General features: G+C 63.8%; 46 protein-coding genes (1 of these 46 cut by a window edge). 23 read left to right on the forward strand and 23 right to left on the reverse strand.

What is annotated here, in order from left to right; all coding sequences use genetic code 11:
- The first annotated feature begins 166 nt into the window (after window positions 1–166).
- Both CLU85_RS01570 and CLU85_RS01575 read left to right on the forward strand, forming a co-directional pair.
- The gene (locus CLU85_RS01570; RefSeq protein WP_100408750.1) at window positions 167–610 is read left to right on the forward strand and encodes a DUF3717 domain-containing protein; all 444 of its coding nucleotides are present in this window, start codon (window positions 167–169) and stop codon (window positions 608–610) included.
- Window positions 611–682: 72 nt separating this feature from the next.
- The gene (locus CLU85_RS01575; RefSeq protein ID WP_100408751.1) at window positions 683–988 is read left to right on the forward strand and encodes a hypothetical protein; all 306 of its coding nucleotides are present in this window, start codon (window positions 683–685) and stop codon (window positions 986–988) included.
- 82 nt (window positions 989–1,070) lie between these two features.
- Here the strand turns inward: CLU85_RS01575 and CLU85_RS01580 are convergent, their stop codons facing one another.
- From CLU85_RS01580 to purB, 3 genes are all read right to left on the reverse strand, one after another.
- Window positions 1,071–1,631 carry a YaeQ family protein gene (locus CLU85_RS01580; protein ID WP_100408752.1) on the reverse strand — a complete coding sequence of 187 codons (561 nt, stop codon included), beginning with the start codon at window positions 1,629–1,631 and terminating at the stop codon, window positions 1,071–1,073.
- A gap of 2 nt (window positions 1,632–1,633) precedes the next feature.
- Window positions 1,634–3,283 carry a glycosyltransferase family 39 protein gene (locus CLU85_RS01585; protein WP_157803903.1) on the reverse strand — a complete coding sequence of 550 codons (1,650 nt, stop codon included), beginning with the start codon at window positions 3,281–3,283 and terminating at the stop codon, window positions 1,634–1,636.
- 95 nt (window positions 3,284–3,378) lie between these two features.
- Complete coding sequence (gene purB / locus CLU85_RS01590; RefSeq protein WP_100408754.1) at window positions 3,379–4,758, reverse strand: adenylosuccinate lyase; 1,380 nt, start codon at window positions 4,756–4,758, stop codon at window positions 3,379–3,381.
- Between the two features lie 106 nt (window positions 4,759–4,864).
- Here purB and CLU85_RS01595 point away from each other — a divergent pair, with 106 nt between their 5' ends.
- The 8 genes from CLU85_RS01595 (at window position 4,865) to CLU85_RS01630 (ending at window position 12,298) form a co-directional block, all read left to right on the forward strand.
- On the forward strand, window positions 4,865–5,479 hold the full coding sequence (locus CLU85_RS01595; RefSeq protein ID WP_100408755.1) for a glutathione S-transferase N-terminal domain-containing protein: 615 nt from the start codon (window positions 4,865–4,867) through the stop codon (window positions 5,477–5,479).
- Between the two features lie 85 nt (window positions 5,480–5,564).
- Window positions 5,565–6,281, forward strand: a complete 717-nt coding sequence (locus tag CLU85_RS01600; RefSeq protein ID WP_100408756.1) for a TetR/AcrR family transcriptional regulator — start codon at window positions 5,565–5,567, stop codon at window positions 6,279–6,281.
- A gap of 187 nt (window positions 6,282–6,468) precedes the next feature.
- Window positions 6,469–7,059 carry a TRAP transporter small permease gene (locus CLU85_RS01605; RefSeq protein WP_100408757.1) on the forward strand — a complete coding sequence of 197 codons (591 nt, stop codon included), beginning with the start codon at window positions 6,469–6,471 and terminating at the stop codon, window positions 7,057–7,059.
- 59 nt (window positions 7,060–7,118) lie between these two features.
- Window positions 7,119–8,399: a TRAP transporter large permease subunit gene (locus tag CLU85_RS01610; RefSeq protein WP_100408758.1), complete on the forward strand. Its 1,281-nt coding sequence runs from the start codon at window positions 7,119–7,121 to the stop codon at window positions 8,397–8,399.
- A gap of 56 nt (window positions 8,400–8,455) precedes the next feature.
- On the forward strand, window positions 8,456–9,460 hold the full coding sequence (locus CLU85_RS01615) for a TRAP transporter substrate-binding protein (protein ID WP_100408759.1): 1,005 nt from the start codon (window positions 8,456–8,458) through the stop codon (window positions 9,458–9,460).
- Window positions 9,461–9,531: 71 nt separating this feature from the next.
- Window positions 9,532–10,443 (forward strand): shikimate dehydrogenase, encoded by a 912-nt coding sequence (locus CLU85_RS01620; RefSeq protein WP_100408760.1) that lies wholly within the window; start codon window positions 9,532–9,534, stop codon window positions 10,441–10,443.
- Window positions 10,444–10,477: 34 nt separating this feature from the next.
- Window positions 10,478–11,377, forward strand: coding sequence for a 4-hydroxyphenylpyruvate dioxygenase (locus CLU85_RS01625; protein ID WP_100408761.1), 900 nt, complete (start codon window positions 10,478–10,480; stop codon window positions 11,375–11,377).
- A gap of 15 nt (window positions 11,378–11,392) precedes the next feature.
- Window positions 11,393–12,298 carry a sugar phosphate isomerase/epimerase gene (locus CLU85_RS01630; RefSeq protein ID WP_100408762.1) on the forward strand — a complete coding sequence of 302 codons (906 nt, stop codon included), beginning with the start codon at window positions 11,393–11,395 and terminating at the stop codon, window positions 12,296–12,298.
- 22 nt (window positions 12,299–12,320) lie between these two features.
- Here CLU85_RS01630 and CLU85_RS01635 read toward each other — a convergent pair whose 3' ends face one another.
- The 15 genes from CLU85_RS01635 to glnE form a co-directional block, all read right to left on the reverse strand.
- On the reverse strand, window positions 12,321–12,776 hold the full coding sequence (locus CLU85_RS01635) for a nuclear transport factor 2 family protein (protein WP_100408763.1): 456 nt from the start codon (window positions 12,774–12,776) through the stop codon (window positions 12,321–12,323).
- Between the two features lie 11 nt (window positions 12,777–12,787).
- On the reverse strand, window positions 12,788–13,570 hold the full coding sequence (locus CLU85_RS01640; RefSeq protein ID WP_100408764.1) for an SDR family oxidoreductase: 783 nt from the start codon (window positions 13,568–13,570) through the stop codon (window positions 12,788–12,790).
- A complete protein-coding gene (locus tag CLU85_RS01645) occupies window positions 13,567–14,109 on the reverse strand; it encodes a DUF3833 domain-containing protein (RefSeq protein ID WP_100408765.1) in 543 nt (180 codons plus the stop codon). Before CLU85_RS01645 ends, CLU85_RS01640 begins: the two co-directional genes overlap by 4 nt.
- Window positions 14,106–15,413 carry an MFS transporter gene (locus tag CLU85_RS01650; RefSeq protein WP_100408766.1) on the reverse strand — a complete coding sequence of 436 codons (1,308 nt, stop codon included), beginning with the start codon at window positions 15,411–15,413 and terminating at the stop codon, window positions 14,106–14,108. Before CLU85_RS01650 ends, CLU85_RS01645 begins: the two co-directional genes overlap by 4 nt.
- The gene (locus CLU85_RS01655) at window positions 15,410–15,979 is read right to left on the reverse strand and encodes a chalcone isomerase family protein (RefSeq protein WP_232727695.1); all 570 of its coding nucleotides are present in this window, start codon (window positions 15,977–15,979) and stop codon (window positions 15,410–15,412) included. Before CLU85_RS01655 ends, CLU85_RS01650 begins: the two co-directional genes overlap by 4 nt.
- A gap of 8 nt (window positions 15,980–15,987) precedes the next feature.
- Window positions 15,988–17,211 (reverse strand): cyclopropane-fatty-acyl-phospholipid synthase family protein, encoded by a 1,224-nt coding sequence (locus CLU85_RS01660; protein WP_100412320.1) that lies wholly within the window; start codon window positions 17,209–17,211, stop codon window positions 15,988–15,990.
- 23 nt (window positions 17,212–17,234) lie between these two features.
- A complete protein-coding gene (locus tag CLU85_RS01665; RefSeq protein WP_100408767.1) occupies window positions 17,235–18,032 on the reverse strand; it encodes a DUF1365 domain-containing protein in 798 nt (265 codons plus the stop codon).
- Complete coding sequence (locus tag CLU85_RS01670; protein ID WP_100408768.1) at window positions 18,029–19,348, reverse strand: NAD(P)/FAD-dependent oxidoreductase; 1,320 nt, start codon at window positions 19,346–19,348, stop codon at window positions 18,029–18,031. The genes CLU85_RS01665 and CLU85_RS01670 overlap by 4 nt, the downstream gene beginning before the upstream one ends.
- Window positions 19,349–19,592: 244 nt before the next feature.
- Window positions 19,593–20,147 carry a glutathione peroxidase gene (locus tag CLU85_RS01675; RefSeq protein ID WP_232727696.1) on the reverse strand — a complete coding sequence of 185 codons (555 nt, stop codon included), beginning with the start codon at window positions 20,145–20,147 and terminating at the stop codon, window positions 19,593–19,595.
- 313 nt (window positions 20,148–20,460) lie between these two features.
- Window positions 20,461–21,663, reverse strand: coding sequence for an HD-GYP domain-containing protein (locus CLU85_RS01680; RefSeq protein ID WP_100408770.1), 1,203 nt, complete (start codon window positions 21,661–21,663; stop codon window positions 20,461–20,463).
- A gap of 108 nt (window positions 21,664–21,771) precedes the next feature.
- Window positions 21,772–24,882, reverse strand: coding sequence for an efflux RND transporter permease subunit (locus tag CLU85_RS01685; protein ID WP_100408771.1), 3,111 nt, complete (start codon window positions 24,880–24,882; stop codon window positions 21,772–21,774).
- Between the two features lie 12 nt (window positions 24,883–24,894).
- Window positions 24,895–26,097, reverse strand: a complete 1,203-nt coding sequence (locus tag CLU85_RS01690; protein ID WP_100408772.1) for an efflux RND transporter periplasmic adaptor subunit — start codon at window positions 26,095–26,097, stop codon at window positions 24,895–24,897.
- Between the two features lie 68 nt (window positions 26,098–26,165).
- Complete coding sequence (locus CLU85_RS01695; RefSeq protein WP_100408773.1) at window positions 26,166–27,614, reverse strand: efflux transporter outer membrane subunit; 1,449 nt, start codon at window positions 27,612–27,614, stop codon at window positions 26,166–26,168.
- Window positions 27,611–28,336, reverse strand: a complete 726-nt coding sequence (locus tag CLU85_RS01700) for a TetR/AcrR family transcriptional regulator (protein ID WP_100408774.1) — start codon at window positions 28,334–28,336, stop codon at window positions 27,611–27,613. Before CLU85_RS01700 ends, CLU85_RS01695 begins: the two co-directional genes overlap by 4 nt.
- Before the next feature lie 108 nt (window positions 28,337–28,444).
- Entirely contained in the window at window positions 28,445–31,216 is a 2,772-nt protein-coding gene (gene glnE, locus CLU85_RS01705; RefSeq protein ID WP_100408775.1) for a bifunctional [glutamate--ammonia ligase]-adenylyl-L-tyrosine phosphorylase/[glutamate--ammonia-ligase] adenylyltransferase, read from the reverse strand.
- Between the two features lie 104 nt (window positions 31,217–31,320).
- Here glnE and CLU85_RS01710 point away from each other — a divergent pair, with 104 nt between their 5' ends.
- Genes CLU85_RS01710 through CLU85_RS01725 form a run of 4 tightly spaced genes read left to right on the forward strand, consistent with a single transcriptional unit; the run spans window position 31,321 to window position 38,957 of the window.
- A complete protein-coding gene (locus tag CLU85_RS01710) occupies window positions 31,321–35,559 on the forward strand; it encodes a YhdP family protein (protein WP_100408776.1) in 4,239 nt (1,412 codons plus the stop codon).
- Complete coding sequence (locus CLU85_RS01715) at window positions 35,468–36,283, forward strand: carbon-nitrogen hydrolase family protein (protein ID WP_100408777.1); 816 nt, start codon at window positions 35,468–35,470, stop codon at window positions 36,281–36,283. Before CLU85_RS01710 ends, CLU85_RS01715 begins: the two co-directional genes overlap by 92 nt.
- A gap of 5 nt (window positions 36,284–36,288) precedes the next feature.
- The gene (locus CLU85_RS01720; RefSeq protein ID WP_100408778.1) at window positions 36,289–38,316 is read left to right on the forward strand and encodes a nitrogen regulation protein NR(II); all 2,028 of its coding nucleotides are present in this window, start codon (window positions 36,289–36,291) and stop codon (window positions 38,314–38,316) included.
- 11 nt (window positions 38,317–38,327) lie between these two features.
- Entirely contained in the window at window positions 38,328–38,957 is a 630-nt protein-coding gene (locus CLU85_RS01725; RefSeq protein WP_100408779.1) for a response regulator transcription factor, read from the forward strand.
- Window positions 38,958–39,009: 52 nt separating this feature from the next.
- Here CLU85_RS01725 and CLU85_RS01730 read toward each other — a convergent pair whose 3' ends face one another.
- The gene (locus CLU85_RS01730; RefSeq protein ID WP_100408780.1) at window positions 39,010–39,660 is read right to left on the reverse strand and encodes an OmpA family protein; all 651 of its coding nucleotides are present in this window, start codon (window positions 39,658–39,660) and stop codon (window positions 39,010–39,012) included.
- 279 nt (window positions 39,661–39,939) lie between these two features.
- Between CLU85_RS01730 and CLU85_RS01735 the strand changes: the two genes are divergently transcribed.
- The gene (locus CLU85_RS01735; protein WP_198509125.1) at window positions 39,940–41,163 is read left to right on the forward strand and encodes a murein transglycosylase A; all 1,224 of its coding nucleotides are present in this window, start codon (window positions 39,940–39,942) and stop codon (window positions 41,161–41,163) included.
- 58 nt (window positions 41,164–41,221) lie between these two features.
- Here CLU85_RS01735 and CLU85_RS01740 read toward each other — a convergent pair whose 3' ends face one another.
- Both CLU85_RS01740 and CLU85_RS01745 read right to left on the reverse strand, forming a co-directional pair.
- Window positions 41,222–42,979 (reverse strand): MFS transporter, encoded by a 1,758-nt coding sequence (locus CLU85_RS01740; protein WP_100408782.1) that lies wholly within the window; start codon window positions 42,977–42,979, stop codon window positions 41,222–41,224.
- 153 nt (window positions 42,980–43,132) lie between these two features.
- Window positions 43,133–43,618 (reverse strand): Lrp/AsnC family transcriptional regulator, encoded by a 486-nt coding sequence (locus CLU85_RS01745; protein WP_100408783.1) that lies wholly within the window; start codon window positions 43,616–43,618, stop codon window positions 43,133–43,135.
- 189 nt (window positions 43,619–43,807) lie between these two features.
- On the opposite strand from CLU85_RS01745, the gene CLU85_RS01750 reads away from it, so the two are divergent.
- The 5 genes from CLU85_RS01750 (at window position 43,808) to CLU85_RS01770 (ending at window position 53,429) form a co-directional block, all read left to right on the forward strand.
- On the forward strand, window positions 43,808–47,383 hold the full coding sequence (locus CLU85_RS01750; protein ID WP_100408784.1) for an indolepyruvate ferredoxin oxidoreductase family protein: 3,576 nt from the start codon (window positions 43,808–43,810) through the stop codon (window positions 47,381–47,383).
- Between the two features lie 297 nt (window positions 47,384–47,680).
- Entirely contained in the window at window positions 47,681–48,016 is a 336-nt protein-coding gene (yajC, locus tag CLU85_RS01755) for a preprotein translocase subunit YajC (RefSeq protein ID WP_100408785.1), read from the forward strand.
- A gap of 92 nt (window positions 48,017–48,108) precedes the next feature.
- Window positions 48,109–49,992 (forward strand): protein translocase subunit SecD, encoded by a 1,884-nt coding sequence (secD, locus tag CLU85_RS01760; protein ID WP_100408786.1) that lies wholly within the window; start codon window positions 48,109–48,111, stop codon window positions 49,990–49,992.
- Window positions 49,993–50,085: 93 nt separating this feature from the next.
- Window positions 50,086–51,036, forward strand: coding sequence for a protein translocase subunit SecF (secF, locus tag CLU85_RS01765; RefSeq protein ID WP_100408787.1), 951 nt, complete (start codon window positions 50,086–50,088; stop codon window positions 51,034–51,036).
- A 17-nt stretch (window positions 51,037–51,053) separates the two neighbouring features.
- Window positions 51,054–53,429, forward strand: coding sequence for a DUF1631 domain-containing protein (locus CLU85_RS01770; RefSeq protein ID WP_100408788.1), 2,376 nt, complete (start codon window positions 51,054–51,056; stop codon window positions 53,427–53,429).
- A 19-nt stretch (window positions 53,430–53,448) separates the two neighbouring features.
- Here the strand turns inward: CLU85_RS01770 and dprA are convergent, their stop codons facing one another.
- Both dprA and CLU85_RS01780 read right to left on the reverse strand, forming a co-directional pair.
- Window positions 53,449–54,612 carry a DNA-processing protein DprA gene (gene dprA / locus CLU85_RS01775; protein WP_100408789.1) on the reverse strand — a complete coding sequence of 388 codons (1,164 nt, stop codon included), beginning with the start codon at window positions 54,610–54,612 and terminating at the stop codon, window positions 53,449–53,451.
- Between the two features lie 80 nt (window positions 54,613–54,692).
- Window positions 54,693–55,895 (reverse strand): LysM peptidoglycan-binding domain-containing protein, encoded by a 1,203-nt coding sequence (locus tag CLU85_RS01780; RefSeq protein ID WP_100408790.1) that lies wholly within the window; start codon window positions 55,893–55,895, stop codon window positions 54,693–54,695.
- Window positions 55,896–56,094: 199 nt separating this feature from the next.
- On the opposite strand from CLU85_RS01780, the gene def reads away from it, so the two are divergent.
- The 3 genes in view from def to fmt are tightly spaced (at most 30 nt apart) and all read left to right on the forward strand, a layout consistent with a single transcriptional unit that may run on beyond the window.
- Window positions 56,095–56,604: a peptide deformylase gene (def, locus tag CLU85_RS01785; RefSeq protein WP_100408791.1), complete on the forward strand. Its 510-nt coding sequence runs from the start codon at window positions 56,095–56,097 to the stop codon at window positions 56,602–56,604.
- Entirely contained in the window at window positions 56,604–57,113 is a 510-nt protein-coding gene (locus tag CLU85_RS01790) for a hypothetical protein (protein WP_100408792.1), read from the forward strand. Before def ends, CLU85_RS01790 begins: the two co-directional genes overlap by 1 nt.
- A gap of 30 nt (window positions 57,114–57,143) precedes the next feature.
- On the forward strand, window positions 57,144–57,671 hold the 5' portion of the coding sequence (gene fmt / locus CLU85_RS01795) for a methionyl-tRNA formyltransferase (protein ID WP_100408793.1). Its footprint extends 447 nt past the window's final position; only the first 528 of its 975 coding nucleotides appear in the window; its start codon is at window positions 57,144–57,146; its stop codon lies off the right edge, out of view.

The following is a 57,671-nucleotide window of genomic DNA, read 5'->3' on the forward strand; positions in this document are numbered from 1 at the left end:
ATCGCCAGCGTCAGCGCGCAAGGGCCGCTGTGTTGTGGTTACTGCTTACGGCCGTACTCCGCCACCTGTGTATGTCCAGGAAACCGTGCGAACCCCCAATAACAACACGGGCAACATCGCTCGGGCAGGGCGGCTATGATCCAGCCCCCTTGTGTCAACGCCCTCCATGGCCGCCATTCACATCACCGACATTGAAGCCGCCATCAACCACTGGCGCAGCTGTGCCCCATCGCCTGACGGCGTCGCTCTGGCGCCCGAGATAGAAGCGCTGGGAGAGGCCTATGCGCTGATGGTCTACCACCACAAGAGCACTGTCGACGAAGAGCACCTGCCGGCCCAGGCATTGGCCGCTTGGCTGACCTGGTACGACACTACGCCCGACACACCCTGCATCGCCATCTGCTCCACCAGCCAGGGCGATGATCTTTGCAAGGGATGCGGGCGCACATTCGACGAAGTGCAGTTTTGGCCAGGCATGACACCCGCTGAGAAGCGCACGGTGTGGCGACGCATCACCTTGGAGCATTCGGCCTGGCGCTTCAACCGCTATTCAGAGCGGGCGGCGGAGGGTGTGTCGGCTTGGCAGGGCGCAATATCCCGAGGCCGGTAGCGCAGCAGCGGCGCGAAGGCTCTTGCAAGCCAAGGCCTGTACGCCACGCGATCAAACCGCTATCGTGGTGCCATGCTGCGCCTGACTCAAGCCCCGAACATCGCCATCGCCACGCTGTGGGCGGATCTGCTGTGCGAGGCGGGCATGACAGCCTCCGTGCAACGCCAGTATCTCGGTGCTGCCGCAGGACACTTGCCACCCGACCAGTGCCTGCCTGAAATTTGGTTGGATTACGACGAACATGCTGCCCGTGCACATGCCTTGCTGCATGAACTTCAGAATCTGCCTCAGCGCCGCTGGATGTGCCGATGTGGAGAAACTGTGGAAGGGGGATTCGAGCAATGTTGGCAGTGTGGGGCGCTCATGCCAAACGACTGACAATCAGTTGCAAAATTCCTGATTTGATAGCGGCTAGCGCTTATGTGTCATGCGCTAGCGGCCTTTTTAGCCCGATTTCGGCTCACTTCCAGCGCACGGGCTCCACATGCACGCTGCCCCGCGTGCTGCTCAGGGTGATGGCCCCTTCCTGCACCGTGGCCTGCAGTTGCATGCTGCGTTCGGCCAATTGCGCCAGCGCCTGAGAGGCGTCGGTGGGAATCCGCCACACCTGCAATTTTTCGAGCCGAGAGAGCTTGGTCTCGATTCCTTTCCACCAGATCTCAGCGGCGTGGTTGAAGCAATACACGATCACAGAATCGGCCTTGCTACAGGCTTTGGTGAGTGGCTTGTCCTCCGGCTGGCCCACCTCGATCCACACGCGCTTGCGCCCCGTGTAGTCCGTCAGCGACGCATCAGGGTCATCGGGGTCGGACAGGCCGGCGCCAAAGGCCAGTGCGGCATCGCCATTGCAAAGATCATTGAGCTGGTGCGCCTGAATGGCCAGCGCAGTCAGCCGGATCATCATGCGTTCGTCGGTCTCGCTGGGGTGGCGGGCCAAGGTGAGCGCGTGGTCGGCGTAGTAGCCGTGGTCAATGTCGGCGATCTGGAGGTTCGCTTTGAATATCGTTGATTTGATCGCCATTCTCAGCGGGTTCCTTCCATTAATACTTCTACATCTGCTGTCTTACTTCGGCGCTTCTCGATGAAATATCGTGCAGAGAAGCTACCAAGACGCGCCGCTTTTTGCAATGCATCCTCGGCTGCAGGATGCTGCAGCGCATGGAGCGCGCGGAATCTCTCGAACCAAATGCGCGGCTCATCATGGGGCGAAATCCGCTCGGCGATATCCAGATCAGCAAGCGCCTCTGTGGGGTGGCCGGTGCGAGTGAGCGTAGTAGCCCGCGCTACGTAATAGCTGGAGTTCTTGGGGTTCAGCTCAATCGCCTTGCTGATATCTGCGAGTGCCCCATCGGCATTGCCTCGCTGAAAACGCTCATTGCCCCGGTTAAAGTAGATGCGACTGGCCCCTGCAACCTCTGGTTTGGGCAATTTCGCAGCAGCATCTTCCCACAGCGCTCCCCTCGAAGAAAAACTCTCAAGACGATCTCGCGACTGCGCGAATAGAAAGGGCATCGCTATACAAAACAGGACAGCAAGCCAGCGCAATGGAAGGTGTCGAGCGAGAGCGGCAACCATCACGGCATACCCAATTGCCCAGACGTAGCTTCGATAGAGCACATAGGGCTCTTGAAAACGGACAAGACTGAACTCGACCGTAAACAACAAGGCACTGAATACGAGGCCAAAGGCAACCAATCGATATTTACCCTTCCACAGGGAAAGTGCAGCTACGGTCGACGGCAAGATCACGAAAATAGCAAGTTGCAGCCACGCGCGAACATGCGTCCAAGGTTGCAGAAAATCGACTCGCAAGTCTGCCGACATACGCGATGTGGAGGGTACAAGCCACTGCAGCCAATAGTAAAAATAGAGTTGGGCCTGCACAAAGGCTGAAAACAACCAGCGATCACCCGCACTGTTGAATGCGGGAAGACCATGGATTTCTCCTTCGAGATCGCTCAGCCTGGGCTCATACGGCTGGCCAACGAAACCCATTCCAACGCTGAACACCAGCGCGATGGCAGGCAAATTGGCGCAGAGAAATGTCGCACAGACGGACACAGTCCGTCTATCAATACGCTCCAGAAGCAGAACAAGCGACATTGCGGCAAACGGTACCGTCACTGAATGCTCTTTGCACAGCATTGCCAGGGATGACATGAGCGCTGCGCGCAATGCAGCCACTAGGCTCCCTTCCTGCAGCGCCGTAAGCAAATACCGCAAGCTGATCAGCGAGAACAGCGTCGCCATCACCGTAGTGCGCTGAATCAGATACCCAGCCGCGTACACGGCAACCGGATGCGCCACAAATAAAACGGCCAACAGCGCTGCAACAACGGATGCCCGCTTCGCTGCCAGCTCGGCTGGCATTGATGGGGTTGAATCTACAACGAGCATCTGTTTCAGCAACCGGTAGAGCTGCCAAGCAACCAACGTATGCAGCATCAGGCTTATGAGCCGATGCGCCTCCATGCTCCCAATCTGGGTTTGTACCCATCCAAGGGTGAAATATGGCAAGGATCGGGTCACCAGTTCCCAGGGCTCTATCGCAGCCGTTGTGAGTCGCGATGAGAAAAAAAGATTGCCGTCATCAAAGACAAACGGATTCCCAAGATAGGGACCGTACAGAGCAGAAGCAGCAGCGGCAATAGCAACAAGGACAAGAGCAGCCATGGTGGACTCCCTCGACCAGCGCACTCGTGAGATGAGCGTTGTCATGGGAGTCCTCGAGTCTTGGCGCTGATCTCCGCAGGTGCGGACATACCTCACTAAACCCGGCGCGCCAACTCGGCCGCCTTACCCACATAGCTGCCCGGCGTCATTCCCAGCAGGCGGTCTTTTTCGGCCTGGGGGATTTCCAGCGAGTGGATCAGGCCGTGCAGGGCCTCGGCCGTCACGGTCTTTCCACGGGTCACTTCCTTGAGCTTCTCATAGGCGCCCTGCACGCCAAAGCGTCGCATCACCGTCTGGATGGGTTCAGCCAGCACTTCCCATGAGGTATCAAGGTCTTCGGCCAGTGCTTCTTCGTTGATTTCGAGCTTGGTCAGGCCGGTGAGCAGCGAGGCGTAGGCCAGAGTGGCATAGCCCAGTGCTACGCCCATGTTGCGCAGCACGGTGCTGTCCGTCAGATCCCGCTGCCAGCGGCTGATCGGCAGCTTTTCGGACAAGTGCTTGAGCAGCGCGTTGGCCAAGCCAAGATTGCCTTCGGCGTTTTCGAAGTCGATGGGGTTGACCTTGTGCGGCATGGTGCTGGAGCCGATTTCTCCGGCTTTCAGGCGCTGCTTGAAGTAGCCCAGGCTCACGTAGCCCCAGATGTCGCGCGACAGATCAATCAGGATGGTGTTGGCGCGCGCCACGGCGTCGAACAGCTCGGCCATGTAGTCGTGTGGCTCGATCTGGATCGAATACGGCTGAAACGTGAGTCCCAGGCCCAGGGGTTCAGGCGTTTCAATGACCTTCTTGCTGAAGGCTTCCCAGTCAAAGTCAGGCCAGGCGGACAGGTGGGCGTTGTAGTTGCCCACGGCGCCATTCATCTTGCCCATGATCTTGACGGCGGCAATGCGGTCGCAGGCCGTTTGCAGGCGCATCACTACGTTGGCCATTTCCTTGCCCACGGTGGTCGGGCTGGCCGTCTGGCCGTGGGTGCGGCTGAGCATGGGCACGTCCGCAAAGGCGTGGGCCATTTCGCGCAGCTTGAGCACGATGCGGTCCAGGCCCGGCAGCACGACCTGGTCGCGGCCCGAGCGCAGTTGCAGCGCGTGGCTGGTGTTGTTGATGTCTTCGCTGGTGCAGGCAAAGTGCACAAACTCGGAGGCCTTTTCCAGCTCGGGGCGCGCTTCGAATTTGCTCTTGATCCAGTATTCGACCGCCTTCACGTCATGGTTGGTGGTCTTTTCAATCTCCTTGATCGCGGCCGCATCGGCCTCGGAGAAGTTCTTGACCAGCCCCAGCAAGTAAGCGCGTGCTCCGGTGGTAAGTGGCTTGAATTCGGCAAAGCCTGCATCTGATAGCGCAATGAACCAGGCCACCTCCACCTGCACCCGGCGGTGCATATAGCCGTGCTCGCTCATGATCGGGCGCAGGGCGGCAAGTTTGGTGGCGTAACGGCCGTCAAGCGGCGACAGGGCGGTGATGGTGGACAGGCTCATGGCGCGCAATTGTAGGCGCCGCGCATCAGTCAGCCTCTTGCCGGGTTGCTGTCGATAGAATCAAACCCGAATTGTTTAGATCACCCCGCGCACTGGAAGACACACCATGAAATTGATCGGAGCCACCACCAGCCCCTACGTGCGCAAGGTACGTATCGTGATGGCTGAGAAAAAGCTCGACTACCAGTTCGTGCAAGACAACGTTTGGGCTGACGATACCCACATCTCGGCCTCCAACCCCTTGGGCAAGGTGCCCTGCCTGGTGATGGAGGGCGGCGAAGCCGTCTTTGACTCGCGCGTGATCGTGGAATACCTCGACACCCTGTCGCCGGTGGGCAAACTGATCCCCTCCCAAGGGCGTGAACGCGCCGAGGTCAAAACCTGGGAAGCCCTGGCTGACGGCGTCGTGGATGCGGCCATCCTGGCCCGGCTTGAGGCCACTTGGGCCCACCGCAAGGACAGTGAACGCAGCCAGGCCTGGATCGACCGCCAATTGCGCAAGGTGAACGATGGCCTCAAGTCGATGAGCCAGGGCCTGGGTGACAAGCCGTTTTGCAGCGGCATCCATCTGAGCCTGTCCGATATCGCCGTGGGCTGCGCATTGGGCTGGCTGGAGTTCCGCTTTCCGGAAATCGCCTGGCGCAGTGAGCACCCCAACCTGGGCAAGCTGCTCGACAAACTGATGCTTCGGCCCAGTTTCGCGGATACCAAGCCGTCCTGAACAGTCGCAGGGGCCGGGTCACCTCGGCCCAGTCGCAGGGCTTTTGGCCCACCCCGCCTCGGGCTTGCCGTATGCTCGGGCGCTTATGAACGAGATGGTTCAAAACCCTTCGAAAGCCCCCGACACCCGTGCCACGCGACAACGCGCAGCACGCGATGCCGCCGCCACGCCGGGCGCGGACCGCGTTCGTATCAACGACCCCGACCGCACCATGGCCAACATCCTGCAGGTGGCCACGGCAGAGTTTGCCGACAAGGGGCTGGCCGGTGCGCGCATCGACGAGATTGCGGCCCTCACCAGTACCAGCAAGCGCATGATCTACTACTATTTTGGTAGCAAAGAAGGCTTGTATGTAGCGGTGCTGGAGGATGCTTACCGGCGCATCCGTCGCATCGAATCGGAGCTGCACCTCGAAGATCTTGCGCCCGAGCAGGCGCTGCGTACGCTGGTTGGCTTCACGGTGGACTACCAGTTGGCCAATCCTGATTTCATCCGCCTCGTGATGAACGAAAACATGCACCGGGGGGAGTTCATCAGCCAGTCCACCACCATCCAGGAGCTCAACATCCCTGTCATCCACGCTGTGCGTGATGTATACCAGCGCGGCGTGGCGGCCGGCGTCTTCCGCCCCGACGTGGACCCGGTGGACCTGCACATGTCGATCTCGGCGCTGTGCTTCTTCAACGTGGCCAACCGCCATACCTTTGGCGCGATCTTTAAGCGCTCGCTGGATACCCCCGCCGCCACGGCGCAACGCCGTGAATCGATCATCGAGATGATCGTGCGCTTCCTGCGGCCCTGACCGAACACCCTCGGTCCGCCATCGCGCGGACACCCCTTCCCGGATCATCCAAAAACCCAAGGCCCGCATTGGGGCACTGGCATGGCTGCGCCTTGCCATGGAATGCCTGACAGGGTTTGCACCTAGATCAAATACTAACCAGTTCGTACAAAATTCTTCCAGGCACTCAATAACGACTGGAGACACCATGCTTGCACTGGCCGATCGCTTGCTACGGGGATACGCCCGTGCGCTCGACATCCTGGGAGGTGTGTGCCTGGCCGTCATGGTGCTGCTGGTGTTCGGCAACGTGGTGCTGCGCTACACCATGAACTCCGGCATCACGGTGTCGGAAGAACTCTCACGCTGGCTGTTTGTATGGCTGACTTTCATGGGCGCCGTAGTGGCCTTGCGCGAACACGGCCACCTGGGCACGGACGCCTTCATCTCCCGCCTGCCGGCCACCGGCAAGAAAGTTTGCCTGGTTTTGGCGCAGATCGCCATGCTCTACGTGTCCTGGCTGCTGCTGGCAGGCAGTTGGGCCCAGATGCTCATCAACTGGGAGACAGAAGCCCCCGTCACCGGCGCGTCGGTCGGCATCTTCTACGCCAGCGGTGTGCTGATGGGCGGGTCAGCGATTGCGATCCTGCTGTACGACCTGCTGCGCACCTTGTTCGTGCCGCTGGCAGAACACGAATTGGTCATGGTGCAGGAGAGCGAAGACATGGCGGCGCTGGAGCATCGCCACCCCGGATCGACCGTGTCTGGTTCCGGCGCTGACGTGCCTTCCAAGCACTGACCCACGGCACCCAAGCCAAGGCATCCCCTGTCCCTGAACACCCCTGCACGGAACCCACCATGACCGTCACCATCTTCCTTGGCTCCCTGTTGCTCGCCATGGCGATCGGCATTCCCATCGCGTTTGCGCTGCTCATCAGCGGCGTGGCGTTGATGTGGCATCTGGACCTGTTCGACGCACAGATACTGGCGCAGAACGTGATCAACGGCGCCGACAGTTTTCCCCTGCTGGCCGTGCCGTTTTTCATGCTCGCGGGTGAGATCATGAACGTGGGTGGCCTGTCCAAGCGCATCGTGAAACTGGCGCTCACGCTGGTCGGTCATGTGCCAGGGGGGCTTGGCTATGTGGCCATCATGGCCGCAGTGATCCTGGCCGCTGTCTCGGGGTCGGCCGTGGCAGACGCTGCCGCGCTGGCGTCACTACTCCTGCCCATGATGGTGGCTGCAGGGCACAACAAGGAGCGTTCGGCCGGCCTCATTGCCTCCGCCGGCATCATTGCCCCGGTGATTCCGCCCTCCATTGGTTTTGTGATCTTTGGTGTGGCAGCCAACGTGTCCATCAGCAAGCTGTTTCTCGCTGGCATTGTTCCCGGCATCATGCTGGGCCTCGCACTGGCGATGACCTGGTGGTGGCTGGTGCGGCGCGAAGACGTTGCCCCCCCAAAGCGCGCCACACGTGCTGAATTGAAGCTGGCCTTGCGCGAAGCTGTCTGGGCACTGGGCTTGCCCATCATCATTCTGGTCGGCCTGCGCATGGGTGTCTTCACACCCACCGAGGCCGCCGTGGTGGCGGCGGTGTATGCGCTGTTTGTGGCGATGGTGATCTACCGCGAGCTGAGCGTGCGCCAGCTGGCCGCCATCTTTCAGTCCGCCGCCCGCACCAGCGCCGTTGTGATGTTTCTGGTCGCAGCGGCCATGGTTTCCGCCTGGCTCATCACCGTGGCCGACCTGCCCTCCAAGGTCATCGGCATGCTGGAGCCCTTCATGGGCAACCAAACCTTGCTGCTGATCGCAATCATGATTCTGGTCATGATCGTTGGCACGGCCATGGACATGACGCCCACCATCCTGATCATGACACCCGTGCTGATGCCGGTGGTCAAGGCAGCAGGCATCGACCCGGTGTACTTCGGGGTGCTGTTCATCATCAACAACGCCATCGGCCTGATCACGCCGCCCGTGGGCACGGTGCTCAACGTGGTCGCGGGGGTCGGGCGCATTTCGATGTCGCAAGTCACACGCGGGGTCATGCCCTTCATGCTGGCCCAGTTCGTCGTGATGTTCCTGCTGGTGCTTTTCCCGTCCATCGTCACGGCGCCGCTGCGCTGGCTCGGTGGCTGATCTGCCGCTGCACACGTTCCCTATTTGCCCCGCCCAAAACCCAAGGAGACATTTCCATGAAGCTGATCAAAACCCTGCTCGCTACCGCCATGGTTGCCGTGTCGCTGCTGTCTGCCGCGCACGCCCAGGAGCGCACCATCAAGTTCGCCTTCCAGAACCAGAAGGACCACCCGCAGGCCCAGGGCGCACAGAAGTTTGCCGACCTGGTGGCTGCAAAGACCAACGGACGCATTGCCGTCAAGCTGTTCCCCGGCGGCTCACTGGGCGGTGACTTGCAGACCGTATCGGCGCTGCAGGGCGGCACCGTGGAGATGACCGTTCTCAACGCCGGCATCCTGTCGGCCCAGGCCAAGGAATTCGGCGTCTACGACTTCCCTTTCCTGTTCGCCACCCCACAAGAGGCCGATGCCGTGACTGACGGTCCTTTTGGCAGGAAACTGCTCGACAAGCTGCAGGCCAAGAATCTGGTGGGCCTGGGCTACTGGGAGCTGGGCTTTCGCAACCTCACCAACAGCAAAAAGCCCATTGCCAAGGCGGAAGACATTGCGGGCCTGAAGATCCGCGTGATCCAGTCACCCATCTACATCGACCTGTTCAATGCACTGGGCGCCAACGCCGTGCCCATGCCCTTCCCTGAGCTGTACACCGCCATGGAGCAAAAGGCGGTGGACGGGCAGGAGAACCCTTTCTCCACCATCCTGTCGTCCAAGTTTGCCGAGGTGCAGAAGTACCTGACCGTGACGCGCCACATGTACAACCCCCAGGCCGTGATCGTGAGCAAGAAGTTCTGGGACAGCCTCAACCCTGCCGACCAGAAGGCCCTGACCGACGCCATGGCCGAAGCCACCACCTTCCAGCGCGGCGTGTCGCGTGTGCAGGCCACCGTGGCGCTCGACGACCTCAAGAAGGCCGGCATGCAGGTCTCCGAGTTCTCGCCCGCCGAACTCGACAAGCTGCGCGCCAAGGTCAAGCCCGTGGTCGAAAAGCACAGCGAAAAGGTGGGCACCGAGACGGTGAAGGAGGTCTATTCCACGCTGGCCAAGCTGCGCGGCGGCAAGTAAGCCACCGCTGCACCCCTGCGCTGCCGCGCGGTGACCCATCCCCGGCAGCGCGTCTATCCCGCATACCGCCCATGAGCACACAGCTCCTTGATTACCCGGTCACCTCCACCGCGCCCGCCATGTCTTCCAACTCCCCCCGCAAGGTACTCATCGGGCTGATCGGTGCTGGCATCCAGAAGTCGCTGTCGCCCGCTCTGCACGAAGAAGAGGCGCGCCACCACGGCATGCGCCTGCACTACCAGCTCATCGATCTGGACCGCTCGGCCTCCTCCACGGAGCACCTGCCCACGCTGCTGTCGGCAGCGCGCATCATGGGCTACGCGGGCTGCAATGTGACCTACCCCTGCAAGCAGGCGGTGATCCCGTACCTCGACAGCCTGTCCGAAGAAGCGCGTGCCATGGGCGCCGTGAACACCGTCGTCATCCGCGATGGCCAGCTGGTGGGGCACAACACCGACGGATCGGGCTGGGCCTGGGGCTTCACCCGCGCGCTGCCGAACGCTGACCTGGGCCGCGTGGTGCTGCTGGGCGCGGGCGGTGCGGGCGCCGCCATTGCCCACGCCGTGCTGCGCCTGGGCGCCCGGCACCTGAGCATCGTGGATGCACAACCCGAACGGGCTGCACAACTGGCAGCCGATGTGAATGCGCTCTATGGCCCTCAGGCCGAGGCCGGGGAGATCCGATCGGCCATGGCAAGCGCCACCGGGCTGATCCACGCTACGCCCACAGGCATGGACAAGCTCCCTGGCCTGCCTCTCGATGTGAGTCTGCTGCGGTCCGAGATGTGGGTGTCTGAAGTGGTGTATTTCCCGTTGGATACCGCGCTGGTTCAAGCTGCGCGAGCCCTGGGTTGCAAGGTGTCGGACGGCGGCGGCATGGCGGTGGGCCAGGCGGTGGGCGCGTTCGAGCTGTTCACCGGCGAGGCCCCTGACGCAGCCCGCATGGACGCGCATTTCCGCCGCATGGTCAGCACGCGTCAATGACCTCTCCCACAGCAGTTCACAAGGAGTCGAACCCATGAGCACCCCGATGGTGGCCACCCGCGAAGCGCTCGGCGACATGCCCAACCCCCTGGGCCTGCAGGGCATCGAGTTCATTGAATACGCCACCAGTCGCCCGCAGGCGCTGGGGCAGGCGCTGGAGCGCATGGGCTTTCAGCCCGTGGCGCGCCACCGCTCGCGCGAGGTGCTTCTGTACCGCCAGGGCGACATGAACATCATCGTCAACGCGCACCAGGACAGCGAACGCACCGGCGTGCACGCGCCGCCCGCGCTGACAGAAACCCCAGTACTGGCCGCCATCGCCTTCCGCGTGGGCAACGCCGCCGCCGCCTACCGCCGCGTGCTGGAGCTGGGGGCATGGGCCGTGCACACCGAAGTCGAAGTCATGGAGCTGAACATCCCTGCCATTCACGGAGTGGGTTCCAGCCGCATCTATTTTGTGGACCGGTACAAGGAGTTCTCGATCTACGACGTGGACTTTGTGTCCATCCCCACTGTTGAGCCCCGTCCTGCCGCTCTGGCCGGGCTGCACTTGTTTGGTGTGGTGCAGTACATCGGCCTGGGTCGCCTGCAGGACTGGACCCATTTCTATGGCGAACTTTTCGGGTTTGCAGAGCTGTCCCCCGAGCAGTCTTTTGGCGTGCTCACGCACGGCCGTATCCTGGCAAGCCCCTGTGGCACGCTGCACTGGCAGCTGATCGAACCACTGGTCGATGCATTGGATGCCGACCCCGAGGAGTTGCTGCAGCGTGTGGCCTTTGGAACGCCCGATGTCATGGCCACCGTGAACGCGCTGCGCGCGCGGGGTGTGGACTTTGTCGAATCGCCCCAGGGTGTGCACACCGGCACACGCGGCGCCCTCACGCGCGCCGACGTGGGCTCGCCCAGTTTCGAACTGGTGCTGGACGCCCGCTGACCCTGGAGTACACCCATGCGCACATCCACCATGCAACGCAACGTCGCCGACTTCGGCATGGACACCATCAGCCTGGCCGGCCCGCTCGAAGCCAAGCTCGCCGCCGTCAAGGCCGCAGGTTTTGGCCAGATCATGCTGGCCGCGCGCGACATCGTGGGCCACCCACAAGGCATCGAAGCGGCCGTGCACGCCGTGCGCAGCAGTGGCCTGCGCGTGACGGGTTTCCAGGTGCTGCGCGACTTTGAAGGCCTGTCGGGCCACCTGCACAGCTACAAGGTGGACATCGCCAAACAAATGATTCTGATGGCACTTGACCTGGGTGCGCCGCTGCTACTGGCCTGCAGCTCCACCTCGTCGCACGCCACGGCGGACGCCGACGCCATTGCGCGCGACCTGCGCAAACTGGCCCTGCTGGCGCTGCCGCACGGAATTCGCGTGGCGTTTGAAGGACTCTCGTGGGGGCGGCACATCAACGAGGTGCACCAGGCCTGGGCGGCGGTGGAGCAGGCCGATTGTCCCAACCTCGGCCTGGCCGTCGATTCGTATCACCAGTTCGCCACCAGCACCCCGCTCGCAGCGCTGGCCGACGTAGACCCCGAGAAGATCTATCTGGTGCAGCTCTCGGATTTCATGTGGCAGGAGACCCGCACGGTGCAAGAGCGCATCGACACCGCGCGGCACTTCCGTGTGTTCCCCGGCGAGGGCGTGCACAGCCAGGCGCTGGCCGAGCTGGTGCGCACGCTCGACAGCATGGGCTACGAAGGCGACTACAGTTTTGAGGTCTTCAACGACGACTACCAGCAGCTGCCGTTGCCCTATGTGGCGCAGCGGGCCTGGAACAGTGCGCTGTGGCTGGCAGAAGGTGTGCTGCAGCGTGCTGTGCCGCTGCCGGGGCACCTGCGCATCAAAACCTTGGCGTGATCAACGCATCAACGGGCCCCGATCAACTGTTGGCGCGCTTTTTGAGCCAGCGCATCAGTGCGCCGACCACGGGCAGTTTTTCGTACAACTCTTCGGCCGCGTCCCAATAGTCGCGGTGCAGCGTGACCAGGCCTTGTTCGTCGAGCACCAGGTGCGATGCGCCGCGCACCGTCTGCGTCACGCCTTTGTGAAAGTCCTTGAACGCGAACAGGAAGTCCCAGGTCAAAAAGCACTGTGCGCCCTGCACCACCCGGCCGGTGACCACAAAACGCGGCTGTTCCAGCGCCTCGAACATGTGGGCAAATATGGACTGGATCGCAGGTACGCCCTGCACCTCGTTGAAAGGGTCCTTGAAGCGGGCCTGCGGTGTGTAGAACTGGCCGATGGTTGACACGTCAGCCGGTGAGAGGTTTTCAAAGAACGCGATGATGCGGGTGACGGCTTCTTCGCTGGTGGGATGGGGATGCGGGGGCAACATGGCAAATAATCTCAAAGACCGGTGAAACGGCGGACCGCCGGAAAATACCACCGGTACGGCAACACCCGCAGCAGCTTCATCACGCGCGTGAAACGCTTGGGGAAATGGATGTCGAAATGTCCGCGTTCCCAGCCTTGCACAATGGCCGCCGCCGCCGCCTCGGGCGAGATCAGCGCGGGCATCGTGAAGTCATTGCCCGCGGTGAGCGGCGTGGCCACAAAACCAGGGTTGATCACGCTGACACCCATGCCCATGTCATGTAAATCCAGGTACAGCGCTTCGGCCAGATTGATCAGCGCGGCCTTCGTGGGACCGTAGGCCAGGCTTTTGGGAAGGCCGCGAAAGCCCGCCACACTGCTGATGACGCTCACATGCCCCGGGCGCCCGGCCTGCGCCGCCGCCAGCATGGCGGGCAACACGGCAGCCAACACATGCAGCACGCCGTTGTAGTTGATCTGCTCATGGCGCAGCATCACCGCCAGATCGAAATCGGTGGCGCGCATGTCGCGGTAGTAGCCCGCGCAGTAGCACACCAGGTCGGGCGCGCCGCCTGCCAGGACCTGCGTGGCAGCGGCCTGCACTTGTGCAGGCTCCGCCGTGTCCATGGGCAGCGCCAGGCTGCCGGGGTGTTGGGCGACAAAAGCATCGAGCGCATCACCGCTGCGCGCCGACACGATGACCTGCGCACCCCGCGCATGCAGCGCAGTAGCCGTGGCGCGGCCAATGCCACTGCTGGCCCCGATGAGCCAGGCCCGGCGGCCATGCCAGTCGCGCAGGGGGGGGTTGAGGCTCATGGCGCGCGTTTGGTAAAGGACAAAGTGATCTCGCCCAGGCGGAATCCGAACTTGCTCATGGTGGCGCGGTTGAGCATCACGCGATCGTCGATGAGGTACATCCAGTCGTCCAGGTCCACGTTGTAGACCTTGCCGTCCACCGGCAGCGCCAGCGTGTAGTTCCAGCGGAAGGCGTTGCCGCGCGTCTGGCCGTTGGCCGTGCCCACCACGTCGTCGGCGACGCCCGTGTAGCGGCCGTCGGCGTGTTTCGTCAGGCGCCAGATGCGGCGCTGTGTGGTGCCGTCGGAGTAGGTGAAGGCTTCATCGAGCACGCCTTCATTGCCCTTCCACTGGCAATCCATCACCACAGTGAAGCGTTTGACGATCTGGCCGCTGCGGTCCTGGAAGATGCCGTGGGCATCGATCTTGCCGTTGAAATACTGGGCCAGGTCGAGCACCGGCTTTTCGTTGGCATAACCGTCCAGGCTTTGGCTGGCACAGCCGGACAGGACCATGGGAGCCGCCACTGCGGCCGAAAGAAGGAGGCGTCGTTGCATCATGGTGGCGTCGCTTGAGAGGTCAGGAATGCGTCGCGCTCGCGCGCAGGCCGCAGGATGAGTACATACAGTGCAGCCGCAGCCAGCAGCTTGAGCACGCAGGGCAGCACCGCGTAGGCCAAGCCCAGGGTCTGCAGGCCACCTTCGCTGCGTGTGCCGGGCGTGTAGCCCCACCAGCCCAGCAGCGGCAGCGCCAGGCCCGCAGCCAGCGCCAGGTTGAGCTTGGTGGCAAAGTTCCACCAGCCGAAGTACGCGCCTTCATGCTGTCCACTGTCGCCCTCGGAGGCGATCACGCCGGCCAGCAGCGCGCTGGGCAGGGCCAGGTCCGTGCCCAGCGCCGCGCCGGACAGCGCGCAGACCAGCAGGAACGGCAGCACATCGCCCGCGCCCAGAAAGGCAGTCCATACAAACACGGCAATCGCCAGCAACATGCCCGCCAGCCAGGTGCGCGCCAAACCCCCGTGTGCTACGGCACGCAGCCACAGCGGAATCGACAGCGCGGCACACACAAAGTACGCGGCCAGGAACATGGGCTCCTGCGCGGGCGGGGCCTGCAAGCGGTCCTGGATGAAAAACAGCACCAGCGTGGCCGGGATGGCGCTGGCAATGCCGTTGAGCATGAACACGGTCAGCAGACGGCGGAATGCGGGGCGCCCCCAGGGCCGCCACAGGCTGGCGCGCTGGGGCGGGCGGTATACACCGGCATCCCCCACCATGGGGCGCGGTGCACGCGTCCAGCACCACCAGCCCAGCAACAAGCTGAGGGCGAATACGCCGAGCATCACCGGCAGCCCCAGCAGTGCGGGCAGCACGGAGGCCAGCACCACGCCCACCAGCGCAGCCCCTTCGCGCCACGCCACGATGCGGCCACGCTGCAATTCGTCGCCCCCCAGACGCGCGCCCCAGGACTGGTGCGCGATGCTGAGCTGGCTGTAGGCGATGTAGGTGATGAGCAGCGCAAAGAATGCCCAGGCAACGAGTGCATCGCTGCCGCGAACAGGCGGATAAAACAAGCCACTCAGCCCCGAAGCCAGCACACCGGCTGACACGGCGCCCACGGCCAGCACCGGTCGCACAGAGCGGCCAAACAGTTGGTCGGCAAGGCGGCCCAACAGCGGGTCGGTGAACGCATCAAACAAGCGTGCCGCCAGCAGCACTGCGCCCAGCGTGGCCAGCGGCATGCCGAACTCGCGTGCGTAGTGGTTGGGCAGCAGCACATACAACGGCAACGCCACAAACGCCAGTGGCAGCCCCAGCAGCCCATAGGCCAGGCCTTGACCCGCACGCAGGGGCGGTGTCGAGGTCATGGCTGGCCCTGGGGCCGGGTGGCGGCGATCAGGTCCTGGCGCAGCCGAGGCTCCGAGGTCTGGGGCGACAGCCAGATGCCGAAGAACAGGCGCGAGAACTCGGCGTCGGGCACCTCGCCCACCACACGCCCTGCCATCTTGAATATGGCGCCTGCACCGGGCTGGTACAGGCCCAGCAAGCGGTCGCCGGCCTTCACATTCGGCAACGCCGACTGCAGCGCCTGCTGCCAGCGCTCGGCCTGCTGTGGCGTGAAGCTGCCCACGCGCCGCATTTCTTCGATAGAGCGCTTGGCGATGGCCTCGCCCGAAAAGTCGCGGTGGTAGGTCAGCTCCAGCGCCAGCGGATGCGCCGCGTAGTTGTTGGCATCAAAACCGGGCTGCACCCACAGCCGCGCGCGGTAGATCTCAAATCCCAGGAACCGCAGCACGCCCTGGCCCACCAGGCGAGCCCCCGACAACGGGGCTGCAGCGGCTGCGCTGGCCTCTGCAACCTGCGCCAGCGCGGTTTGAGGGCCTAAAGCCACCAATGCGCCAGTGAATATTGCGGCAACAGCTATATTTTTCATAGCAAACCTCAGTCCTTGATCAGCGTGTACTGCACCAGGTCAATGTTGCTCATCGCAAACGCCGCCTCGCAATACGCCAGGTAGAACTCCCAGATGTGCATGAAGCGCTGGTCGAACCCCAGCTGCAGGATCTGCGTGCGCTGCGCCAGAAAACGCTCGCGCCAGCGTTTGAGGGTCTCGGCATAGTCCTGGCCAAAAGCGAACTCGTCCACCACCCGCAGGCCAGCTGCCTCGGCCTCGCGGCGGAACTCGCGCGGGCACGGCAGGCAGCCACCGGGGAAGATGTACTGCTGGATGAAGTCGGTGGAGCTGATGTAGCGCTCGAACAGGCTGTCGTCGATCACGATGCTCTGGATGCAGGCCTTGCCGCCGGGCTTGAGCAGGCGGTTCACCGACTGGAAGTAGGTGGGCCAGTATTCGCGGCCCACAGCCTCGACCATTTCGACGGAGCAGATGGCGTCATAGGGGCCGTCGGCGATGTCACGGTAGTCCTGCAGGCGCAGGTCGGCCTGGTTCTCCACCCCATGGGCCGCCATGCGTTTCTGCGCAAACGCCAGTTGCTCGGTGGACAGCGTCACGCCAGTGAGGGACGCACCAAACTCGGTGGTCGCCATCTCGGCCAGCGCGCCCCAGCCGCAGCCAATCTCCAGCACGCGGGCACCGGGCTGCACGCCCGCCATGCGCAGCGCGCGGCGCACCTTGGCGTGCTGTGCGGTGCGCATGTCGCCGCCCGCGTCGCCCTCGAACCAGGCGGACGAATAGTTCATCGTGTCGTCCAGCCACAGTTCGTAGAACGCATTGCCCAGGTCGTAATGGGCGTGGATATTTTTCTGGCTGTTGGCGCGTGTGTTGCGGTTGAGCAGGTGCTTGACGCGGTACAGCAGCCGCCCGGCCCAGGTGCCGTAGATCACGCCTTCGATCTGCTGGCGGTTGGCGACAAAAAGCTTGAGCAGGTCGGTGAGGTGCGGCGTGGTCCAGTCGCCTGCGATGTAGCTCTCGGCAAACCCGATGTCGCCCGACCGGAGCGCTGCGCTGCACACGTTCCAGTTCTTGAGCGTGATGGCCGCCGAGGGGCCGTTGCCGTGCCCGAAATGCTGCAGCGTGCCATCGGGCAGTTGCACTGTGAGGTGGCCGTGCTGCAGTCGCTGCAGTAGCTTGAGCGCTGTGCGTGCCGCAGCAGGGGTGCCTGCAGGCAGGGTCAAGGCAGAACGGGTGGCAGTGGTGGAGTTCATGGCGGTCTCGTTGGTCATGGCTGTCAACGGGTCACGATGGAGGCTGGCGCCTCGGGCTTGCGATGGAAACGCACGCGCTTGAGCCACAGCTGCAGCGCGTGCCAGTGGATGCGGGCCACGATGGCCAGCGTCATGACGGGGTAGCCCCACAGCGCCTGGCGCAAGGTGCGCGCGTTGGCGTGCAACAGCGTGCCGCTCACGCTGGTCTGTATCAGTGGGCCGCTGGCGTCGTCGTAGTCGATGCGCGCTACGGTGCGACCTTCATCGGCGGGTGCCGCCGCCGTGCGCATGAAACGAAAGCGATAGCCTCCGGTCACTTCGCAAAATGGCGATACATGGAACACCTTGCGCGCCTGTTGCTCCACACCGTACTGCGGCGCATCCAACAGGTAGCAGTGGCGCTCGCCAAAGGTGTTGTTCACCTCCACCACGATGGCGCGCAGGCTGCCATCGGCACGGTGGCAGTACCAGAAGCTCACGGGCTTGAAGGTGTGGCCCAGCACACGCGGGTAGCAGTGCAGCCAGACCTCGCCCACCGCGTCGTCAATGCCTTCGGTGCGCAGCAGGTCGTCGAGCCAGGCCAGCGCCCCGCCCTGGTCAGCACTTCGACCATCACCATGGTCTGTGTCATGAAAGCTGATGGCGCCGCGCCGGTTGACCGCCAGCGCACTCTGCATACCCGTCGTTTGCGCAAGGCTGCGCATCGGGAGCATCAGGAAGAACGTGGGGTAAGCAAACGCATGCCTTTTGGGCCGCAGCCGCGTGTGGCGCACCTGGCCGAAGCCGATGAGCGGCAGAGCCGGCGGGGTCGTAAGGCTCACGCAGCCTCCGCCCAAGGTGCGGGCATGGCGGCCAGCAATTGCTCCGCCACGGCCAAGCCTGATTTGAGGCCGTCTTCATGGAACCCGTAGCCCGTCCAGGCACCGCAGAACCAGGTGTGCTCACGCCCCTGTATCTTGGCCAGCTGCTGCTGCGCACGGATGGCGGCCATGTCGAACACCGGGTGGGCGTACTCATAGCTGCCGATGACGTGTTCGGGCGCGATGTCGCGCACCGGGTTGAGCGACACCACCACGGGCTGGGCAAATGGCACGGGTTGCAGTTGGTTGATGAGGTAGTGCAGGCACACGCGGGCCGATTCGCGGCTGCGCTGCGGGGCGCGTTCGTAGTTCCACGCAGCCCAGGCGGCGCGGCGTTCAGGCAGCACCGCGGTGTCGGTGTGCAGCACGGCGCGGTTGGCTTGGTAGCGGATGGAACCGAGCACGGCGCGCTCTTGCGTCGTGGGCTGGGCCAGTAGCGCGAGCGACTGGTCGGAATGGGTGGCCAACACCACCTGGTCGAAATGCTCCACCGCACCCTGGGTGACCACGCGCACGCCGGCGGCATCGCGTTCGATGCGGCGCACGGGGGTGTTCAGGCGCTTGTCGGCAATGCCCGCCACGATCTTGTCCACATAGTGGCGCGCACCACCGGCCACCGTCCACCATTGCGGGCGGTTACTCACCTGAATCAGCCCGTGGTTGTGGCAGAACCGGATCATGGTGGCCACGGGGAATTTGAGCATCTGGTCCGTGGGGCAGCTCCAGATGCAGCCCAGCATGGGCAGGAAATACCAGTCGCGGAAAGCATCGCCAAAGCGGTGCTCGCGCAAAAAATCGCCCAGCGGCTGCATCAGAGCCGCCTCGGCCTGTTTCTCTGCAATGCGCGTGCACAGCTTGTTGAAGCGCAGCAGGTCACGCAGCATGCCCAGAAAGCGCGGGTTGACCAGGTTGGACCGCTGGGCAAACACGGTGCTGAGGTTGGTGCCGCTCCACTCCAGCGTGCGAGCACTGCCCGAGCCACCCAGTGCGCCTGGCACTTTCACCGAAAACGACATGTCGGACTTTGCCGTCTCCACGCCCAGCTCCGCCAGCAGGCGGATCAGGTTCGGGTAAGTGCGCTCGTTGAACACCAGAAAGCCGGTATCCACGCCGTGAGTGACGGCGGCGCCGGAGGCGTCCGGCAACGTGACATCGACCGTGTGCGTGTGGCCACCAAAGTAGTCACCCGCTTCAAACAGTGTGATGTTCGCCTGGTCGCGCAACTGGTGCGCGACGGAGAGCCCGGAGATGCCGGAGCCGATGATGGCGATTTTCATGACCGGCTCCCTCTGGCCAGTGCACGGAATAAAAAGGTTGCGAAGCGTCCCGAAACGAATAAGAGAGGGAGGGAGGAGAAGCGCTCCAGGAGATCAGTCGGAACCCGGGGGCCCGAAAGGCTTCGCAACGTTAAAACTGTACGCCGCGCAATCGTCTTGCGCAATGGATAGAGTGGGGCTTCCACCGCGAAGTTCCAGAGCCGCGCTGTGATTTTTTTAAAGAAACGTAAAGAAATCATGCTGCTCACCGGGGTGCGGGCAGCGCCAATTGCTGCTCAATGGCCCGGACCAGGCCTTTGTTGTCGGGCCCGGTCAGGCTGGAATAGTTGTCCACCAGCTTGCCATCGCGACCGAGCAGGTACTTGTGAAAATTCCAGCGCGGTGCCGTGCCCGACAGCTGCGCGAGTTGCCGGTACAACGGAGAGGCCTCGGGGCCCTTGACGCTGCTTTTGGCAAACATCGGGAATTTCACGCCGAACGTGTTTTCGCAGAAATCGGCAATCTGCTGGTTGCTGCCTGTCTCTTGCGAAAAGTCGTTGGAAGGAAAACCCAGCACCACCAGCCCCTTGTCCTTGTAGCGCGCGTGGAGGTCCTCCAGTCCCTTGTACTGGCCTGTGAAGCCGCAGAAACTGGCGGTGTTGACCACCAACACCACTTTGCCGCTGTACTGGCACAGCGATTGGGGCTTTTCGTCCTGAAGTCGCAGAAAGGTGTGCTGCAACGTGGCGGGACAGCCCTGGGGCGTATCCGCAGCCTGTGCTGCGGGGGCCAGCAGCGCAATCGCCAGAAGGCCTGCCATTGGGATAAGTCGTGAAAGAGTGTTCATAGGACTGTGGGCGGATGGTGGGGCCAATTTAACCATTTCATTATTTTTTGTCCACATGAGTTTTTATTTGTACTGATTGGTATACGCGGCGCGACGCCTTTTGGATTCAGATTCCTGACACGGGGAAGGGTTTTGCCTGACTCGCCATACGGAAGAGGCCGCGATCAGGCGTGCCCAGGCCTTCCCGCGCGACCAATCGGCGACGGAACATCGGCGCCGCACCTGCCAGGTGCGGATCAAAGGGCGGGAGGGGAGCACGGGCCGCATCGAACGTGCGGCCAGGAGATCAGACCAGCTGGAGCAGCCGATCCAGAGAGAGCTTGACGCGCACGTCCTTGAAGGCCACCACGCCGGTGACTTTCCACGGCGGCATGCCAGTGTCGCGCGGGATGGGCTCGCCCGTGGGCATGCCCTCGCGGTTGGTCACGACAGCCACGCGGGGTGTAGTGGCCGTGGTGCCCCGGCGGATGACCACCCCCACCTCCTGGCTGGCCAGCCGCACAAAGGCTCCGGGGGGGTACACACCCAGCGTCTTGACCAGTGCCACGCCAGCTTCGTCCACCTGGTGGTCCTCGTCGTAGTAGCTGGCCTGCATGGCAGCGGTGACCGGCATCGGCCATCGGGCCGCACGCGGAGCCAGCCGGGCCCCGAAGATATCGGCGCGTTGCAGCAGGCGCGCCATTTGCTGGGCTTCGGTCTTCTTGGCCAGCGGGCCTGGAGAGCGATGGTGGTGGCAGCGCACCGCCTCCAGCCACATCGGGTCAGCCACGCCCAGGTGGCGCAGCAATGCCTCGGACCGCGCAGCATGGTCTTCCACGGCAGCAATCTGCACGGAGGTCAGCGGATGGGTCTGCTGCGCCAGCTGGTCCTGCAGCTCGGTCATCGCGATGTTCATGCTGAGGGCCGCATGCCCCAGCTGCTGCAGCCGCCCACTGGGCCAGCTCAGCATCTCGCGCGCCACCACCATGCACACGCAGCTCACCAGCATGGAGTGGGTGGCGCTGTACAGGCGGGTTTCCTGCGCCGACAAGTAAATCAGGGCCAGCAACGTAGCGTCGGGCGTCTGTGCGCAATGGCGCGCCAGCTCGTCATGCAGTGCCTGAAATCGCCCGCCGAAATCGTTGGGCGACGGCGACCTCAGGAGCTGGGTGGCCCGTAGCTGCAGCTCGGGCCAGTCGGGCAGTGTTTTGCCCGCACGGCCTGCGGCGGCCTGCTCGCCTGCCGTCATCTTCATCGCGGCAATCTCGCCCAGGTTGGTGTCTGCGATCAGCATGCGCTGCAATTGCGCAAGGTAGGCCCGGTGGCTGCCGCCAGACTCGTCCGTGTCCACGCACAACTCTCGCCCACGCCCGACCATTTTGGCCAGTTCTTCCCGGGTGCGAATGACATACCCTTTTTGCGCAAGCAGCGCCCCATCGGCCCCACGCAGCACAAAGGGCAACGGGTGGCCGAGCTGGATGGATTCGATGTTCAGGCTGACGAGGTTCATGGTGCTCGTTACATTATCTGACGTTTGCCCGCCTGCCAAAGCCAATACCTACCGGGTGATTTCCCGGCTTTTCGGTGGACGAAATTCCTGCAATGTAAGCACACGCTGTCATTGCACTGATGGCGGTGTTTGAGCAGCAGCTGGCGGGTGTGCTGGGTGCGCACCCCGAAGCCTGCGCAGGGTGCGCCCGAACCATTGCCCCAGGTCATCCACTCCGGTGAATACCGCCGGGATCACTAGCAGGCTCAGCAGCGTCGAGGTGATGAGCCCCCCGATCACGGCCACGGCCATCGGTGAACGGAAACTGGCATCGGCAGCACCCACGCCGATGGCAATGGGCAGCATGCCCGCGCCCATGGCCAGCGTGGTCATGATGATCGGGCGTGCGCGCTTGTGGCACGCATCGATCAACGCCTCGAAGCGGGTCATGCCATGCTCGCGCCGCGCCAGGATGGCGTACTCCACCAGCAGGATGGAGTTCTTGGTCGCAATGCCCATGAGCATGATGAGACCGATCAGCGAGGGCATCGAGAAGCTCTTTTGCGCAATCAGCAGCCCCACAAACGCCCCGCCCAGCGACAGTGGCAGCGCCGCCAGAATGGTGACGGGGTGCAAAAAGTCCTTGAACAGCAGCACCAGCACGATGTAGATACACAACACACCGGTGAGCATAGCCAGGCCGAAGCTGGCGAACAGCTCGCCCATCATCTCCGCATCGCCGATGGTGATCTGGCGCACGCCGGGTGGCAGGTTCTTGATGGACGGCAGCGCCTCGACGGCCTTCGTGACATCGCCCAGCGGCTGGCCCGACAACTCGATCTCGAAGTTCACGTTGCGTGCACGGTCATACCGGTCGACCACAGCCGGTCCACCACTGAACTCCAGCGTGGCCACCTGCCCGAGCATGACCGGTCCCTTGCTGCCCTGCACCGGCAGGCGCTCCAGCAGCGACAGGTCCTTGCGGGCATCGTCCTGCAGCTTGACCACGATGGGCACCTGGCGGGACGCGAGGTTGAGCTTGGGCAGCGACACGTCGTAGTCGCCCACGGTGGCGATGCGCAGGGTTTCGGCAATGGCACTGCTGGTCACGCCCAGGTCGGCAGCGCGCGCGAAGTCGGGGCGCACCGCGATCTCGGACCGCACCAGGCTGGCGGTGGACGACACACTGCCCAGTCCCGGGATGGTGCGCAGGTCTTTCTCGACCGCGAGGGCCGCGCTGGTCAACGCCTGCGGGTCATCGCCCGTGAGCACCAGCACATACTTTTCGCCCGATCCGCCCAGGCCCACCTTGCTGCGCACGCCAGGCAGGGTTTCCAGCGCGGCGCGGATCTGGTTTTCGATGCCCTGCTTGCGCGGGCGATCGCCCCGGTCGGCCAGCAAAATGGTGAGCGTGGCCTTGCGCGTCTCGGCATTGGCGCTGCCCATGAAGGGGTCGCCCCCGGCCGATCCACCGCCGATGGTCGTGTACACGCTTTGCACATGCGGCACCTTGGCGATGCGTTCGCGCGCATCTTCGGCCACGGCGCGCGTTCGGGCGAGCGTTGCGCCGGGCGGCAGCTCCAGGTACACCTGGGTCTGCGAGTTGTCGTCCGGCGGTATGAAGCCTGTGGGCAGCAGCGGGATCAGTGCCAGCGAGCCGATGAAGAACGCTGCGGTGGCCACAAAGGTCATCCATCGGTGCTTGACGCACCACGCGGCCCAGCGCAGGTACACCGTCATCCAGCGCGGGTCCTTGTGATCGCCCACGAGGGGCTTCAAAATATAGGCCGCCATCATGGGCGTGAGAAGGCGCGCCACCACCAGGCTGGCAAACACTGCGAGCGACGCCGTCCAGCCAAACTGCTTGAAGAACTTGCCTGCGATGCCGCTCATGAAGGCCGTGGGCAGAAACACCGCAATCAGTGTGAACGTGGTGGCCACCACGGCCAGGCCAATTTCGTCCGCCGCCTCCATGGCCGCCTGGTACGGTGACTTGCCCATGCGCAGGTGGCGCACGATGTTCTCGACCTCCACGATGGCGTCATCCACCAGGATGCCCACGACCAGCGACAGCGCCAGCAGCGTGATCACGTTGATCGAAAAGCCCAGCAGGTGCATGCCGATAAACGCGGGGATGACCGACAGAGGCAGCGCCACGGCCGACACAAAGGTTGCGCGCCAGTCGCGCAAGAACAGCCACACCACCAGCACAGCCAGCAGCGCACCTTCATAAAGCAGGTGCATGGAGCCGTCGTACTCCTCCTGCACCGGCTGCACAAAGTTGAAGGCCTCGGTGATCGTGAGGTCCGGGTGCTGGGCCCGCATGTCCTTCAGGGCCGCCTGCACGGCTGCGCCCACCTCCACCTCGCTGGCGCCCTTGCTGCGCGCCACCTCAAAGCCCACCACCGGCTTGCCGTTGAGCATGGCCAGCGCGCGTGGCTCTGCAATCGTGTCCGTCACCGTGGCCACCTGATCGAGCCGCACGTGGCGACCATCCGACAAGGCCAGCGTGAGGCCCGCGAGCTCCTGTGCCGACTGCACGGTGGCCAGCGTGCGCACGGGCTGCTCACTGCCGCCCAGGTCCGTGCGACCACCTGCACTCTCTTGCTGCACCAGGCGCAACTGGCGCGACACATCGGCCGCCGTAGCGCCCAGGGCCTGCAGCTTGACCGGGTCTAGCGCCACATGCACTTGCCGGTCCACACCACCCACGCGGTTGACGGCCCCTACGCCACGCACAGTGAGCAGCTTTTTGGCCACGGCATCGTCCACAAACCACGACAGCGCCTCGTCATCCATCCGGCTTGACGCGATGGTGAAGGCCAGCACCGGCTGCGCCGCCAGGTCCATCTTGGTCACGATGGGATCGCGCACGTCCCCCGGCAGGTCGCCGCGCACGCGGGCCACGGCAGAGCGCACATCATCGAGCGCCTCTTGCGTGGGCTTCTCCAGCCGGAACTCGGCGGTGATGGTGGCGCCGCCGTCCTGCACCTTGGTGTAGATATGTTTCAGATCCTGCAGCGTGGCGATGCTGTTCTCGATCTTGCGCGCCACGTCGTTTTCGAGCTGCGCGGGCGACGCGCCCGGCAGCGCCACAGTCACGGAGATCGTGGGCAGGTCGATGTCGGGAAAGTTCTGCACTTTCATGGCGTTGAACGACAGCAGGCCGCCAAAGGTCAGCAGCACAAACAGCATCAGCGCCGGGATGGGGTTCTTGATGGACCAGGTGGATACATTCATGGCGAATGCTCCTTATTTGATAGCTAATGGCGCTTGATTCAAAAGCGCTACAGGCACTTTTTGCTGCAAATGCTCGCCAGCTGACTGCTTGCCAGCCTCTGGCGCCGCTGCAGGGGCCGCCACGCGCACCAGGTCGCCGTCGTTCAAAAAGCCTGCGCCGCGCACGGCCACCGGGGCGTTGGCGTCCACGCCCGACAGCACCTCCACGCGGTCGGCCACGCGGCGGCCGGTCTGAACCTTGCGCATCTGCACCCGCTGGTCGGCACCCACCACGAAGACGTAAGAGAACCCGTCGCGCACCACCAGCGCCTCCTGCGGCACGGTGAGCGCATCGCTGCTGCCCAGCGCGAACTCACCGCGCGCGAACATCCCGGCACGGAAATCACCGTGGAGCGGCAGGTCTACATAGACCAGGACATTGCGCGTCTGCGGGTCCACCGTGGGAGCGACCATGCGCACGGTGCCTTCGGCCACCGCGCCGCTGGCTGCCGTCACGCTGACCCTGGCGCCCGGCTGGATGCGGCGCAGCTCGGTGGACGTGACCTCGGCACGCCACTCCAGGCGCCCTTTGCGCACCATGCGAAACAGTTCGGTACCGGCCCCCACTACCGCACCCACGGTGGCTGTGCGCGCCGAGATCACGCCGCTGTCGGGCGCTACGACCTGCGTGTATTTCAAGCGCAGCTGCTGTGCGTTGAGCGTGGCCTTGGCCGCCTCCACGCGCGCCTGCGCAGTCTTCTCGGCCGTGGTGTATTGCTGGATCTGTTGCTGGCTCAGTGCGCCTGTGGCCTGCAGCGAGCGGGCACGGTCTGCATTGGCAGTGGCTTCGGCTGCGTTGGCCTGGGCTTCGAGCAGGCTGGCGCGCACCTGGGCCACATCGGCCTGCACCGTTTCGGCAGAGAAGGTTGCCAGCACCTGGCCTGCCTTGACCACATCGCCCACGTTCACGCGCACCTCGGTCAGGCGCAGGCCGTTGCTTTCAGCGCCGATGCTGGCCTCTTGCCACGCGGCCACATTGCCATTGGCGGCCAGGTGTACCGGCACCGAGGTGCGCTGGGGCTGTGCCGTGCTCACCGTGAGTGCGGGGCGGGGCTGGCCTGTTTTGGGCTCATCGGCGGCGCGCGATGCGCCCGAGAAAACCAGGGCGCCCCCCGTGGCCAGCACACAGGCGGCGATCACGGCGAAGGCGGTGGGAGAGAGCTTGAAATAGGGCATCGATCAGTCCGTTCATCCAGTCGGCGTCAGGAAAAGGGGTTGGGCGATCGGCCCGGTCCCCGTGGGGTTCAGCGTGCGGCGGTGACCGCGGCCAGTGGGTTGGCCGAAGCGGCATGTGGTGGCGTCGGCACCTGCGGCGCCCACCCACCGCCAGCGGCCCGGTACAACGCGACCCAGGCTACCTGGCGTTCGTGCTGCAGGGCGATCAGTGCGTTTTCGGCCGCCAGCGAGGTGCGCCGGGCGTCCTCGAGCTCGACCAGACTGGCCAGCCCGCCACGCCAGCGCGCTTCGGTCGCATCGAACGAGGTGCGGTAGCCCTCTGCCGCAGCCCGCGCGCTGGCATTGCGTTCACCAGTGCTCTGCAGCCGCACCAGCGCCTGTTCGACTTCGCTCACAGCCTGGCGCACCTTGGCGCGGTACAGCGACGTGGCCTCGTCATAACGTGCCTGTGCCGCATCGACCTGCGCTACGCGGCGGCCCCCGTCGAACAGCGGCACGCTGAGCGCCAGCGGGCCCAGGGTCCAGGTGCTCAGGTCGGTTGTCACGCCGCCGCTGCGCACCCATGCTGCGCCCACCGTTCCGCTGAGCGACAGGCGCGGGTAGCGCTGGGCCTGCGCGCTGCCCACCTCAGCACTGGCGGCGGCCATTTCGCGCTCGGCGCTGTAGACGTCGGGGCGCTGGGCCAGCACCTGTGCGGGCAAGGCGGCAATCGCAAACAGCGTGTCGGGTGCTGCGGGCGCTGGCGTGGAAAGGCGCGAGCGAAGCGCACGCTCTTCCCACCCTGTGAGCGCTACCAGGGTCTTGACCTCCACGTCGCACAACATGCGTTGCTGCGAGACACGGGCCTGTGCTTCAGCCGCGCTCGCGCTGGCGAGAGCTGCAGTGGCGGGTGCGGTGAAACCGGCGCGTTCACTCAGGCCCGACAGCCGCGAAGTCTCACTGCGTGACTGGGCATCGCGTTCGGCCACGCGCAATTGTGCGAGGCAGGTGCGCAGGCTGCTGGTCTGTTGTGCCACTTCGGCGGCCACACTGACGCGGGCCTCGTGCCACAGCGCCTGCGCGCCCGCCAGGCGCTCTTCGGCCGCAGTCCGGGTCGCCCGGTTGGCACCGAACAGATCCAGCTCCCAGCTGGCCTGCAGTCCTGTCTGCGCGGTGGTGGCGATGCCAGCCAGTTGTTCGTTGAACCCGCGGCTGGCACTGGCCTGTGCGTCGACCGACGGCAGCAGCGCAGCGCGGCTCGCAACCTGCGTTGCGCGGGCCTGCGCGATGCGCGACTGGGCCTGAGCCAGGCCGGGGCTGATAGCCTGCGCCGCATCGATCAGTTCCACCAGCACCGGGTCGCCGAGCTGCGTCCACCACTGGGCCATGTCAGCCAGTGAACCCTGGTGTGGCAAGGAGGCTTGCCACACCAGGGGCGGGGTTGCCTGCACTTGCGCCGGAGGGGCTGTGACGGCACATGCCCCCAGCGCAAAAGGCAGGCAGGCGGTTAGGATGAGGCGGGCTTTGCTCAGCGTCATGCGTTGGATTCCTTGTGCGAAGTCCTGGAAGCGCGGCGCACAGGCCGTTGTGGGGCCTGTCGCCGGGTGATCTCGCCCTGCACCATGCTCAGGGCATAGCCGGTCAGCCGCTCTACCCACGGATCGACAGCTGCAGAGCTTGCAAGCTGCGGTGCGATGGCCTGGAGCGGATCCCGCTGCGTCCACATCTGCATGATCAGCCCGGCGAGAGAGAACGCGAGCCGGTGCATGTCGTCATCCACCTGGGCCACACTCATGTGTCGGCATAACACCTGTATCAGGGCCAAGTGCGGGGCGCGGCATTCACGCTCGATGAGTTCAGGCCACACATGGGTCGGGTCCAACAGCTCGCGCACATGCAGACGCAGCGATTGGGTCACGAGGTCGTCGTGCTTGAGGGGCTCCAGAAAACCCCCGAAATAGGCGGCCAGTGCCTGCGACAGGCTCAGGGCAGGATCGGCAAACACCGGAATCAGGTCGCTGCCGCTGCCAAAGGGCTCGTAGAACGTCGCCGTATACAGGCGAGCCTTGTCGCCAAAATGGTAGGCGATGGCCGCCACGTTGGTGCCAGCGGCCTCGGCGATGGCCCGCACAGAGGTCTGTGCAAAGCCTTTTTCGGAGAAGAGCTGTAGCGCTGCGCGCAGCAGGCGAACGCGTGTATCTTCGCCATCGCTGCGGGCGGTGCGTTGGGCTGCGGGAACGGAATGGGCGCCAGAACTCATGGCACCGGATTAAACCACCAGAATTCAAACAGTTGTTTGAATTGCCCAGGCTGCTACCCGTTGCAAGCTGTTGAAAATGCAACCGTTTGTCACATCTTCGTGGCGCCGTTAGCCGGTTGGCGTGCCCGGGTCCGCCACAAAAACAGCATGCCAGAGTGCCAGCACGGCTTCACGTTCGGCCTGCAGCGCGGGGGGAGTGACCTGGGTGGGGGTCTCGTCCAGGCGCGCTACGTGCTGCACACGCCGCAGTTCCCGGTAGGCATCCGCCGCAGCGTGGCCCACACCGGCAGGCAGCAAACCCACCTGTTCGGCACGCTGCAACAAGGCAATGTTGCCCACGTTGCCCCGCAACTCAGGATGAGCTGACGACTGTGACAACACCAGGTACTGCACCGCAAACTCGGCATCCACCATGCCGCCTGTGCTGTGTTTGACGTCAAATTTACCGGGGGGCGTGGGATGGGCTGATCGCACGCGCTCGCGCATGGTCACGATCTCGCCGCGCAAGGCCGCCGGGTCGCGGGTGGATGTGATGACGGCTTCGCGCACAGAATCGAAGCGGGCCTGCAAGGCTGCACTGCCCATCACGAACCGCGCGCGTGTCATGGCCTGGTGTTCCCAGGTCCAGGCGGTGTTGCTGCCGCGCTGCTGCTGGTAGTTGGCGTAGGCCTCGAAGCTCGTCACCAGCAGGCCTGAGTTGCCATTGGGCCGCAGTGCGGTGTCGATTTCGTAGAGGTCGCCTTCACCTGTCTTGACGGTCAGCCAGTTGATGAGCTTGCGCACAAAGGCCGCATAAACCTCGGGGGCGCGCTCGTCATCGTCATCGAACACAAAAACGATGTCGAGGTCGCTGCCATAGCCCAACTCCTTGCCGCCCAGCTTGCCGTAACCAATGATGGCGAATTGGGGTTCGTCGCGGTGGCGGTTTTTAAGGCGGCTCCAGCACCATTGGCTGGTGATGCGCAGCACGCTGTCGGCCAAGGCGCTGAGATCGTCGGCCACCTGTTCGACGGTGATGCGGCGCTCCACGTCCCGTGCCAGGGTGCGGAAGGTCTCGGCATGCTGGGCACGGCGCAGCAGGTTGAGCAGTGTCTCGTCGTCGTCCTCTCCGGTGGAGCGCAGCGACGCCAGGCGCATGCCCAGTTCGCGCTCGAAGTCGGCGACCACAAACCGTTCTGTCAGCAGGGCGTCGCCCACCAGTTCGTCGATCACGCCGGGGTGCTGCAGCAGGTACCGGGCGGGCCACTTCGCGGCGCCCAGCAGGTGCAGCAATTGCTCGTGCACCGAGGGCCTCTCCAGCAGCAGCGCGAGGTAGCTCTCGCGCCGCAGCAGCGGCTCCAGCCAATTGGCCATGCGCAGTGCGGCTTCTTCGGTGACGCGACCTTCCTTGAGCCATTGCGCTGTGCGTTGCACCAAGCGGAATAGGCGCGCGCGCGCCTCGTCGCGCAGACCCGCGACTCGCGGGTGGTTGCGCCATTCGGCCACGCGCTCGCGGAACCCGGCGGGCAGTTGCTCCAGCAAGGTTTCCAGCTCGGGGGGTGGGGGCGCTGCAGCACGGGGGCCGCCGCAGCCGCCTCCGTTGCATTGCTTCTTGCCGTTGCCCCCCAGCAGGGTGTCGAACTCCTGTGCCACCAGTTCGCGGTGGGCATCCAGCTCGTGCAGGAACGCGCAACAATCCTTGAACCCCAGGGTGTGGGCAATCCAAGCCAGATCATCGTCGCGCGTGGGCAGCACATGGGTTTGCTGGTCATCGAGGTACTGGATGCGGTGCTCTACCCGGCGCAGGAACACGTAGGCCCGCGCCAGCGCATCGGCTGTCTCTTGCGGCATGAGGCCTGCATGGGCGAGCCGTTGCAATGCGTCGAGTGTGGGGCGGCGGCGAAGCTCCGGGAACTGCCCGCCACGCACTACCTGCAACAACTGCACGGTGAATTCGATCTCGCGGATGCCACCGCGCGAGAGCTTCACATCGTTGGCGCGCTCCGGGTGGCCCGCGCTGCGTTTGGCAGCATGGTCGCGGATCTGACTGTGCAGGGACCGCAGCGCGTCGAACACGCTGTAGTCGAGGTAACGGCGGAACACAAAGGGCAAAACCACGCCACGCAGCGCCTGCACTTCGGGGCTGCCAATGCAGTCGCGCGGGGCCACCACGCGGCTTTTGAGCCAGGCAAAACGCTCCCACTCGCGGCCATGCAGCTGCAGGTATTCCTCCAGGGCCGCCAGCGACACCGACGCAGGGCCAGAGTTTCCGTTGGGACGCAGCGCCAGGTCGACACGGAACACGAATCCATGCTCCGTGGTATCGCCCACCAGTCCGTAGATGGCTTTGACGGCGCGTGCAAAGTATTCGTGGTTGGAGATACGGCCCCGGCCATCGGCCATGCCTGCAGTCTCTCCATCGTGTTCGTAAACGTAGATGAGATCGATGTCGCTGGAGACGTTCAGCTCGCGCGCCCCCAGCTTGCCCATGCCGATGATCCAGAGTTGGACGGCCTGCCCCTCTGGTCCACACGGTGCGCCGTGGCGCTCGTCCAACTCGCGGCGTGCCTGGCGGCAGGCACGGTCCAGGGCCAATTCAGCCAGCTCGGTCACCGCACGGGTGATCCCTGAGAGGGGCGCCTGGGTTTCGCAATCGAGCTGGATGATCCGCTCCATGACCAGCTGACGCAGCATCCGCAAGGCCGTGCCGGTGTCGCAACCCCGGGCAATGAGCGCGTCATACGCCTGCTCCATGGTGGCCAGCACCGGGGTGCCCGGGGGCAGCAGTGCCAGGTCGTTGGCGTAACGGCGGTGCAGGCGCTGGTAGAAGCGGGAGTGCTCGGCCAGCGGCCCATCAGGAATGGGTTGGTTGCAGCGGGGGTCAGAGGAGGAAGGTTGCATCGCAGTCGCAGTCGCGGTTGGGCTCCGCGTACATAAGAACACTGGTTTGTAGTGAACCCACACCAGGGCTGCGGGTCATAATTCCTGCCACATTCAATCCCACCATGATCGATCCCACCATGCCCCCCTCACGCCTGCTGAAAACAGTGGCAGGTTTCGCGCGGTGGTCGCTGGGTTTGCTGCTCGCCTTCTGGCTGCTTCTGACCATCGCGTGGGGGGCTCTTCATGGCTGGATTGTGCCGCGAATCGGCGATTTCCGCCCACAACTGGAGGCACAGGCCGCACGGGCTCTGGGGGTTCCCGTCAAGATCGGCGCCATTGCGGCCCGCACCGAAGGGCTGATCCCTTCAATTGAGCTGTCGGATGTAGCGCTGCTGGATGCCTCGGGGCGGTCTGCGCTGCTTCTGCCCCGGGTGGTGGTGGCCTTGTCGCCGCGTTCATTGCTCCAAGGAGGGTTCGAGCAACTTTTTGTCGAGGGGCCGGAGCTGGATGTGCGCCGTGCCGCCGATGGTCGTATTTATGTGGCGGGACTCGAGTTCGCCCAGAACCAAGGTGACAACAGCGCGGCTGCAGATTGGATTTTTTCCCAGGGCGAGGTTTTCATCAAAGACGGGACGGTGCGCTGGACGGACGAACAGCGCGGTGCGCCCGCTTTGGCGCTGAAGGAGGTGAACCTGGTCTTGCGCAATGGAAACTGGCACCACCACATGCGTCTGGACGCCACCCCGCCCGAGGCCTGGGGGGACCGGTTTACGGTGGTGGGATTGTTCCGCGCCCCGCTGCTGCGGGCCCGGGATGGCAACTGGAAGCACTGGAACGGCCAGGTGTTTGCCGATTTCTCCCGGGTGGATGTATCGCAACTGCGCCACCACGCCGATGTGGGCGTTGAAGTAACGCAGGGCCGGGGCGCGCTGCGTGCCTGGGCCGATGTGCGCAGTGGACAGATCGTGGGTGGTACGGCAGACCTTGCGCTGGCCGATGTGAACACGACCCTCGGGCCCCAATTGCAGGCGTTGGTGCTTCCCACCCTCCAGGGGCGCCTGGGAGGGCGACGGCTGAACGGTGGGTTTGAATTCTCCACGCAGGCACTGCAGTTTCAGACCGACGACGGCCTGACCTGGCCCGGCGGGAACCTGCGGCTGGTGCACACTGCCGCAGCGGGCAAGGCCCCCGAACAGGGGGAGCTTCGTGCGGACCGCCTTGACCTCGCTGCCCTTGCGCAGATTGCCAGCCGTCTTCCGCTTGGAGCCACGGCGCACGACGCTGTTCGCACCTACACCCCCCAGGGGCTGGTCGATGAAATCCAGGCCACCTGGAAAGGTCCGCTAGAAAACCTTCAGCAATACCAGGTCAAGGGGCGCATCCGGGGCTTGGCGCTGGCAGGAGCGACGGTCGATGCCGTCCCTGCTCACATGGGCTTGCGCGGTGCCACGGTGGACATCGACATGACCCAGACCGGCGGCAAGGCCGCCCTGTCGATGGCATCAGGCGCCCTGGTGTTGCCCGGGGTGTTCGAAGATCCGGTGTTGCCACTCGACCGACTTACCGCCGACGTGCGCTGGCAAATTGACGGCAGCCGCATTGCCGTGCAGGCCAACGATGTGCAGTTTGCGAATGCCGACGCCCAGGGCGAGGCTCGCGCCACATGGCATACCAGTGACGCCACCAAGGCGCCTCATCATTCACGTTTTCCAGGGGTGCTGGACCTCACAGGCGCCCTGAACCGCGCCGATGGCACCCGGGTGCACCGCTACCTGCCCCTGTCCATTCCCGCCGAATCACGCCACTATGTGCGTGACGCAGTCGTTGCGGGCAGCGCCAGCAGTGTGCTGTTTCGCGTCAAGGGCGACTTGCACGATCTGCCATTCAACGATCCGAAGCTGGGCGAGTTCCGCATCGCGGCACGCGTCAAAGATGTCACCTACGCCTATGTGCCGCCATCCATACAGCCAGCCAACACATTGCCATGGCCGGCGCTGACAGAACTGGGTGGTGAATTGATCTTCGAGCGCTCGTCGATGCAGGTGCGCGGTGCGAGCGGAGGTTTTTCGGGCAGCAAGGGTCTGCGGCTGTCCAAGGTGGATGCCAAGATCCCCGATCTGGCGCACTCCGTCGTCGGGGTAAGTGCCGACGCCCGTGGCCCGTTGGCAGATCTGCTTGCGCTCATGGCTACCTCACCATTGGGACGCATGACCGGCAATGCGCTGGACCAGGCCAGTGGCACCGGGAATGCCGACTTTCAGCTGCGCCTTGCCCTGCCGATCGGCGATATCAACAAGTCCAAGGTACAGGGCAGTGTGACGCTGGGGGGCAATGAGTTGCGCATCACGCCCGACACCCCCACCTTGAGCCGCGTGCGCGGCGCCGTGCAATTCAGCGAGACCGGGTTCTCCCTCACCAATGTGCAAGCCCAGGCCTTGGGTGGCAACGTGCGGCTGGAGGGCGGCATGCGCGCACTCGCACCCAACGCGCCCGCCACCGAGGCGGCCATACAAGTTCGCGCGCAGGGCATCGCCACCGCAGAGGGTTTGCAGCAGTCACCCCAGCTGGGCATGCTGTCGCAATTGGCGCGCCGAGCCAACGGTAGCACCCCCTACACCATGGCCCTGTCCTTCCGCCGGGGTGTGCCTGAGTTACAGGTCAATACAACGCTGCAGGGCTTGGCCCTGGCGTTACCTTCCCCGCTGGGTAAACCCGCCGACAGCAGCCTGCCCCTGCGTTTTGAAACCCAGGTGGCGCGCGAATCGCTTGCCGGTCTGGCCAGCGGTGCCAACAGCAGTGCGGCACAGCCGCTGCGCGACCAGATCACGCTGGACATGGGCACCCTTGGCTCGGCCACCTATGTGCGCGACCTGAGCGGCCCCCAGGCCCGCGTGCTGCGCGGTGCCATCGGCATTGGGCTGAGCAATGGAGAGTCTTCGCCCCTTCCTGCACAGGGCGTGGCCGCCAACATCAACCAGGGCAAGGTGGATGTAGATGCATGGGAGGACGTGCTGGCACAAGCCATCGGCACAGAAACCGCCCCCCGCGCACCCAGTGCCAACGTGCCACCAGCGGGCCCGGTGGTGGCGCAGGACTACCTGCCGACCACGTTGGCGCTGCGCGCGCGGGAGCTGACGTTGCAGGGCCGTACATTGCACAACATCGTGGCGGGGGCTCTGCGCGAAGGAACCACCTGGCGTGCCAACCTCGACGCCACCGAACTCAACGGCTATCTTGAATACCGCCAACCCGGGACCCCCGAGCACGCCAACGGCCGCGTGTTTGCCCGCCTGTCGCGCGTGAACATGCCCCAGAGCGATGTGACCCAGGTCGAAGAACTGCTCAACGACCAACCCGGCAACCTGCCTGCACTCGACGTCGTGGTGGATGACTTCGAACTGCGCGGAAGACGGCTTGGCAGGGTAGAGATCGAGGCGCAGAACCGGGGTGGCGAGGGCGCGCAGCGCGAGTGGCGCCTCTCCAAGTTCAACATCACGGCCCCTGAAGCCAGCTTCACGGCCACCGGTAACTGGGCCGTGCTGAATGCGGCAGCCGCAGCCCCCCGGTCCGCCGAACGGCGCACCGTGCTGAGTTTCAAGCTCGACATTCGCGACTCGGGCGATCTGCTGGCCCGTATGGGCATGGCCAACGTGGTGCGGCGCGGCAAGGGGCGCATGGAGGGGCAGGTGGCCTGGATCGGTGCACCGTTCAGCCCCGACTACCGGTCCATGACAGGACAAATCAACCTGAATGTGGAATCCGGCCAATTTCTCAAAGCCGACCCGGGCCTGGCCAAGCTGCTCAGCGTATTGAGCCTGCAGTCCCTGCCGCGCCGCCTCACCCTGGATTTTCGCGATGTCTTCAGTGAAGGTTTTGCCTTCGATTTTGTGCGCGGCGATGTGCGCATTGAGCGTGGCGTGGCCACTACCAACAATCTGCAGATGAAGGGTGTCAATGCCGCTGTGCTGATGGAGGGCAATGCCAATATCGACCAGGAAACCCAGGAGTTGCGTGTGGTGGTGGTGCCAGAAATCAATGCGATGACCGCCTCTTTGGTGGCTACGGCCATCAACCCCGTGATTGGGCTGGGCAGCTTTCTCGCTCAGGTGTTTCTGCGTGGTCCGCTCATCGAGGCCGCCACACAGGAGTTCCGGGTGGACGGCACCTGGTCCGATCCGCGAGTGGTGCGTGTAGCGCGCCGAGGCCGCGAGGCCAGCCCCGCCACCGACGCCACCCCTCGCGCCACCCCCCCAAAGCCGGAGAGCCCTCATGAAAGTTGCCGCCATCCAGATGGTGTCTGGCACCCAGCGAGACGACAATCTGCAAGCGGCTCTCGCGCTGCTGGAGCAGGCTGCCCGTGACGGTGTTGAACTGGCTGTGCTGCCGGAATACTTCTGCCTGATGGGCCACAAGGACACCGACAAAATCGCGTTGCGCGAGGCCGATGGCAACGGAGTCATCCAGCGGTTTCTGTCCGATGCCGCACGCGCGCTGCAGATGTGGATCGTGGGCGGAACCCTGCCCTTGCAGACGGCGACGCCGGACCGGGTGCGCAACACCACATTGGTTTTCGACCCCAGCGGCGCCTGCGTGGCACGCTACGACAAGATCCACCTTTTTTACTTCGACGATGGGCGCGAGCAGTATCACGAAGGTCGGGTCATCGAAGCGGGCAACACCCCCGTGCAGTTTGACCTGCTGGCGCGCGATGGCCATCGCTGGCGGGTGGGCCTTTCTGTGTGCTATGACCTGCGGTTTCCCGAGCTGTACCGGGCGCACGCCAGTGCGGGCTCAGACCTGTTGCTGGTACCCAGCGCTTTCACGCACACCACGGGGCAGGCGCATTGGGAGGTCCTGCTGCGCGCCCGTGCGATAGAGAACCTGGCTTATGTCTTGGCCCCTGCCCAGGGAGGCCTGCATGAGAATGGGCGCCATACCTGGGGCCACAGTATGTTAGTGGACCCCTGGGGCATGGTCCTCGCCCAGCAGGACCAGGGGCCAGGCGTCGTGAGCGGCGTGCTGGATGTGCAGCGGCTGCGCGATGTCCGCACGCAACTTCCAGCCCTGGCACACCGCGTGTTGTGAGTGTTATGCAAAAACGCACCCTGTTGCAGCGCTGGCGCGGCGCATGGCGGCGCTGGTCGCTCTGGACGGCGCTGGTGCTGCTGGTGGTCTCGATGCTTGCCACTATGGTGTGGCTTGCGGGGCGGTACGAGGCCAGCCAGGTGCAGTCGCGCCTGGAGCGAGACACCGCAGATGCGGTGTCGGACATCCGAGCCGCACTCACGCGCAATTTGCAAAGCCTGCAGGCATTGCCCGCAGACAACCCTGGCCAGCTGGCCTGGGAGGTGGATGCCTCCGACCTGCTGCGCAACCGCCGCGAACTGGTGCGCATTGAATTGCGCGACGCCAATTTGCGGATGCGCACCCATGTGCAGTCTCCCTACCGGCCTGTTGCATGGGACATGCGGCTGCGCGACAGCAGCCAGTCGGACCTGACGATTGCGTGTGCCAATGCCCGGCGCTTGAGTAACCCGGCATATTCCAGCAGCTATTTTCAGCCCCACGGCGACGGCCTGGGCTCGGAGATGATGGAGCTGTGCGTGCCTCTGACGGCTGGCGGGCGCATCACGGGCTTTCTTGTGGCCACCTATGCGCTGCAGGACATCCTTATCAACCTGGTGGCGCACAACCTCACGCGCAGTCAGGAAGCCTCGTTCACCGAAGCCGACGGTACACGCCTGGCCGTGATGGGTGCGGCACGCCGGGGCTCGCGCATGTTCACTGCGCAGCACTTGCTTGACCTGCCGGGCGGTACGCTGGTGCTGCGCATGGACAGCTGGCACAGCGCCCCCAGCCTGTTCCCCAACGTGCTCACAGCGCTGGTCACCGCCATGTCGATTGCCCTGGTGACAGTGATGGTGGTACTGGTGCGCGACAATCGCCGCCGCCTGCGCGCCGAGCGTGACCTGGCCGATGCGCTGGCCTTTCGCAAAGCCATGGAGGACTCGCTGGTCACCGGCCTGCGTGCCCGCGATCTGGAGGGGCGCATCACCTACGTCAACCCGGCCTTCTGCGAGATGGTGGGGTTTACGGCGCACGAGCTGATGGGGCACAGCATGTCCGCCCCCTACTGGCCGCCGGAGCGGGTCGAAGAATACCGCCAGCGCCAGGCCATTCGGTTTGCGGGCTACATGCCACCGCGCGAAGGCTTCGAGTCCGAGTTCATGCGCAAAGATGGGACCCGGTTTCCGGTGCTGATCATCGAAGCCCCGCTCATCAATGCCCAAGGGCAACACACGGGCTGGATGAGTGCATTTTTGGACATCAGCGAACAGCGCCGGGTCGAGGAACTTTCACGCGCATCGCAAGAGCGCCTGCAGGCGACCGCGCGCCTGGCTACCGTGGGCGAGATGGCTTCGTTGCTCAGCCACGAGTTGAACCAGCCGCTGGCCGCCATTTCGAGCTACGCCAATGGGTCGCTGAACCTGCTGGAGCAGGCCGCGCCCGCCCAAGCCGCCTCCGCCGAGCCGGACGCCCTGCAGGACGTGCGCATGGCCATGCGACAGATCGCGCGCCAGGCAGAACGCGCCGGCCGCGTGATCAAGAGCGTGCATGATTTCGTGCGCCGGCGCGACCAGGCCCGCGAGGCGGTGTATGCACAGCAGCTGCTCGACGCCATCCTGCCGCTGGTGAGCCTGCAGGCACGCAAACTCGGCGTGCGTGTACACACTACCGTCGAGCCGGGACTTGGCCCCGCCTTGTGCGACCGGACCATGGTCGAACAGGTGCTGTTGAACCTCGCGCGCAACGCCATGCAGGCCATGGACGACCCTACCGTGCGCACCCGCGTGCTCGATATCCGGGTGCGGCGCGCGGCGTCCAACAAATACAGTGGCTGGGTCGAGTTCGCGGTGACCGACCTGGGCACGGGTATACCGCCCGAAGTGGCGGAGAAGCTTTTCACCCCCTTTTTCACCACCCGCCCGGAAGGCATGGGCCTGGGACTGAGCATGTGCCGCACGGTGATTGAGCAGCACGGTGGTTTTCTCGGGTTTGCGCCCCATGAGCCGCGTGGTACGGTATTCACCTTCACGCTGCCTGTCTCCCAAACTTAGCTAGAAAACTGATGGAACCCGTATCCAACGCCACCGTGTACATCGTCGACGACGACGCCAGCGTGCGCGAAGCCCTGGCGTGGTTGTTGCGCTCGCGCAGGCTGCCCAGCGAGTCCTTCGACAGCGCCGAAGCGTTTGATGCCATGCTGCAAAGCCGCCCAGCACAGCGCCAGCCCTGCTGCCTGTTGCTCGATGTGCGCATGCCAGGCATGAGCGGCCTGGCCCTTTTTGACCTGCTGGCCGTGCGTGGCGACCTGGCGACCATGCCCGTGATTTTTCTCACCGGCCACGCTGACGTTCCCACAGCGGTAGACACTGTCAAACGCGGCGCCTTCGACTTTTGCGAGAAGCCGTTTTCCGACAATGCCTTGGTGGACCGCATCGAGCAGGCGCTGGCGCAGTCCACCGAGCGCCTGATGCAATTGCGCGAGCGCAGCGACCTTCAGGTGCGTCTGCGTGATCTGACCGATCGAGAGCGCGATGTGATGGATCTGGTCGTGGCCGGGCTGCCCAACAAGCTGATTGCTGACCAGCTTGACATCAGCGTGCGCACGGTGGAAGTGCATCGCTCGCGCGTGTTTGACAAGATGCAGGTCAAGTCAGCCGTGGAACTGGCCAACCTGCTGCGCACCGCAGGTTGACCTGCACACGGGCCTGACAGCGCCCCACCGTGGTGGGGCAGGCCGAACGTCATCAGCCGCGAGGGCGTTCACCCACAAAAATCTCGACACGGCGATTGCGCGCACGGCCATCGGTGGTGTCGTTGGTGGCAATCGGGTAGCGCTCGCCCATACCCTCAATGGCGATACGGCGACCATCCACGCCCCGCGCGGTGAGGTAGCTGCGGGTGCTGGCGGCGCGGTCCATCGACAGGGGGTTGTTGACCGCCTCACTGCCCGTACTGTCGGTGTGGCCCACGATGCGCACATCGGTGTTCGGGTTGTTGCGCAGGCCTTCGGCGAACCGGTCCAGCACCGGCGCAAAGTTGGGCTGAATGTCCGAACGGCCTACCGCGAACGAAATGTCGCTGGGGATGTTGAGCATGAGCTGGTTGTCGGCAGTCTGTGTCACAGCAATGCCGGTGCCTTGGGTTGCCTGCTCCATCTCGCGCTTTTGGCGCTCCATGTTTTGCGACCAGATATAGGTGCCCAGGGCCCCGACACCGGCACCTAGCACGGCACCCGTTCCTGCGCTGCCCCCGGTGGCGGAACCAATAACGGCCCCTGCCAATGCGCCCACGCCGGCACCAGTGGCCGTGCGGCGCTGGGTGTCGTCCATGCTGGCGCACCCGGTGGCCAGAACGAGAACGGCGGCAGCGCCGAGAAGGTGAATATGTTTGCGCATGTGTGTGCTCCTTGAAGATCGATGGCCCCGGGTGGGCGGGATTTCATCTGGCCGGCCAGAGAGACTTCAGTGAGTCCGCCGCACGGCCAACACCCGGTGGTTGCCATCGTGCCAAGCTGCGGCAACGACGCCATCAGCCCGACAGCCCATCGGGTGTAGGACGGCACCGCGCCGCATCCTTTGGCACCCCATGGGGCGCAGCGTTCAGGGGCGGGCGGCGGCGTCTTGTTGCTCTCGTCCGGGGGGGGCTTCAATTCCCCCCCCTTGCGGCCGGAGAACATGGTCCACCACACAATGGCCACCAGCACCACCAGCGCGAGCAGCGCTTCAAGCAAAATCAGCCCCATGAAATTGACACTCCTGCGCCTTGTATTGACGGCGCTGATTGTAGGAACGCTGGCCGCCTGTTCCACCCCTCCTGCCCCAATCCCCTCCCGTCCCGGGGCCATCCCTGTGCCTCAGACTCCTGGTGCGGTGGCGTTGCCAGGCGATGCAGGCCCGTTGCCGCCACCGATGTCGCAGCCCAAAAGCCGCTGGATTCCCGTGCGCTGGGCCGAGCTGCCGGGCTTTGCCGACGACGCGCTGCACGAGGCCTGGAACGCCTGGATCAAGAGCTGCGAGCGCCCCCAGCCCCCCTTCACGGCGCTGTGCAGCGAGGTGCGGCAGTTGAGCATCGCCACGGCTGATGAACAACGTGCCTGGCTCATTGCCCGCCTGCAGCCCTACCGCGTCGAAGCCACAGACGGCAATGCCGAGGGGCTGCTCACGGCCTACTACGAACCCATGATGGACGCCGCGCGCCAGCCCGGCAACGGCTTCACCGTGCCCATCTACCGCCTGCCTGCAGGCTTTGGTGCCCGCAAGCCCTGGTTCACCCGCCAGCAGATAGAGACCCTGCCCGAGGCCCAGGCCGCGCTGGCGGGTCGCGCCATCGCCTGGCTGCGCGACCCCGTGGAATCCATGGTGCTGCACATCCAGGGCTCAGGCCGCCTGCGCATTGCCGAGGCCGACGGCTCGGTGTCGGTGGTGCGTGTGGCCTATGCCGGCACCAACGATCAGCCGTATCAGAGCGTGGGCCGCTGGCTTCTGGACCAAGGTGCCACGCGCGACGCCACATGGCCTGGCATTCGCGCCTGGCTGGCGGTCAATCCGCAGCGCACCAACGAGCTGCTGTGGAGCAACCCGCGCTACGTATTCTTTCGCGAGGAGCCCTTGAACGCGCTGGACGCCGGCTTCGGCCCACGTGGCGCGCAGGGAGTGCCTCTCACGCCCGGCCGATCCATCGCCGTGGACCGTCAGAGCATTCCTTACGGCACGCCGGTGTGGCTGGCCTCCAGCGGCCCGCAGGTGCAGCTGAACCGCATGGTGCTGGCGCAGGACACGGGCAGTGCCATCCTGGGCGCCGTGCGCGCGGACTACTTCACGGGCTGGGGCCCGGAGGCGGGCGACATTGCCGGACGGCTCAAGCAGAACCTGCGGCTGTGGGCGCTGTGGCCGAGGTAGGTATTAAAACTGGCTGTAGCGCCCGATAGATCATCTCTGATGGCTATTATTTTTATAGCTATCGCTCCACCAGAAGTCGCGCCACCACCGGCGGCGTATCGCGTGTGTGGAACGCCAGCTTGCGCTCACGCAGCGCCACGTCGTGGGCGGTGACACGATCGAAGCGGCGCAGGTGCTCGGTCCACGACTCGTCCTCAATCTGCTCCACGTAGCGTGAAGGGTCGGCGATATCGTGCTGCAGCTGCCATGCCAGAGCGCCCTGGCGCAGGCGGCTGCGGCGGCTCTCCTGCATCAGCGTGCGGAATTCTGGGGCGCGTGCGGGGTCGATGAAATATTCGATGGTGACCACCACATGGCCAGGCGCGGGCGGCACCTCGGCCACCGGGGCCTTGAAGGCGCGCGAGGGGCTCAGGTCTTCCTCCATGCTGCGGTCGGCCACCAGGCGCTGCACCAGCGCCATGGCCGCCACGCCCGTCGCAGCGGCGATCCCCAGGCTGACATGCACGTCGGTCACCGTGGCCACTTGGCCCCACACCGCTGCACCCAGTGCGGTAGAGCCCATGATAGCCATCTGGTAGATCGACATGCCGCGCGCCCGCACCCAGTTGGGCAATGCGAGCTGGGCCGATACGCTCAATGAATTGGCTGTGGTGATCCATGCCATGCCGCCCACGAACATGGCGGGCACGGCGACATACACATTGGGTGCCACGGCCATCACGGCGGTGGCAGCGGCCTGCAGCAAAGTGCCGCGGATCACCAGCACATCGCGCGCCATGGCCTGGCGCAGGCGCGGCAAAAACATGGCGGCAGTGATGGCGCCTGCGCCCATGCTGGCCAGCAGCAGCGTGAAGGTGCCCGCACCGCCGCCTTCCAGGCCCCGGGCCAGCAGCGGCAACAGGGCCATCAGCGCCGTGGCGTGCAAGAAGAAGATGGAGATGCGCCACAACACGGCCCGCATGCGCGGCGACTGGCGCACGAACTGCAGGCCCACGCGCATGGCGCTGGGCAGCTTTTCGCGCCCCAGTGGGCTGGGCACATGGGCGCGCTTCCAGCGCATGATGACCAGGCCCGAGATGACCGACAGCACGGCATTGAGCACAAACACCCAGGCGCTGCCCGCGCTGGCGATGATGGCACCGGCCAGCAGTGGGCCGATGATGCGCGAGGCGTTCATGGCCACGCCGTTGAGCGCCAGCGCCGCCGGCAGCTGTGGGCGGCTGACCAGTTCGGGCACGATGGCGGCGAACACTGGCCAGCGCATCGCCAGACCGATGCCATTGGCAAACGTCAGCGCCAGCAAGAGCGGCGCCGTCATGCCACCCGCCATGATGGCTACGCACAGCACCAGCGCCACGGCCGCTACCCAGAACTGCGTGGCGATGAAATAGCGGCGCCGGTCCAGGATGTCGGCAAAGGCACCACTGGGCAGGCCCAGTAGAAAGACGGGCAGAGTGGATGCCGACTGCACCAGCGCCACCAGGATGGGCGAGGTGGTGAGTGTGGTCATGAGCCAGGCGGCCGCCACGTCGTTCATCCACATGCAGGTGTTGGCCGCCACCCAGGTGAGCCAAAGCATGCGGAACACGGGCACCGACAGCGGCGCCAGGGGCGAAAGCGAAGCGCCTTGGCCCCGCTGTGCGGCGTTCTGGTCGAGCCGCGCGGCCACGGATTCTTCAGTGCCTTGGGCGAGGGCCGCACGTTCTGCTGCCGCGTCTTTCGGTGGGGCGGCCACTGCGTCGTTGCCCGGGGTCAACGCGGTAGAGGGGGTGGGCGCAACGCTGCGCGTGCTTTCGTGGGGCGGCAATGGGGGCATGTGTGGCCATTGTGCGGCGATTGGCCCCGGAGCGCTGCCGCCGACGGGGCGTCCGACAGTGGCCAAGGGACATGCCATGCGCAGCAGCCATTCTTGCAAAAAGTCCTCTGGCGCCCATTCAATAAGCGCAAATAGCTATTAAATAAATAGCATTTAGGGCTTGGGGCGCGCCAGGTGTGTGAGCGGAAGAGCGCCGCTGGCCTTCACTTCACCCAGCGAAAAGCTGGTGTGCATGTCTTTCACGTTGGGCAGGTTGAGCAGCACGTCGCGCGCAAACTGCGAGAAGCTGTCCAGGTCGCGCGCCACCACTTGCAGCTCAAAGGTGCCGGTGCCGCTGATGTAGTGGCACGACACCACCTCGGGGATCTGGCGGATGGCTTCTTCCATGGCGCGCGTCAGGTTGCCGGTGCTGCGGTCGGCATCGAGCCGCACAAAAGCCAGCACCCCCAGCCCAATCTTGTGGCGGTCGATCTCGGCCCGATAGCCCTTGATGAAGCCCTCTTCCTCCAAGGCGCGCACGCGGCGCCAGCAGGGCGCGGCCGACAGGCCCACGCGCTGGGCCAGCTCGGCATTCGTCAGTCGAGCGTCAGTTTGCAGCTCATTCAGGATGGTGATATCGAATTTGTCGAGAGTGTTCACAAAATAGCCATATGGAGAAAGATCCTTTCTCAGAATAGCCCAAATGCGGCACAGAACGCAAAGACATATCTGCGACGCAGACATACACTTCTCTGCAGACTAGAGCCGCGGCCCTAAACGGGCGGCGTTGCGCTGCCCCACCGTGCCCACAAGGCGCGGCCCCACAAAAAAGCCATTGGAGACATAGCCATGAATGCACCGCTGCCCGAGCACATCCGCAAGGCCCTGGAAACCGTCACGCTCGACGACAAATACGCTTTGGACAGTGGCAGGGCGTTCATGAGCGGGGTGCAAGCCCTGGTCCGCCTTCCCATGCTGCAACGCCAGCGCGACGCCATGCAGGGGCTGAACACAGCGGGCTTCATCAGCGGCTATCGTGGCTCGCCGCTGGGCACCTACGACCAGTCCCTGTGGGCCGCCAAAAAGCACCTGGCCGCCAACAACATCGTCTTCCAGCCCGGCGTGAACGAGGAACTCGGCGCCACGGCCGTGTGGGGCACGCAGCAGCTCGACCTGTACCCGCAAAGCAAGAAGTTCGACGGCGTCTTCGGCATCTGGTACGGCAAGGGCCCGGGTGTGGACCGCTGCTCGGACGTGTTCAAGCACGCCAATATGGCGGGTACCGCCAAACATGGCGGCGTGATCGCCATTGCGGGTGATGATCACATCAGCAAAAGCAGCACGGCCGCGCACCAGAGCGACCACATCTTCAAGGCCTGCGGCACGCCCGTGTTCTTCCCGAGCAGCGTGCAGGAGATCCTGGACATGGGCCTGCACGCATTTGCCATGAGTCGCTTCTCGGGCGTGTGGTCGGGCATGAAGACGATTCAGGAAGTGGTGGAGTCGTCTGGCAGCATCAACATCGACCCGGACCGCGTGAAGATCGTGATGCCAGAGGATTTTGTGATGCCCCCCGGCGGCCTGCACATCCGCTGGCCCGATGCGCCGCTGGAACAGGAAGCGCGCCTGATGGACTACAAGTGGTATGCCGCGCTGGCATACATCCGCGCCAACAAGCTCAACTACAACGTCATCCAAGGCCAAAACGACCGCTTCGGCATCATCGCCAGCGGCAAGGCCTACAACGACACGCGCCAGGCCTTGGTGGACCTGGGCCTGGACGACGACACCTGCCGCCAGCTGGGCATCCGCGTGCACAAGGTCAACGTGGTGTGGCCGCTTGAAGCGACTATCACCCGTGACTTTGCCCAGGGCCTGCAAGAGATTCTGGTGGTGGAAGAAAAGCGCCAGGTCATTGAATATCAGCTGAAAGAAGAGCTGTACAACTGGCGCTCGGACGTGCGCCCCCACGTGCTGGGCAAGTTCGACGAGCCCGAGGGCGACGCCACCGGCGGCGAATGGTCCATGCCCAACCCCAGCCAGAACTGGCTGCTGCGCGCCAAGGCCGACCTCACCCCGGCCATCATCGCCAAGGCGATCGCCAAGCGCCTCAAGAAATTGGGCGTATCGAGCGACATCATCGCGCGCATGGATTCGCGCATTGCCGTGATCGAAGCCAGCGAACGCGCGATGACCGAGCTGAAGGTCGACACGGGCGAGCGCGCGCCCTGGTTCTGCAGCGGTTGCCCGCACAACACCAGCACCCGCGTGCCCGAGGGCTCGCGCGCCGTGGCCGGCATTGGCTGCCACTACATGGCCAACTGGATGCCCGACCGCAACACCAGCACCTTCACGCAGATGGGCGGCGAGGGCGTGACCTGGGTGGGCCAGGCATCGTTCACCACCGACCAGCACGTGTTCGCCAACCTGGGCGACGGCACGTACTTTCACAGCGGGCTGCTGGCCATCCGCCAGAGCATCGCCGCGGGCACCACCATCACCTACAAGGTGCTCTACAACGACGCCGTGGCCATGACCGGCGGCCAGCAGGTGGGCGAGCGGCCTGAAGGCCATTCAGTGCTGCAGATCATGAACAGCCTCAAGGCCGAGGGCGTGGTCAAGCTCATTATCGTGACGGATGAGCCGCAAAAGTACGACGGCGTGCCGCTGGCCGAGGGCGTGACGGTGCACCACCGGGACGAGTTGGATACGCTGCAGCGCCAGTTCCGCGAGATCAAGGGTTGCACGGTCATCATCTACGACCAGACCTGTGCCACCGAAAAACGCCGCCGCCGCAAGCGCGGCACGCTGGCCACGCCCGACAAGACCGTGGTCATCAACGACCTGGTGTGCGAGGGCTGCGGCGACTGCTCGACCAAGTCCAACTGCCTCTCCGTGGAGCCGGTGGAGACGGAGTTCGGCCGCAAGCGCCGCATCAACCAGAGCACCTGCAACAAGGACTACTCGTGCGTGAACGGCTTCTGCCCGAGCTTCGTCACGGTGGAAGGCGGCAAGCTCAAGAAGCCCAAGAAGGAAAAGAAGGGCGATCTGTCGGCACTGCCGCCGCTGCCTGAGCCAGTGCTGCCGGTGGCAGAAACGGCCTGGGGCATCGTGGTGGGCGGTGTGGGCGGCACGGGCGTGATCACCATCGGCTCGCTGCTGGGCATGGCCGCGCACTTGGACGGCAAGGGCGTCATCACCCAGGACGCCGGTGGCCTGGCGCAAAAGGGCGGTGCTACCTGGAGCCACATCCAGATCGCCAACCGGCCAGAGGCCATCTACACCACCAAGGTCGATACGGCCAAGGCCGACCTGGTGATCGGCTGCGATTCCATCGTGGCGGCGCACAAGTACACGCTGGCCGTGATGCAGCCGGGCCGCACCTTTGTGGCGCTCAACACGCACGGCACGCCCACGGCGGCGTTTGTGACCAACCCTAACTGGCAGTTTCCTGGCGCCAATTGCGACAGCGCCATCGAGGCAGCGGTCGGTGCGGGCGGCGTCGGTGCTTTTGACGCCGAGCAAGTGGCTACCCAGCTGCTGGGCGACAGCATCTACACCAACCCCCTGATGCTGGGCTATGCCTGGCAAAAGGGCCGCGTGCCATTGACGTTCGCCTCGCTGATGCGAGCCATGGAATTGAACGGCGTGCAGGTGGACAACAACAAAGCGGCCTTTGAATGGGGCCGCCGCTGCGCGCACGATCTGGCATCGGTTCAGGCGCTGTTTGCTGCGGCGCAGGTGATCCAGTTCGTCAAGAAGCCTTCATTGGTCGAAATGGTGAGCAAGCGCGTGGAGTTCCTCACCGGCTACCAGAACGCTGCCTACGCGTCGGAGTACCAGGCGTTTGTCGAAAAAGTGAAGTCCGCAGAAGCGAAACTGGGCACCGGCACCAAGCTGTCGGAAGCTGTTGCACGCTACCTGTTCAAACTGATGGCCTACAAGGACGAGTACGAGGTGGCGCGCCTGCACACCGACAAAGCCTTCACGGACAAGATCGCCAACATGTTTGAAGGCGACTACAAGATCGTTCACCACCTCGCGCCCCCCCTGACTGCCAAAAAGAACGACAAGGGCGAACTCGTCAAACAGCCTTTTGGCCCCTGGATGCGCAACGCATTTGGCCTGCTGGCCAAGATGAAAGGCCTGCGCGGTACAGCGCTGGACATGTTCGGCAAAACCGAAGAACGCCGCATGGAGCGTGCGCTGATCGTCCAATACCGCGCCTGCATCGACGAACTGCTGGCCACGCTGAATGCCGACAACCTGGCCTTGGCGGTGGAGATCGCCCGCATCCCCGAAGAGATCCGGGGCTACGGCCATGTGAAGGAACGCCATCTCGAGACGGCACGCCCCAAGTGGGACAGCCTAATGGCCCAGTGGCGCGCGGGCAAAGCGGTGCCCACTCAGCGCCAGGCCGCCTGAAAATCACGGCAAGCACCCGCCTTGACGAAAAAGCCCGTACTTGTGCGGGCTTTTACTATTAAATAAAGAGCAATCAAGGCAAGCACATCAAGCGCTATGGCCCCTTTTCATTTGGTGCAGCCGCGCGCCCCATCCCGGCGCCTTGCCACGGCAAACACCCGCTACCGGCTTGGGTCTTACCCCTTGGGCTGTGGACAAGGCGCCGCATACAATGCCCTGTTCTGCCCGGGCGAGCGCTTTTGCGTTGGCCCTTGGCGGGTTTTGTGAATTTTGACCATCCGTTGTGGAGTCCAGTCCGTGTTTATTTCTTCTGCTTTTGCCCAAACCGCACCCGCCGCTGCCGCTGGTGGTAGCGACATCATGTCCTCGCTGACCGGCATGCTGCCCCTGGTGCTCATGTTTGTGGTGCTCTACTTCGTCATGATTCGCCCCCAGATGAAGCGCCAGAAAGAACACCGCGCCATGATCGACGCCATCGCCAAGGGCGACGAAGTGGCCACCTCCGGCGGCATCGTGGGCAAGGTCACACGCCTGTCCGAAGGTTTCCTGCACATCGAGATCGCCAATGGCGTGGAAGTGCAAATGCAGCGCAGCGCCGTGGTTCAGGTGTTGCCCAAGGGTTCTGTCAAGTAAGAACAGCCCTGGGCCTTGCGTCCAAATCCGTTGGGGCGGGCCGTCAACAGGCGTCCGCCCTTTGAAGCTTTCCGAGAGGTAAGAGCGCGATCATGAACCGTTATCCGGTCTGGAAGTACGCGATCCTGGTGATCGTGCTGCTGGTGGGGGCTTTGTACACCCTGCCCAATTTCTTTGGCGAAGCCCCTGCCGTGCAGGTCTCGTCGGCCAAGGCCACCATCAAGGTGGACGCCGCCGTGCAGCAGCGGGTGGAAGAGGCCCTCAAGGGCGCCGGCGTCACGCCCGACTTTGTGGCGCTGGAGGGCAATTCGGTGCGTGCGCGCTTTGACACGCCCGACACCCAGCTCAAGGCCAAGGACGCTATCCAGAAGGCGCTGGTGCCCGACGCGAATGATCCTTCGTTCATCGTGGCGCTGAACCTTGTGTCGCGTTCCCCGCTGTGGCTCAAGGCCTTGCATGCCAACCCCATGTACCTGGGCTTGGACCTGCGCGGTGGCGTGCACTTCATGCTCCAGGTGGACATGCAGGCAGCCCTGACCAAGAAGGCCGAGTCGTATGCGGGCGACATTCGCACCGCGCTGCGCGACAAGAGCATCCGCCACGGTGGTATCAGCCGTGAAGGCCAGAATATCGATATCAAGGTGCGTGACGAGGCCACGTTGACCGCCGCCCGCAACCTGATTGCGGACCAGTTCACCGACCTGCAGTTGACCAGCGCGCCCGAAGGTGCCGAGTTCAAACTGCGGGCGTCCATCAAGCCCGAGGCCACGCGCCGTGTGCAGGAGCAGGCCCTCAAGCAGAACATCGTCACGCTGCACAACCGGATCAACGAACTGGGCGTGGCCGAGCCTGTGATCCAGCAGCAGGGCCTGGACCGCATCGTGGTGCAACTGCCCGGCGTGCAGGACACGGCCAAGGCCAAGGACATTCTGGGCCGCACCGCCACGCTGGAAGTGCGCATGGTGGACGAAGGTACTGAGGCGCGTTCCGCCGAAACCGGCCGTGGGCCTGTGCCGTTTGGCTCCGAGCGCTACCTGGAGCGCAGTGGCCAGCCCGTCATCGTCAAGAAGCAGGTCGTATTGACCGGTGAAAATCTGACCGACGCGCAGCCTGGCTTTGATAGCCAGACGCAAGAGCCCACCGTGAACCTCACGCTGGATGCCAAGGGTTCGCGCATTTTCAAGGACATCACGCGCGAAAACGTGGGCAAGCGCATGGCCATCGTGCTGTTTGAAAAGGGCAAGGGCGAAGTGGTCACAGCCCCCGTGATCCGCTCCGAAATCGGCGGTGGCCGGGTCCAGATCTCTGGCCGCATGACCACAGCCGAAGCCAACGACACCGCGCTGCTGCTGCGCGCCGGATCGCTGGCTGCGCCCATGGAGATCATCGAGGAATACACCATAGGCCCCAGCCTGGGCGCTGACAATATCGAGCGCGGTATCCACAGCGTCGTGTGGGGCATGGTGGCGATCGCCGCCTTCATGTGCGTCTATTACGCGCTGTTCGGCATTTTCTCCACCGTAGCGCTTTCCGTGAACGTGCTCTTGTTGCTGGCCATCTTGTCCATGCTGCAGGCCACGCTGACGCTGCCAGGTATTGCTGCCATGGCGCTTGCCCTGGGCGTGGCCATCGACTCCAACGTGCTGATCAATGAGCGCATCCGCGAGGAACTGCGCGACGGCGTCTCACCGCAAGCGGCTATCCATGCGGGTTACGAACGCGCCTGGGCCACGATTCTTGACTCGAACGTCACGACGCTGATTGCCGGTTTGGCGCTGCTGGCCTTTGGCTCTGGGCCTGTGCGCGGCTTTGCCGTGGTGCATTGCATTGGCATTTTGACCAGCATGTTCTCGGCCGTGTTCTTCTCGCGCGGTTTGGTGAACCTCTGGTATGGCCGCAAGAAAAAGCTCAAGAGCGTGGCGATCGGTCAGGTCTGGAAACCCGATGCGGACACGTCCGTGGCCAAAACAAACTAAAGGACTGCGGTCATGGCATTTTTTGCATCGGCATCCCTTGTGTGCAAGGCATACAAGCCTTCGCTGAAAACTCCAAAATAAGGAACAGAGATCATGGAGTTTTTCCGCATCAGAAAAGACATTCCCTTCATGAAGCACGCGTTGATCTTCAACGCAATTTCCTTCATCACGTTCGCTTTGGCGGTGTTCTTCCTCTTCTCGCGGGGGCTGCACCTGTCCGTGGAGTTCACGGGTGGCACGGTCATGGAAGTGGCCTACAGCCAACCGGCCGAGTTGGCCAAGGTCCGCGAAACCGTCTCGGGCCTGGGCTATGCGGACGTGCAAGTACAAAATTTCGGCACGGCCCGTGATGTGATGATCCGCCTGCCTGTGCAAAAGGGCGTGACCTCTGCACAGCAAAGCGAACAGGTGCTGGGCGCGCTCAAGGCCGCCAACCCCGAGGTCACGCTGCGCCGCACCGAGTTTGTGGGGCCGCAGGTGGGCGAGGAGCTGGTGCACGGAGGCCTCATGGCGCTGGCCATGGTGGTGGTGGGCATCGTGATCTACCTGGCATTCCGCTTCGAGTGGAAGTTTGGCGTCGCTGCCATCATCGCCAACCTGCACGATGTGGTGATCATTCTGGGCTTCTTCGCGTTCTTTCAGTGGGAGTTTTCGCTGTCGGTGCTGGCTGGTGTGCTGGCGGTGCTGGGCTACTCGGTGAACGAGTCGGTCGTGATCTTCGACCGGATCCGCGAAGCCTTCCGCAAGTACCGCAAGATGTCGACGCACGAGGTGATTGATCACGCGATCACCAGCACGATGAGCCGTACGATCATCACCCACGCCTCCACCGAGGCGATGGTGTTGTCCATGTTCTTCTTTGGTGGCCCAAGCCTGCACTATTTCGCACTGGCACTGACCATCGGGATTCTGTTTGGCATCTACTCTTCTGTCTTTGTGGCGGCAGCCATTGCCATGTGGCTGGGTGTGAAGCGCGAGGATTTGGTCAAGCCCCTCAAAAAGGAAGACGACCCGAACGACCCACACGCCGGGGCGACCGTCTGACCCGCTAATATCTGTCCATGCAACCCACGCCCTCTTCCGTTCCACAGCGTCGCCTGGCTCGCCAGGCGCGCCAGAAGTTCGTAGAGGGGCTCTGTTCGGGACTTCCAGAGCTGGACAAGACCGTTCTGGATTTTTTGGCCACGCTGATGAACCAGACGGGCACGGCCCGCGAAATGCAGGCGCGCCGTGATGCCTGGCTGCAGTATCAATCGCTGCGCTCTGCATGGCTCGAGCGCACCGGCAAAGCGTGGCAAGAGGCACTGGCTCCTCACATCAGCACCACCCGGGGGCAGCTCGCGGGTGGCGGGGCTGCCAGCCAGTTCGAGTTGCTGAGCGATGATGTAGTCGAAAACAAGATACTGGCTTCGCGCATGGCCCTGACGGTCAGTGAGCAGGTCAATCATCAGTTCGACACGCTGCGCCAACGCACGCAGTCGCTGGAGGGGCAGGAACTCGACGGCAGCGACATCCTCCGGCCTGATGCTGTCTGCCTGCTGCTGGTCGAACAATGGGTCGAAGCCGGCCTGTCCCGCACCGAACTTCAAACGGTGGTGGACCCCTTGCAACGTGACCTGGCGAATCTGCTGCAAAAGCACTACCAGGCTGTCAACGTGTTCTATGTAGAGCAGGGCATTACGCCACAAGCTGACCTGAAATCCCGCGTCAAACGGACCTCCGGCGGCGCAGTCACGGGCAGCGGCGGTGGCGAGTCGGGCTCAGGGGGGCTGGCCTCACAGGCCCTGGCACAGACCCGCGAGGCGATGGCTGCAGCACGTGGTGGCATGGCCCAATCCGCGGGCTACCCTGCCGCACCCCAGCACCAGCGCATGAATCAGCAGCCGCCTGCCGGCTATCCGAGACACGGCATGCCCACGGCTTTTGCGACGGGCATGACGCCACTGTCGCGTGCTCGCCAGAGGGCCCAAGGGGTCATGGGGCAGCTGCGCCGGTTGTTGACCCAACCCACCACCGGGTTCGATATGGTCAATGCACCGCCAGCATCTGCCGCGCTGGCCCACGCGCTCACGGCACACCGCGTGCATGCAGACACTTACTACAGCGGTGTCGCCACCCTGATGGAAGATTACAGTCCGGCCGCTGTCGTGCAGTTGGTCGGTGCTGTGCGCGAGCGCTCTACAGAACTCAAGAAGAAGGCCACCACCACCGGTGAAAAGGCCATCATTGAAGTGGTGGCGCTGATGTTCCAGAGCATTCTGGCAGAGGACCGCATCCCGCCTGCGGTGCGGGTGTGGTTTGCACGTTTGCAAGTGCCTGTGCTGCGTGTGGCGCTCGCGGAGCCCGAGTTTTTCAGCAATCTCGACCATCCCGCCCGCAAGCTGATTGACCGCATGGGCGCCTGTGTCCTCGGGTTCGATGCCACCACCATCAACGGCAGCGCGCTGGAGGCCGAAATTCGCCGCGTGGTGCAGGTGATTGAGCAGTACCCCGAAACCGGCCGCCGTGTGTTTCAGCTCGTTTATGACGAATTCGAAAAATTCCTGTCCAAGTTCTTGACCGAGAAGCAAGCCACATCACGCCTCGTCAGCGTGGCCCAGCAGGTCGAACAGAAGGAAACTCTGGCTATTCAATACACCATCGAGTTGCGCACCATGCTGCGCGACATGCCGGTGCGCGATGAGATCCGGGAGTTTCTCTTCAAGACCTGGGCCGAGGTGCTTGCGCTTTCAGCGGTGCGCGATGGCCCGCAACACGCGGATACGATCACGTTCAAGCGGACCGCCGCAGACCTTGTCTGGGCGGCCAGCGCCAAGCCCAATCGCAGTGACCGTGCGCAGGTCATCCAGAATCTGCCAGGCCTGCTTCAAAGGTTGCGTCAGGGGCTCACATTGCTGGGCGTCAATGGCACGGTGCAGGATGCGCAGATCAAGACACTGACCGACACGCTGGCCGACGCCTTCTTGTCCAAGACGGCATCGATTCCACAGGCCCACATTGAAGCCATGGCCAAACGCCTGGCGAACCTGGAAGACTTCATCAGCGACGCCACGCTGGGCGAGATGCCGCTCAACGCCGACAACATCGAAATGATGCTGGGTATTGATGCTTCGTCGATTCATGTGGTGGCAGACAATGGAGCGCCCGTCGACGAAGCCATGGTGGCCTGGGCGCAAGAGTTGCAGCCAGGCTCTTGGTACACGCTGGACCACAACGGCGCATCAGCCCAAGTGCAGTATGCATGGCAGAGTCAGCGCAAGCAACTTCACCTGTTCGCTGCTGTCGATGGCAGCAGCTATCTGATTCAGTTGCGCCGCCTGGCTGCTTACCTGCAGGCGGGTTTGCTGGTGGCCCAGGACGAAGAGGGCCTTACACTGCGCGCTACGCGGGATGCGCTCGCCAAGCTTGATGCCAACCCGGAGCGGCTTCTGGACTGAGTCTCCGGTGCGGCTGGTCTTAGCTCCTGCCTAGGCGCTGGAAAAGCCCCCCAGGGAGCCGTGCTACGAAGCCGGCGAGCTCCAGATCCAGCAGTGCCACCTGCAACGAAGCGGTGTCCATCCCCGTGCGTGCAACCAACGCATCTATGCCCATGGGATCAAAGCCCAAAGCCGCCAGCAAAGGGCTCTCTGTCCCCGTCTCAACGGCCGGTGTATTGCTGATAGTCGATTCAAAAGAGCCGGAGTCGGCGAGGGTCGGAATACGCAACTCCTCCAGAATATCCTGCGCAGACTCAACCAGCTTGGCGCCCTGGCGTATGAGTGCATGGCACCCGCGCGACTGGGGCGCATGGATGGATCCCGGAATGGCAAAAACCTCACGCCCCTGCTCGACGGCCATCCTTGCCGTGATCAAAGAGCCTGACGCCAGCGCGGCCTCTACCACCAGGGTGCCTTGCGAGAGGCCTGAGATGATGCGATTTCGCTTGGGGAAGTTGGCTGCCAGCGGCGGTGTCCCTAGCGGGTATTCGCTCACAAGGATTCCTTGGGCTGCAATGCGGCGCGCCAGGTCAAGGTTTTTGCGTGGATATACGCGGTCCAGCCCTGTCCCCACCACGGCAATCGTCGCAGCCGCCGGAGCGTCAGCCACCGCCGCGTCCAGTGCACCCTCATGGGCAGCCGCATCCACGCCCAGCGCCAGTCCCGAAACAATTGTCAGCCCCGCACCCTGCAATGCCCGTGAAAAGAGACGTGCATTGTCGGTCCCCTGAGCGGTGGGGTTGCGGCTACCGACGACCGCCAGGCATCTGTCCAGCGGAAAGGGCTGCCGCGCCAGCAGGTGGGCGGGACCGACAAGATACAGCAGCAGCGGGGGGTCTTCCGTGTCGAGCAGTGCCTTGGGGTATCGGTGATCTCCCAGCGTGATGATGGCGCGTGTTGCCCCTTGCGGATCGGAGCTAGACAGCCATTGAGAGGTGGTCTCCCAAAGAGGCATCCATGCGGCAGGAGTGTCGCGCAGGGCCCGCGCCTGGGGCGCTGTTACACATTGCTCAAGAGCCGATTGGGATTGGCGAAAGATGGCTGGGGGGAGCCCAAAACATGACAGCAGACGCCGTGCGGCCCCATTGCCTACGCCGGGAGTCACTGTCAGGCGCAGCCAAGCACCCAGCTCGTCGTGGTCCATGGACTTTTCTGAGGGCGAGGGATCCGGCGCAGGCCTCACATCAAGAAGCTTGCAACCAGTGCCGTGCGCTCAAGAGCAGATTACTTGGGATTGATCAGGCGATCGCCTATGCGCACGCCATTGCGGATCTCAAGGAGTAGCACATAAGACACACGCTCGAAGGTGCGAAACACCATGGCCGTGCCGTTGATCTCGCTGGGCAGCTTGACCATGGGTTTGGCTTCGTCAGTGGAGTCCTTGATGCGATCGCCCTTGGTCATCAGGTTAAGAACATGCCCCGGTTCGATACCGTCCTGCGAACCCAAGTTGATGGCAACCACCTGATTCTGTGCGGCGTAAGCCACGGCGGAGCTGCCATAAATAGACACCACGCGGGCGTCAACGTCAATCTCGGGTGCGCGAGGTGTATAGCTTGTGAAGGCCCGGGCGGGAGCAGGCAGAAGTCGGTCACCCGCTTGAACCTCTTCTTTGGTGGCAGACAGATCGACGGTGGCGGGAACATATTCGGCGGTGTACCCCCCTTTGCCATTGGGGACTTCCTCGAAGGACTCTCCTCGGACCAACTCGGCCTTGCCGAGGTATTGCGCTTCGTAGCCGAGGACTTCACCTGTCAAAGGGTCCTTCATTGCAACGGCATTGCGGAACACGCGGTAGTGGCGAGGCTCACCTGCTTCTGCCAACACAGGCGACGCGGCGTCACCGCGCACATAGACGCGGTCCCCGGCACCCATCAGCACACGCTGCTCGGTCGTGGCGATCACACGTGGTGCACGCAGCAGCACTTGCTCATCCACCACCAGCGGCTCGACCAAAAAGGGTTCGATCAGGTGCGGCTTGAGGGTAGGCAGGGCGGATTCTGCCAGGCTGTCGCTGCGCGTGCGTGGCGACACCCGAACGGTTTCCGGCTCATTGGACCGGCTGGTGCGCAAGCGGGCATAGCCTCCCTCTTTCTCCAGGTACAACGTCTGCCCGGGGAAAATCAGGTGCGGATTTGGAATTGCCTTGAGGTTCATTCCCCACAATTCAGGCCAGCGCCAAGGGCGCTTGAGGTACATGCCCGAAATACCCCAAAGCGTATCTCCACGTTTGACGGTGTAGGTGTCGGGGGCGTTCTGCGCAAGCTCTTCCAGGGGGACGCCGCGCTCGGACACTTGCTGCGCCGTGGCGCGCTGGCCGCTGGAAATGGGGTAGTTCTGCGCCTGAACCGGCAAGACCAGCATGGCGCCAGCAATGATGGTGAGCGCACCCAGGGCGGTTCGCCGCACGCTGGTGAATGCCTTCATGTTGTTCCTTTTCTCATGCATTGTGAAACGCCCCCTCACTGGCAACTCAGCGCTCGCAGCATGCGGGCGCCCTGGCAAAAACGTTACGAACCTTTTTAGATTCTCTGCTCAAGCCCTTGATTCGGCAACGATTATTGGTTTGTAACGCTGCAACCAGTCTCAAAAGTGGCGAAAATAGCGACATCTCTTACCTGCAGCCATGGCAATCCTTCCCATTCTCTGTTACCCAGACCCTCGGCTTCACAAGGTCGCTCACCCTATCCAGGCGGTGGATGACCGCATCCGGACGCTGGTGGCCGACATGCTGGCCACCATGTACGACGCCCATGGCATTGGTCTTGCGGCCACCCAGGTGGATGTGCATGAGCGATTGGTGGTGATCGATGTGTCCGAAGAACGTGACCAGCCCCTGGTGCTGATCAATCCCGAACTTGTCTGGACGAGTGCTGAGAAGCACATGAACGAAGAAGGTTGCCTGTCGGTACCAGGGATCTACGACGGCGTTGAGCGTTTTGACGCTGTTCATGTGCGAGCGCAGGATGCCCAGGGCACTTCGCGCGTCATTGAAGCGGACGGCCTGCTCGCTGTCTGCATCCAGCACGAGATGGATCACCTGATGGGCAAGGTGTTCGTGGAATACCTCTCCCCCCTCAAACGCAACCGCATTAAGACCAAGATGATTAAGCAACAGCGGGAGACCCGCGAGTGATGCGTTCAGCGCTCTGCACCCTGCGGGGTGGCGGAGTGCTAGCGTTGGCAGCGCTTTTGGTTGTTCAACTTTCGGGCTGTGCGATGCCTGCCCGTGAAAAACCCGGTGCTTTGCGCTCCGACGTGCTGGCCCGGCTAGGGCCACCCACGGCCTCTTTTCCCTTGTCATCGGGCGAGCGGCTGCTGTACTCCGAACTCCCAGCAGGGTTTGCTGCATACACCCTCGACTTCGATGCTGCCGGCAGGTTGGTGCGCAACGAGCAGGTACTGACGCAGTCACGCTTCGAGAGCATTCCCGTCGACCTGTGGACCGCTGTCAACGTGCAGCGCACCTTTGGTGCACCCCTTCGCGTGGAGCGGGTGGCCCGCTTTGACGGCGACATCTGGACGTATCGTTTCCGTCAGAACTCTGACCCGCGACTTGCCCATGTGCACCTAGACCGCGAAGGCGTCGTACGGCGTGTGATGTTCACGGACGAACTCCCCAATTTTGACAACACGCGCGACTGAGCGCGTATTAAGCGACCGAAATCCATTGCCATGAGAGTTATTTTTGCCGGCACACCTGAATTTGCCCGCGTGGCACTTGAACGACTTGTGGCCGCTGGGTTCACCGTGCCGCTGGTGCTCACTCAGCCAGACCGCCCCGCTGGCCGCGGCATGAAGCTGCAGGCATCACCCGTCAAGCAGTGCGCGCAGGCGCATGGTATTCCCGTTGCACAGCCGCGCAGTTTGCGTCTGGACGGCAAATACCCCGATGACGCCGCAGCAGCGCGTGAGGCGCTGCTGAGCGCAAAGGCCGATGTGATGGTGGTGGCTGCCTATGGTTTGATCCTGCCGCAATGGGTGCTGGACCTGCCCGCCAGGGGCTGTCTGAACATCCACGCCAGCTTGCTGCCTCGCTGGCGCGGCGCTGCGCCTATCCATCGGGCTATCGAGGCGGGGGATGCGCAAACCGGCGTCACCATCATGCAGATGGACGCGGGCCTGGATACGGGTGCCATGTTGCTGAGGGAGCCGCTGGCCATCGGCCCCGATGACACCACCGCAGCGCTGCATGATCGACTT

This window comes from Acidovorax sp. 69 (genome assembly GCF_002797445.1).
Lineage (GTDB): Bacteria > Pseudomonadota > Gammaproteobacteria > Burkholderiales > Burkholderiaceae_C > Acidovorax.

Excerpts from the sequence above, each read along its gene's own strand:
- CLU85_RS01570 (WP_100408750.1), top strand. The coding sequence starts at position 167 with ATGGCCGCCATTCACATCACCGACATTGAAGCCGCCATCAACCACTGG.
- CLU85_RS01575 (WP_100408751.1), top strand. The coding sequence starts at position 683 with ATGCTGCGCCTGACTCAAGCCCCGAACATCGCCATCGCCACGCTGTGG.
- CLU85_RS01580 (WP_100408752.1), bottom strand. The coding sequence starts at position 1,631 with ATGGCGATCAAATCAACGATATTCAAAGCGAACCTCCAGATCGCCGAC.
- CLU85_RS01585 (WP_157803903.1), bottom strand. The coding sequence starts at position 3,283 with ATGGCTGCTCTTGTCCTTGTTGCTATTGCCGCTGCTGCTTCTGCTCTG.
- purB (WP_100408754.1), bottom strand. The coding sequence starts at position 4,758 with ATGAGCCTGTCCACCATCACCGCCCTGTCGCCGCTTGACGGCCGTTAC.
- CLU85_RS01595 (WP_100408755.1), top strand. The coding sequence starts at position 4,865 with ATGAAATTGATCGGAGCCACCACCAGCCCCTACGTGCGCAAGGTACGT.
- CLU85_RS01600 (WP_100408756.1), top strand. The coding sequence starts at position 5,565 with ATGAACGAGATGGTTCAAAACCCTTCGAAAGCCCCCGACACCCGTGCC.
- CLU85_RS01605 (WP_100408757.1), top strand. The coding sequence starts at position 6,469 with ATGCTTGCACTGGCCGATCGCTTGCTACGGGGATACGCCCGTGCGCTC.
- CLU85_RS01610 (WP_100408758.1), top strand. The coding sequence starts at position 7,119 with ATGACCGTCACCATCTTCCTTGGCTCCCTGTTGCTCGCCATGGCGATC.
- CLU85_RS01615 (WP_100408759.1), top strand. The coding sequence starts at position 8,456 with ATGAAGCTGATCAAAACCCTGCTCGCTACCGCCATGGTTGCCGTGTCG.
- CLU85_RS01620 (WP_100408760.1), top strand. The coding sequence starts at position 9,532 with ATGAGCACACAGCTCCTTGATTACCCGGTCACCTCCACCGCGCCCGCC.
- CLU85_RS01625 (WP_100408761.1), top strand. The coding sequence starts at position 10,478 with ATGAGCACCCCGATGGTGGCCACCCGCGAAGCGCTCGGCGACATGCCC.
- CLU85_RS01630 (WP_100408762.1), top strand. The coding sequence starts at position 11,393 with ATGCGCACATCCACCATGCAACGCAACGTCGCCGACTTCGGCATGGAC.
- CLU85_RS01635 (WP_100408763.1), bottom strand. The coding sequence starts at position 12,776 with ATGTTGCCCCCGCATCCCCATCCCACCAGCGAAGAAGCCGTCACCCGC.
- CLU85_RS01640 (WP_100408764.1), bottom strand. The coding sequence starts at position 13,570 with ATGAGCCTCAACCCCCCCCTGCGCGACTGGCATGGCCGCCGGGCCTGG.
- CLU85_RS01645 (WP_100408765.1), bottom strand. The coding sequence starts at position 14,109 with ATGATGCAACGACGCCTCCTTCTTTCGGCCGCAGTGGCGGCTCCCATG.
- CLU85_RS01650 (WP_100408766.1), bottom strand. The coding sequence starts at position 15,413 with ATGACCTCGACACCGCCCCTGCGTGCGGGTCAAGGCCTGGCCTATGGG.
- CLU85_RS01655 (WP_232727695.1), bottom strand. The coding sequence starts at position 15,979 with ATGAAAAATATAGCTGTTGCCGCAATATTCACTGGCGCATTGGTGGCT.
- CLU85_RS01660 (WP_100412320.1), bottom strand. The coding sequence starts at position 17,211 with ATGAACTCCACCACTGCCACCCGTTCTGCCTTGACCCTGCCTGCAGGC.
- CLU85_RS01670 (WP_100408768.1), bottom strand. The coding sequence starts at position 19,348 with ATGAAAATCGCCATCATCGGCTCCGGCATCTCCGGGCTCTCCGTCGCG.
- CLU85_RS01675 (WP_232727696.1), bottom strand. The coding sequence starts at position 20,147 with ATGGCAGGCCTTCTGGCGATTGCGCTGCTGGCCCCCGCAGCACAGGCT.
- CLU85_RS01680 (WP_100408770.1), bottom strand. The coding sequence starts at position 21,663 with ATGAACCTCGTCAGCCTGAACATCGAATCCATCCAGCTCGGCCACCCG.
- CLU85_RS01685 (WP_100408771.1), bottom strand. The coding sequence starts at position 24,882 with ATGAATGTATCCACCTGGTCCATCAAGAACCCCATCCCGGCGCTGATG.
- CLU85_RS01690 (WP_100408772.1), bottom strand. The coding sequence starts at position 26,097 with ATGCCCTATTTCAAGCTCTCTCCCACCGCCTTCGCCGTGATCGCCGCC.
- CLU85_RS01695 (WP_100408773.1), bottom strand. The coding sequence starts at position 27,614 with ATGACGCTGAGCAAAGCCCGCCTCATCCTAACCGCCTGCCTGCCTTTT.
- CLU85_RS01700 (WP_100408774.1), bottom strand. The coding sequence starts at position 28,336 with ATGAGTTCTGGCGCCCATTCCGTTCCCGCAGCCCAACGCACCGCCCGC.
- glnE (WP_100408775.1), bottom strand. The coding sequence starts at position 31,216 with ATGCAACCTTCCTCCTCTGACCCCCGCTGCAACCAACCCATTCCTGAT.
- CLU85_RS01710 (WP_100408776.1), top strand. The coding sequence starts at position 31,321 with ATGATCGATCCCACCATGCCCCCCTCACGCCTGCTGAAAACAGTGGCA.
- CLU85_RS01715 (WP_100408777.1), top strand. The coding sequence starts at position 35,468 with ATGAAAGTTGCCGCCATCCAGATGGTGTCTGGCACCCAGCGAGACGAC.
- CLU85_RS01720 (WP_100408778.1), top strand. The coding sequence starts at position 36,289 with ATGCAAAAACGCACCCTGTTGCAGCGCTGGCGCGGCGCATGGCGGCGC.
- CLU85_RS01725 (WP_100408779.1), top strand. The coding sequence starts at position 38,328 with ATGGAACCCGTATCCAACGCCACCGTGTACATCGTCGACGACGACGCC.
- CLU85_RS01730 (WP_100408780.1), bottom strand. The coding sequence starts at position 39,660 with ATGCGCAAACATATTCACCTTCTCGGCGCTGCCGCCGTTCTCGTTCTG.
- CLU85_RS01735 (WP_198509125.1), top strand. The coding sequence starts at position 39,940 with ATGGTCCACCACACAATGGCCACCAGCACCACCAGCGCGAGCAGCGCT.
- CLU85_RS01740 (WP_100408782.1), bottom strand. The coding sequence starts at position 42,979 with ATGCCCCCATTGCCGCCCCACGAAAGCACGCGCAGCGTTGCGCCCACC.
- CLU85_RS01750 (WP_100408784.1), top strand. The coding sequence starts at position 43,808 with ATGAATGCACCGCTGCCCGAGCACATCCGCAAGGCCCTGGAAACCGTC.
- secD (WP_100408786.1), top strand. The coding sequence starts at position 48,109 with ATGAACCGTTATCCGGTCTGGAAGTACGCGATCCTGGTGATCGTGCTG.
- secF (WP_100408787.1), top strand. The coding sequence starts at position 50,086 with ATGGAGTTTTTCCGCATCAGAAAAGACATTCCCTTCATGAAGCACGCG.
- CLU85_RS01770 (WP_100408788.1), top strand. The coding sequence starts at position 51,054 with ATGCAACCCACGCCCTCTTCCGTTCCACAGCGTCGCCTGGCTCGCCAG.
- dprA (WP_100408789.1), bottom strand. The coding sequence starts at position 54,612 with ATGGACCACGACGAGCTGGGTGCTTGGCTGCGCCTGACAGTGACTCCC.
- CLU85_RS01780 (WP_100408790.1), bottom strand. The coding sequence starts at position 55,895 with ATGAAGGCATTCACCAGCGTGCGGCGAACCGCCCTGGGTGCGCTCACC.
- def (WP_100408791.1), top strand. The coding sequence starts at position 56,095 with ATGGCAATCCTTCCCATTCTCTGTTACCCAGACCCTCGGCTTCACAAG.
- CLU85_RS01790 (WP_100408792.1), top strand. The coding sequence starts at position 56,604 with ATGCGTTCAGCGCTCTGCACCCTGCGGGGTGGCGGAGTGCTAGCGTTG.